This is a genomic window from Streptomyces sp. NPDC047042, assembly GCF_040644035.1.
Lineage (GTDB): Bacteria > Actinomycetota > Actinomycetes > Streptomycetales > Streptomycetaceae > Streptomyces.
Map to the genome: position 1 here is coordinate 56,658 of NZ_JBEYVP010000015.1, position 56,431 is coordinate 113,088.

At 69.6% G+C, this 56,431-nt stretch carries 55 protein-coding genes and 1 pseudogene (2 of these 56 only partly in view); 20 read left to right on the top strand and 36 right to left on the bottom strand.

What is annotated here, in order from left to right; genetic code table 11:
* Positions 1-258, top strand: partial view of a TerD family protein gene (locus tag ABZ855_RS18925; RefSeq protein WP_360808418.1) — the end only. The gene continues 963 nt to the left of window position 1, outside the view; only the last 258 of its 1,221 coding nucleotides appear in the window; the start codon falls outside the window, past its left edge; the stop codon is at positions 256-258.
* Positions 259-315: 57 nt separating this feature from the next.
* On the opposite strand, the gene ABZ855_RS18930 is transcribed toward ABZ855_RS18925, so the two are convergent.
* Positions 316-807: an FBP domain-containing protein gene (locus tag ABZ855_RS18930; protein WP_360808162.1), complete on the bottom strand. Its 492-nt coding sequence runs from the start codon at positions 805-807 to the stop codon at positions 316-318.
* Between the two features lie 70 nt (positions 808-877).
* On the opposite strand from ABZ855_RS18930, the gene ABZ855_RS18935 reads away from it, so the two are divergent.
* From ABZ855_RS18935 to ABZ855_RS18970, 8 genes are all read left to right on the top strand, one after another.
* Positions 878-1,456: a WHG domain-containing protein gene (locus tag ABZ855_RS18935; protein WP_360808164.1), complete on the top strand. Its 579-nt coding sequence runs from the start codon at positions 878-880 to the stop codon at positions 1,454-1,456.
* 20 nt (positions 1,457-1,476) lie between these two features.
* Positions 1,477-2,745 (top strand): SGNH/GDSL hydrolase family protein, encoded by a 1,269-nt coding sequence (locus tag ABZ855_RS18940; protein ID WP_360808166.1) that lies wholly within the window; start codon positions 1,477-1,479, stop codon positions 2,743-2,745.
* Positions 2,746-3,225: 480 nt separating this feature from the next.
* On the top strand, positions 3,226-3,759 hold the full coding sequence (locus ABZ855_RS18945; RefSeq protein WP_360808168.1) for a sigma-70 family RNA polymerase sigma factor: 534 nt from the start codon (positions 3,226-3,228) through the stop codon (positions 3,757-3,759).
* Positions 3,760-3,774: 15 nt separating this feature from the next.
* Positions 3,775-4,596: a hypothetical protein gene (locus ABZ855_RS18950; protein ID WP_360808170.1), complete on the top strand. Its 822-nt coding sequence runs from the start codon at positions 3,775-3,777 to the stop codon at positions 4,594-4,596.
* A 198-nt stretch (positions 4,597-4,794) separates the two neighbouring features.
* The gene (locus ABZ855_RS18955) at positions 4,795-5,607 is read left to right on the top strand and encodes a transposase domain-containing protein (protein ID WP_360808172.1); all 813 of its coding nucleotides are present in this window, start codon (positions 4,795-4,797) and stop codon (positions 5,605-5,607) included.
* Complete coding sequence (locus ABZ855_RS18960) at positions 5,589-5,891, top strand: PEGA domain-containing protein (protein ID WP_360808174.1); 303 nt, start codon at positions 5,589-5,591, stop codon at positions 5,889-5,891. Before ABZ855_RS18955 ends, ABZ855_RS18960 begins: the two co-directional genes overlap by 19 nt.
* A 2-nt stretch (positions 5,892-5,893) precedes the next feature.
* Positions 5,894-6,025: a hypothetical protein gene (locus tag ABZ855_RS18965; RefSeq protein WP_360808176.1), complete on the top strand. Its 132-nt coding sequence runs from the start codon at positions 5,894-5,896 to the stop codon at positions 6,023-6,025.
* The gene (locus tag ABZ855_RS18970) at positions 5,991-6,293 is read left to right on the top strand and encodes a hypothetical protein (RefSeq protein WP_360808178.1); all 303 of its coding nucleotides are present in this window, start codon (positions 5,991-5,993) and stop codon (positions 6,291-6,293) included. The genes ABZ855_RS18965 and ABZ855_RS18970 overlap by 35 nt, the downstream gene beginning before the upstream one ends.
* Before the next feature lie 36 nt (positions 6,294-6,329).
* On the opposite strand, the gene ABZ855_RS18975 is transcribed toward ABZ855_RS18970, so the two are convergent.
* From ABZ855_RS18975 to ABZ855_RS18995, 5 genes and pseudogenes are all read right to left on the bottom strand, one after another.
* Positions 6,330-7,346 carry a 1-aminocyclopropane-1-carboxylate deaminase gene (locus ABZ855_RS18975; RefSeq protein ID WP_360808180.1) on the bottom strand — a complete coding sequence of 339 codons (1,017 nt, stop codon included), beginning with the start codon at positions 7,344-7,346 and terminating at the stop codon, positions 6,330-6,332.
* A 16-nt stretch (positions 7,347-7,362) separates the two neighbouring features.
* Positions 7,363-8,010 carry a GntR family transcriptional regulator gene (locus tag ABZ855_RS18980; RefSeq protein WP_360808182.1) on the bottom strand — a complete coding sequence of 216 codons (648 nt, stop codon included), beginning with the start codon at positions 8,008-8,010 and terminating at the stop codon, positions 7,363-7,365.
* A gap of 57 nt (positions 8,011-8,067) precedes the next feature.
* Entirely contained in the window at positions 8,068-9,660 is a 1,593-nt protein-coding gene (locus ABZ855_RS18985) for a TROVE domain-containing protein (protein ID WP_360808184.1), read from the bottom strand.
* A 447-nt stretch (positions 9,661-10,107) separates the two neighbouring features.
* Positions 10,108-11,454 carry a hypothetical protein gene (locus ABZ855_RS18990; RefSeq protein WP_360808420.1) on the bottom strand — a complete coding sequence of 449 codons (1,347 nt, stop codon included), beginning with the start codon at positions 11,452-11,454 and terminating at the stop codon, positions 10,108-10,110.
* Positions 11,455-11,796: 342 nt separating this feature from the next.
* Positions 11,797-12,000, bottom strand: a pseudogene (locus ABZ855_RS18995) (hypothetical protein); the annotation flags it as partial.
* A 481-nt stretch (positions 12,001-12,481) separates the two neighbouring features.
* Here ABZ855_RS18995 and ABZ855_RS19000 point away from each other — a divergent pair.
* A complete protein-coding gene (locus ABZ855_RS19000) occupies positions 12,482-14,311 on the top strand; it encodes an endonuclease/exonuclease/phosphatase family protein (protein WP_360808186.1) in 1,830 nt (609 codons plus the stop codon).
* Between the two features lie 35 nt (positions 14,312-14,346).
* Here the strand turns inward: ABZ855_RS19000 and ABZ855_RS19005 are convergent, their stop codons facing one another.
* Both ABZ855_RS19005 and ABZ855_RS19010 read right to left on the bottom strand, forming a co-directional pair.
* On the bottom strand, positions 14,347-15,093 hold the full coding sequence (locus ABZ855_RS19005) for an SRPBCC domain-containing protein (protein WP_360808188.1): 747 nt from the start codon (positions 15,091-15,093) through the stop codon (positions 14,347-14,349).
* Between the two features lie 5 nt (positions 15,094-15,098).
* Entirely contained in the window at positions 15,099-15,752 is a 654-nt protein-coding gene (locus ABZ855_RS19010; protein WP_360808190.1) for a winged helix-turn-helix domain-containing protein, read from the bottom strand.
* 139 nt (positions 15,753-15,891) lie between these two features.
* Here ABZ855_RS19010 and dapA point away from each other — a divergent pair, with 139 nt between their 5' ends.
* Positions 15,892-16,800 (top strand): 4-hydroxy-tetrahydrodipicolinate synthase, encoded by a 909-nt coding sequence (gene dapA, locus ABZ855_RS19015; RefSeq protein ID WP_360808192.1) that lies wholly within the window; start codon positions 15,892-15,894, stop codon positions 16,798-16,800.
* An 86-nt stretch (positions 16,801-16,886) separates the two neighbouring features.
* Here dapA and ABZ855_RS19020 read toward each other — a convergent pair whose 3' ends face one another.
* From ABZ855_RS19020 to ABZ855_RS19035, 4 genes are all read right to left on the bottom strand, one after another.
* A complete protein-coding gene (locus ABZ855_RS19020) occupies positions 16,887-17,120 on the bottom strand; it encodes a hypothetical protein (RefSeq protein ID WP_319199692.1) in 234 nt (77 codons plus the stop codon).
* Positions 17,121-17,259: 139 nt separating this feature from the next.
* Positions 17,260-18,249 (bottom strand): 2,3,4,5-tetrahydropyridine-2,6-dicarboxylate N-succinyltransferase, encoded by a 990-nt coding sequence (dapD, locus tag ABZ855_RS19025; protein WP_360808194.1) that lies wholly within the window; start codon positions 18,247-18,249, stop codon positions 17,260-17,262.
* A gap of 153 nt (positions 18,250-18,402) precedes the next feature.
* Complete coding sequence (locus ABZ855_RS19030; protein ID WP_360808196.1) at positions 18,403-18,951, bottom strand: TetR family transcriptional regulator; 549 nt, start codon at positions 18,949-18,951, stop codon at positions 18,403-18,405.
* A complete protein-coding gene (locus ABZ855_RS19035) occupies positions 18,951-19,271 on the bottom strand; it encodes a multidrug efflux SMR transporter (protein ID WP_360808198.1) in 321 nt (106 codons plus the stop codon). Before ABZ855_RS19035 ends, ABZ855_RS19030 begins: the two co-directional genes overlap by 1 nt.
* A gap of 214 nt (positions 19,272-19,485) precedes the next feature.
* On the opposite strand from ABZ855_RS19035, the gene ABZ855_RS19040 reads away from it, so the two are divergent.
* A complete protein-coding gene (locus tag ABZ855_RS19040) occupies positions 19,486-20,406 on the top strand; it encodes an AbfB domain-containing protein (protein ID WP_360808200.1) in 921 nt (306 codons plus the stop codon).
* Positions 20,407-20,505: 99 nt separating this feature from the next.
* Here ABZ855_RS19040 and ABZ855_RS19045 read toward each other — a convergent pair whose 3' ends face one another.
* The 8 genes from ABZ855_RS19045 to ABZ855_RS19080 form a co-directional block, all read right to left on the bottom strand.
* Positions 20,506-20,838, bottom strand: a complete 333-nt coding sequence (locus ABZ855_RS19045) for a metal-sulfur cluster assembly factor (protein ID WP_053741509.1) — start codon at positions 20,836-20,838, stop codon at positions 20,506-20,508.
* On the bottom strand, positions 20,835-21,302 hold the full coding sequence (gene sufU / locus ABZ855_RS19050) for a Fe-S cluster assembly sulfur transfer protein SufU (RefSeq protein ID WP_360808202.1): 468 nt from the start codon (positions 21,300-21,302) through the stop codon (positions 20,835-20,837). The genes ABZ855_RS19045 and sufU overlap by 4 nt, the downstream gene beginning before the upstream one ends.
* A 20-nt stretch (positions 21,303-21,322) precedes the next feature.
* A complete protein-coding gene (locus ABZ855_RS19055; RefSeq protein WP_360808204.1) occupies positions 21,323-22,597 on the bottom strand; it encodes a cysteine desulfurase in 1,275 nt (424 codons plus the stop codon).
* Positions 22,594-23,361, bottom strand: coding sequence for a Fe-S cluster assembly ATPase SufC (gene sufC, locus ABZ855_RS19060; protein ID WP_360808206.1), 768 nt, complete (start codon positions 23,359-23,361; stop codon positions 22,594-22,596). Before sufC ends, ABZ855_RS19055 begins: the two co-directional genes overlap by 4 nt.
* Positions 23,362-23,368: 7 nt before the next feature.
* Positions 23,369-23,698 (bottom strand): non-heme iron oxygenase ferredoxin subunit, encoded by a 330-nt coding sequence (locus tag ABZ855_RS19065; RefSeq protein ID WP_360808207.1) that lies wholly within the window; start codon positions 23,696-23,698, stop codon positions 23,369-23,371.
* Complete coding sequence (gene sufD / locus ABZ855_RS19070) at positions 23,698-24,885, bottom strand: Fe-S cluster assembly protein SufD (protein ID WP_360808208.1); 1,188 nt, start codon at positions 24,883-24,885, stop codon at positions 23,698-23,700. Before sufD ends, ABZ855_RS19065 begins: the two co-directional genes overlap by 1 nt.
* A gap of 71 nt (positions 24,886-24,956) precedes the next feature.
* On the bottom strand, positions 24,957-26,381 hold the full coding sequence (sufB, locus tag ABZ855_RS19075) for a Fe-S cluster assembly protein SufB (protein WP_360808210.1): 1,425 nt from the start codon (positions 26,379-26,381) through the stop codon (positions 24,957-24,959).
* Positions 26,378-27,139 carry a metalloregulator ArsR/SmtB family transcription factor gene (locus tag ABZ855_RS19080; protein ID WP_360808212.1) on the bottom strand — a complete coding sequence of 254 codons (762 nt, stop codon included), beginning with the start codon at positions 27,137-27,139 and terminating at the stop codon, positions 26,378-26,380. Before ABZ855_RS19080 ends, sufB begins: the two co-directional genes overlap by 4 nt.
* Before the next feature lie 229 nt (positions 27,140-27,368).
* On the opposite strand from ABZ855_RS19080, the gene ABZ855_RS19085 reads away from it, so the two are divergent.
* The 3 genes from ABZ855_RS19085 (at position 27,369) to ABZ855_RS19095 (ending at position 30,163) form a co-directional block, all read left to right on the top strand.
* Positions 27,369-28,292 (top strand): ABC transporter ATP-binding protein, encoded by a 924-nt coding sequence (locus ABZ855_RS19085; protein WP_319199680.1) that lies wholly within the window; start codon positions 27,369-27,371, stop codon positions 28,290-28,292.
* Positions 28,289-29,083, top strand: coding sequence for an ABC transporter permease (locus ABZ855_RS19090; RefSeq protein WP_360808214.1), 795 nt, complete (start codon positions 28,289-28,291; stop codon positions 29,081-29,083). The genes ABZ855_RS19085 and ABZ855_RS19090 overlap by 4 nt, the downstream gene beginning before the upstream one ends.
* A gap of 63 nt (positions 29,084-29,146) precedes the next feature.
* Complete coding sequence (locus ABZ855_RS19095; RefSeq protein ID WP_360808216.1) at positions 29,147-30,163, top strand: COX15/CtaA family protein; 1,017 nt, start codon at positions 29,147-29,149, stop codon at positions 30,161-30,163.
* On the opposite strand, the gene ABZ855_RS19100 is transcribed toward ABZ855_RS19095, so the two are convergent.
* The 4 genes from ABZ855_RS19100 to ABZ855_RS19115 form a co-directional block, all read right to left on the bottom strand.
* On the bottom strand, positions 30,164-30,934 hold the full coding sequence (locus tag ABZ855_RS19100; protein WP_360808218.1) for a nucleotidyltransferase: 771 nt from the start codon (positions 30,932-30,934) through the stop codon (positions 30,164-30,166).
* Between the two features lie 18 nt (positions 30,935-30,952).
* Entirely contained in the window at positions 30,953-32,059 is a 1,107-nt protein-coding gene (locus ABZ855_RS19105; RefSeq protein WP_360808220.1) for an amidohydrolase family protein, read from the bottom strand.
* A 120-nt stretch (positions 32,060-32,179) separates the two neighbouring features.
* Entirely contained in the window at positions 32,180-32,494 is a 315-nt protein-coding gene (locus ABZ855_RS19110) for a hypothetical protein (protein WP_360808222.1), read from the bottom strand.
* A 130-nt stretch (positions 32,495-32,624) separates the two neighbouring features.
* Complete coding sequence (locus ABZ855_RS19115) at positions 32,625-33,578, bottom strand: heme o synthase (protein ID WP_360808422.1); 954 nt, start codon at positions 33,576-33,578, stop codon at positions 32,625-32,627.
* A 358-nt stretch (positions 33,579-33,936) separates the two neighbouring features.
* On the opposite strand from ABZ855_RS19115, the gene tkt reads away from it, so the two are divergent.
* The 5 genes from tkt to pgl are packed head-to-tail and all read left to right on the top strand — an operon-like array spanning position 33,937 to position 40,552.
* The gene (gene tkt / locus ABZ855_RS19120; protein ID WP_360808224.1) at positions 33,937-36,024 is read left to right on the top strand and encodes a transketolase; all 2,088 of its coding nucleotides are present in this window, start codon (positions 33,937-33,939) and stop codon (positions 36,022-36,024) included.
* A gap of 41 nt (positions 36,025-36,065) precedes the next feature.
* Positions 36,066-37,184 carry a transaldolase gene (tal, locus tag ABZ855_RS19125; protein WP_360808226.1) on the top strand — a complete coding sequence of 373 codons (1,119 nt, stop codon included), beginning with the start codon at positions 36,066-36,068 and terminating at the stop codon, positions 37,182-37,184.
* 4 nt (positions 37,185-37,188) lie between these two features.
* Complete coding sequence (gene zwf, locus ABZ855_RS19130) at positions 37,189-38,727, top strand: glucose-6-phosphate dehydrogenase (protein WP_360808228.1); 1,539 nt, start codon at positions 37,189-37,191, stop codon at positions 38,725-38,727.
* Positions 38,724-39,770 (top strand): glucose-6-phosphate dehydrogenase assembly protein OpcA, encoded by a 1,047-nt coding sequence (opcA, locus tag ABZ855_RS19135; RefSeq protein WP_360808230.1) that lies wholly within the window; start codon positions 38,724-38,726, stop codon positions 39,768-39,770. The genes zwf and opcA overlap by 4 nt, the downstream gene beginning before the upstream one ends.
* Positions 39,767-40,552 carry a 6-phosphogluconolactonase gene (gene pgl, locus ABZ855_RS19140; protein ID WP_360808232.1) on the top strand — a complete coding sequence of 262 codons (786 nt, stop codon included), beginning with the start codon at positions 39,767-39,769 and terminating at the stop codon, positions 40,550-40,552. Before opcA ends, pgl begins: the two co-directional genes overlap by 4 nt.
* 168 nt (positions 40,553-40,720) lie before the next feature.
* On the opposite strand, the gene pgi is transcribed toward pgl, so the two are convergent.
* The 12 genes from pgi to uvrC form a co-directional block, all read right to left on the bottom strand.
* Positions 40,721-42,373, bottom strand: coding sequence for a glucose-6-phosphate isomerase (pgi, locus tag ABZ855_RS19145; protein WP_360808233.1), 1,653 nt, complete (start codon positions 42,371-42,373; stop codon positions 40,721-40,723).
* Between the two features lie 57 nt (positions 42,374-42,430).
* Positions 42,431-43,687 carry an MFS transporter gene (locus ABZ855_RS19150; protein ID WP_360808235.1) on the bottom strand — a complete coding sequence of 419 codons (1,257 nt, stop codon included), beginning with the start codon at positions 43,685-43,687 and terminating at the stop codon, positions 42,431-42,433.
* Positions 43,688-43,820: 133 nt separating this feature from the next.
* Positions 43,821-44,156 carry an RNA polymerase-binding protein RbpA gene (locus ABZ855_RS19155; RefSeq protein WP_078615979.1) on the bottom strand — a complete coding sequence of 112 codons (336 nt, stop codon included), beginning with the start codon at positions 44,154-44,156 and terminating at the stop codon, positions 43,821-43,823.
* Between the two features lie 244 nt (positions 44,157-44,400).
* Positions 44,401-44,637, bottom strand: coding sequence for a preprotein translocase subunit SecG (gene secG, locus ABZ855_RS19160; RefSeq protein ID WP_094052663.1), 237 nt, complete (start codon positions 44,635-44,637; stop codon positions 44,401-44,403).
* Between the two features lie 123 nt (positions 44,638-44,760).
* Positions 44,761-45,537 (bottom strand): triose-phosphate isomerase, encoded by a 777-nt coding sequence (gene tpiA, locus ABZ855_RS19165; RefSeq protein ID WP_360808238.1) that lies wholly within the window; start codon positions 45,535-45,537, stop codon positions 44,761-44,763.
* 8 nt (positions 45,538-45,545) lie between these two features.
* Positions 45,546-46,757, bottom strand: a complete 1,212-nt coding sequence (locus ABZ855_RS19170) for a phosphoglycerate kinase (RefSeq protein ID WP_360808240.1) — start codon at positions 46,755-46,757, stop codon at positions 45,546-45,548.
* A 129-nt stretch (positions 46,758-46,886) separates the two neighbouring features.
* On the bottom strand, positions 46,887-47,891 hold the full coding sequence (gap, locus tag ABZ855_RS19175) for a type I glyceraldehyde-3-phosphate dehydrogenase (RefSeq protein WP_360808242.1): 1,005 nt from the start codon (positions 47,889-47,891) through the stop codon (positions 46,887-46,889).
* A gap of 237 nt (positions 47,892-48,128) precedes the next feature.
* Positions 48,129-51,080: a M14 family zinc carboxypeptidase gene (locus ABZ855_RS19180; protein WP_360808244.1), complete on the bottom strand. Its 2,952-nt coding sequence runs from the start codon at positions 51,078-51,080 to the stop codon at positions 48,129-48,131.
* Between the two features lie 167 nt (positions 51,081-51,247).
* A complete protein-coding gene (gene whiA / locus ABZ855_RS19185; protein WP_053744887.1) occupies positions 51,248-52,231 on the bottom strand; it encodes a DNA-binding protein WhiA in 984 nt (327 codons plus the stop codon).
* Positions 52,222-53,289 carry a uridine diphosphate-N-acetylglucosamine-binding protein YvcK gene (gene yvcK, locus ABZ855_RS19190; protein WP_360808246.1) on the bottom strand — a complete coding sequence of 356 codons (1,068 nt, stop codon included), beginning with the start codon at positions 53,287-53,289 and terminating at the stop codon, positions 52,222-52,224. Before yvcK ends, whiA begins: the two co-directional genes overlap by 10 nt.
* The gene (gene rapZ / locus ABZ855_RS19195; RefSeq protein WP_319199663.1) at positions 53,286-54,338 is read right to left on the bottom strand and encodes an RNase adapter RapZ; all 1,053 of its coding nucleotides are present in this window, start codon (positions 54,336-54,338) and stop codon (positions 53,286-53,288) included. Before rapZ ends, yvcK begins: the two co-directional genes overlap by 4 nt.
* Positions 54,335-56,431: the 3' portion of an excinuclease ABC subunit UvrC gene (gene uvrC, locus ABZ855_RS19200; RefSeq protein WP_360808248.1), read on the bottom strand. It continues 75 nt past the right edge of the window; only the last 2,097 of its 2,172 coding nucleotides appear in the window; its start codon lies beyond the right edge, outside the window — the gene reads right to left on this strand; it ends in the stop codon at positions 54,335-54,337. The genes rapZ and uvrC overlap by 4 nt, the downstream gene beginning before the upstream one ends.

A 56,431-nucleotide genomic window follows, 5' to 3' on the forward strand; every position in this document is an offset into this window, starting at 1 on the left:
GGTCTGGTCTTCACGGTGAACTCCTTCTCCGGCCAGAAGTTCACCGAGGTGGCGAAGGCGTACTGCCGTCTCCTGGACGCGGCGACGGGCGAGGAACTGGTCCGCTTCGACCTGACCAGCGCCGAGGCACAGACGGGCGTGATGATGGCCAAGATGATCAAGCAGTTCTCCGGCGAGTGGGAGATGACGGCGATCGGCGACTTCGTCAAGTCCCGCACGGTCAGGGGCATGGTGAAGCCGGCGGCCCAGGCGCTGTAACGACGTACGACCACGCACCGAACCGGACCGTGGGGGTCAAGCCGTCGACCGTGGGCGTCAAGCCGTCACCTTGGCGATGAACGCGGCGACGTTCCCCACGGTCCGCCGGATCTTCTCCTCCAGAGTGATCGTCTCGTGGAGCCGCGACCCCGCGCCCGCGTCCTTCCTGCCGCGCAGATACAGGGAGCAGCAGAGGTCGTCGCAGATGTACGCGCCCACGGAGTTGCCCTGTTTCCCGGCCTTCCCCGCCTTCGGGGCCACCATCAGGGAGACGCCTCCGGTGTGCGAGGTCAGGCACATCGAGCACAGGCTGCGCCGCGTCTGGCCGAAGGCGGGCGCGGAGGCGCGCAGTGCGAGGGCGGTCGGACGGCCGTCGAGTTCGGTGACGAGGTAGGCGCGGTCGGGGGCCTGCGGATCCCGCCAGCCCAGGAAGTCCAGGTCCTCCCAGGGCCGGTCGGCCAAGTCGTGCGGCACGGCCAGGCGGCGCGCCTCGCCCTTCGTGCAGTTCACGAACGCGGCACGGATCTCTTGCTCGGTCAACGGTTCCATAAGTGCAGGCTAATTTGCCTAAACAGTTTAGGCAAACCTATATTTTCCTTAGCCAAACACTAGGAGGGTCATGGCACGCGCAGGACTGACCCCGGATCGCCTGACCAGGGCCGGAGCCGACCTGGCCGACGAGATCGGCTTCGACCAGGTGACGGCCTCCGAGCTGGCCCGGCGGTTCGGCGTCAAGGTCGCGAGTCTGTACTCGCATGTGAGGAACACCCAGGACCTCAGGACCAGGATCGCGCTGTTCGCCCTGGAGGAACTCGCCGACCTGTCTTCCGACGCCGTGGCCGGACGGGCCGGCAAGGACGCCCTGACCGCCTTCGCGAACGTCTACCGCGACTACGGCCAGGAGCATCCGGGCCGCGCCGCCGCAGCCCGGATGAGGCTCGACCCCGAGACCGCGGCGGCCAGTGCGGGCGTCCGGCTCTCCCAGCTGACCCGGGCGATCCTGCGCGGCTACGACCTGACGGAGCCCGACCAGACCCACGCGGTCCGCCTGCTGGGCAGCTTTTTCCACGGTTACGTCAGCCTGGAGACGGCGGGCGGCTTCAGCCACAGCGCCCCCGACTCGGACGAGAGCTGGACCCGCACCCTGGACGCCCTCGACGCCCTGCTGCGCAACTGGCCCGCCCCTTCCGCCCCGTGACCGACAGTCCGAGGACAGACATGCACCCCGAGCCCGACCGGACCACCACCCCGAGCACGCCACCGAACACCACGCCGCACGCCTCGTCCAGCACCACCCCGATCACCACGCCCATCACCGAAGACCTCGTCCACGGCGCCCTCGACCTCGAGCACACGGCCCACGGCGTACTCCCCCACCGTCTGCCCGCCCTGGCCCGCGCCCAGAACACGGACCCGCAGCTCGCCATGGCGGAGGCCCAGACCTCCGGCGTACGGCTGGTCTTCCGCACCCGGGCGACCTCGGTCGAGCTGGACTCGCTGCCCACCAAGCGGGCCTATGTGGGCGCCCCACCCCGCCCCGACGGGATCTACGACCTGCTCGTAGACGGCCGCATGGCAGGTCAGGGCAGTGTGCGGGGCGGCAACACCATCACCGTCGACATGGCCGCCGGGACCGCCGAGAACCGGCCGGGACCGTTCGGCACGCTCCGCTTCACGGGCCTGCCGGACCATCCGAAGGTCGTCGAGATCTGGCTGCCCCACAACGAGACCACCGAGCTCGTCGCCCTGCGCACCGACGCCCCCGTGGAACCCGTACCGCTGCGCGCCAGGGGCCGCAGGATCTGGCTGCACCACGGCAGCTCGATCAGCCACGGCTCCGACGCGGCGAGCCCCACCGCCATCTGGCCCGCGCTGGCCGCCCTGCTCGGCGGTGTGGAGCTGATCAACCTGGGCCTGGCCGGCGGGGCGCTGCTCGACCCGTTCACCGCCCGCGCGATGCGTGACACCCCCGCCGACCTGATCAGCGTCAAGATCGGCATCAACCTGGTCAACACCGATCTGATGCGCCTGCGCGCCTTCGGCCCGGCGGTCCACGGCTTCCTCGACACCATCCGCGAGGGCCATCCGACCACACCGCTGCTGGTCGTCTCCCCCATCCACTGCCCCATGCACGAGGACACCCCCGGCCCCACCGCCCTGGACCTCGGCACCATGGACGCCGGCCGACTGCGCTTCCAGGCGATGGGCGACCCCGCCGAGCGCGCCGCCGGCAAACTGACGCTCAACGTCATCCGGGAGGAGCTGTCCCGTATCGTGCGGCAGCGGTCGGCGGACGATCCGAACATCCGCCTGCTCGACGGCCGCGAGCTGTACGGCGAGTCCGACCACTCCGAGCTGCCCCTGCCCGACCAGCTCCACCCGGACGCGGCCACTCACCGCCGCATGGGCGAACGTTTCGCCGAACTCGCCTTCACCGCACCGGAACCGCTCTTCGGGAACTCTGCGCCGACCCCCCGAAAGGACTAGTACCCCAGCAGTACTTCGTGGCTTGATCTGGGGAAACGTCGAGCCACGAAGTACCGCTGGAGTACCCTCGTGCGCGTACCTCAGCTCGCCAAAATTGGCATGGGTGGTTTGAGCGTTGGGGAGAGGCCGGTGGCAAGTGGCGGGCCGGCCCTGCCAGGGACGGCCCTCGAAGTGATCCGGGCCGAAAGGTACGTGAGTTCCCGGGTGGTCGTGCTCGATGCACCGGGCGGGCCTTCGCTGTGCCGCAAGACGTGCCGTCGTCGGATGATCCGCCGGTATCTGGCCATCCGCCTGAGACCCCCTCCGAGGTGGTGCGCCAGGTAGAACGAACGCAGGCCGTTGTTGGGCCTGTTGAGAACTGCGTGGCGTCGGTGCTGCGCAGGTGAGGCTTTGAGGGGCCTGGCTGAACTTCCCACCATGGTGGCTGTTGCACCGATGGCCGAAGCGGACACGTAAGGGCAGACGCAATGGAAGGAAGCCATGCCCATCGATACCGAGGCCCAGTTCACGGACGTGTACCGGGCTCACTACGAGGACGTGCTCAGGTTCGTGCGCCGGCGCGCCCACCCCATGAACGTCGACGACATCGTCGCAGAGACATTCCTCACCGCGTGGCGTCGTCGGCGGGAACTTCCCCGGGAGCCGCGGCCGTGGTTGTTCGGCACGGCCCGCAAGGTGATGCTGAACGCGAACCGGGGCATGCGCCGGTACTCCGCGCTGGCAGTGCGCATCCAGGAGGCCGGAGAGGGAGGTGCGCGCGTTCCCGCGGTCGATCCGACCGCCTCCGTGGACAGCAGGATGGACCTGGCCGCCGCCTGGCAGTCCCTTGCCGCCGCCGATCAGGAGGCCCTCGCCCTGCACATCTGGGAGGAGCTCTCCACGAAGGACGCGGCGGGCGTTCTCGGCTGCACCCGGGCCGCCTACGCGATGCGCCTGACCCGGGCCAGGCGTCGGCTGGCCACTCTGCTCGCCACCTCGACCGCCGCCTCGCCCGCCCTCGCCACGACCCACTGACAGGAGACCCCTCACATGAAGAGCAACGACCTGCTGGCCCGTCTCGCCGAACTCGATGCCGCTCCCCGCACCGAGCCGACTGCCGCCGGGATCGACCGCGAGGAGACGCTGCTCAGGCAGATTCTCGACGACACCCAACGGCCCGCGCGCAGTGCAGGCCCTACCTTCCGCCGCCCGCTCATGCGCCGGGTGGGCTTCACCCTGGCCGGTGCGCTCGCCGTCGTCGGGGCCTTCGGCGCCGTGACCGGCGGTCTGCCTGGCACGGATGGCGCCGGACCGTTGTCCTCGGAGGAACTGGCCAGTTGGACGGGCACGCCCCAGGGGCTGGACACCGCCCAAGGCAAGGGCTCCGGCGCCGCCGACTACTGCCTGGACGCGACGCAGCGCATGGGCACCGTCACCGGCACCGGCACCGGCACCGGCACCGCCCCGAAGGTCAGCAACGCCGACATCCGTGGCGACGTGGCCTCCATGGTCATCACACGGTCGGGCGACGCGGCTTACTGCCTGGCCGGTTCGGACGGCGCGGCGGTCGCCATGACCATCTCCCCGGTGGGCGCGCTGCCCGCCCGCGGGGTCGCCCTGGACACCCACGGGGCCCGGGGAAGCGGCGACGAGGAGTTCAACTATGTGGTCGGCACCGCCGGCTCCGACGTCAAGAAGGTCGTTGTAAACGATCACGGGAAGACAGCCCAGGCCACGCTCCAGGGCGGCCGCTGGACCGCGTGGTGGCCCGAGGGCCAGCCGGAGGGGCTGCTCACCGGCACGCTCACCGTCACCTTCACTGACGGGTCGAGCCATACGGTCTCCGCCAAGTCGTTGACCGACAGGGACTGAGACCGCGCGCTCGGGCGCCCTCACCTGCGTCGCACGGGCGATGCTTCGGGGGCTGCCGCCCGCCCCCAACCGCGGCTCGACAAATCACGCAGCATCCTCCAGGGAACGATCTTCCCTTGGAGCCTGCCGCGGTTCACCTGATGACCGGACCGCCTCACCGGCCGTACCCGACCACCGGGCTACAACACACCCGGCCTCGTGGCCCTCACACCGGCCGAGACCCGCCCTCTCCCGGCAACCGGCCCCCAGCCCCGGGACCGCCGCGAGCACGCCGTGAACTGGTCACGCCGGAGACGACGCCACCAGGCGCGAGCCCGCCACTGCCACTACGCGCGACGCGGCTACCTGCTCGCCGGCACAAGATGGCGAGAGCCCTCGCACGCCTGCGACGCCCCGGCCAAAAAACTCTCCGCCGTCAGCCTGCCGACCAGTGCAAATGAAGAAGTACTGCTGGAGTATCAGTACCAATGCCGTCTGGGCGAGCTGATCCGGCTCGTGTCGTTCGAGATGGTCGACGAGGCGTTGACGCAGACGGGCAGGGTGCAGGAACGGGTACGGGTTCTGCCGTCGCAGTTGATGGTGTATCTGCTGCTGGCGGTGTGTCCGTTTCCCGGGCTGGGCTGGCGGCAGGTGTGGCAGCGGCTGACGGCGGGCCTGGATGGGCTGATGGTCGCGGGCCCGACGGGTGGTGCGTTGGCGCAGGCCCGCAGGTGGCTGGGGGCCGAGCCGCCGCGCTGGCTGTTCGACCTGTTGCGTGGCCCGGCCACCGGCATCGGCACCGCCGGTGTGTGGTGGCGCGGGCTGCTGGTCTGTGCGATCGACGGCACGACCGTGGCGGTGCCGACAGCCCGGCAAATCTGGCCGGGTTCACCAAGCACCGCTGCAACAACGGTGGTTCGGGATATCCGGAGTCGCGGCTGCTGGGGGCTGGTGTCCTGCGGCACTCGCACGGTATCGCCGCGGCGTTCGGACCGACCACCGACGGTTGGACGATGTATACGCCGCGCCTGATCCGCAGCCTGCGCGAGGGCATGACCGTGCTGCTGGACCGGAACTTCGCCGCCCAGACGCCTGTGACCGCCATGGCCAAGACCGGTGCGCACGTGCTGGTCCGAGTGAAGAGCGGCCGCCGGCTGCCCGTCCTGGGCCACTGCAGCGACGGCTCCCACCTGTCGGCAATCGGTGCCGTCCCCGTGCCCGTCATCGACTGCGAGATCACCATCACCACGGCCGCAGGCCACCGCACCGGCCTCTACCGGCGACCGGCCACAAAACTCATCCCGCCGCCGAGCTGATCATGCTGTATCACCAGCGCCGGGAGACCGAGACCGCCTACCTGGAGATCAAGTCGACCATCCTGGGCGGCCGCGTCCTGGGCGCCCGCACCCCTGGCCATGGCGGATGCCGCCGGCACCCGGCCCGGACTTGATCCCGACCGGGCCAGCTGCAGTATCGCCCTGTACACCACCCGCGACCTGGTCATCCAGGCCGCGGGCGTCATCGCCGACACCGTCATCGACCTCGGCGGCGCCATCGGCCGCCGCGTCCTGGCCGACCTCACGCCCGACCGGCGCATCCGCACCCGGCCCCGCGTCGTCAAACGCGCGATCTCCAAGTACAGCGCCAAAGGCACCATCGACCGGACCAGCTACAAAGCCACCATCAGCATCGGCATCCTGACCGCACCAGGACCTTGACACCCAGCCCTGCCGCCCATCTAGACGGCATCGGGACTAGAACAGCGCACTGTACGCGTTCAGCGCCGGTTGCCCGCCCAGGTGCGCGTACAGGACGGTGGAGTCCCGCCCGATCTCGCCCCGCGCCACGAGATCGACCATCCCGGCCATCGACTTCCCCTCGTACACGGGGTCGGTGACCATACCCTCCGTACGGGCGGCGAGCCGCATCGCGTCCAGGGTGGTGTCGTCGGGGATCCCGTACGTGCCCGCGTGATAACGCTCGTCCAGCTCGACGTCCGCCTCGGTCAACTCCCGCTTGACACCGATGAGTTGGCCGGTGTTGTGGGCGATCCGCGCGACCTGTTCCTTGGTCCGGGCGGGCGCCGCCGACGCGTCGATGCCGAGCACGCGCCGGGGCCGGCCGCCCGCCTCCTCCAGCGCCGCGAAACCGGCGACCATGCCGGCCTGGGTCGACCCGGTCACCGAGCACACCACCACGGTGTCGAAGAAAACCCCCAACTCCCGTTCCTGCTCCGCGACTTCGTACGCCCAGCCGGCGAACCCGAGTCCGCCCAGCGGATGGTCGGAGGCGCCCGCCGGAATCGCGTACGGCTTGCCGCCCCCTTCCTCCACCTCGCGCAGCGCCAGCTCCCAGCTCTCCTTGAACCCGATGCCGAACCCGGCCCGCACCAGCCGCACATCGGCCCCGGCGAGCCTGCTGATCAGGATGTTGCCGACCTTGTCGTAGACGGAGTCGGGCCACTCCACCCAACTCTCCTGTACGAGAACGCACTTGAGCCCCGCGCGGGCGGCACAGGCGGCGACCTGGCGGGTGTGGTTGGACTGCACACCACCGATCGACACGAGCGTGTCGCAGCCCTGGGCGAGGGCGTCGGCGACGAGGTACTCCAGCTTGCGCGTCTTGTTGCCGCCGTACGCGACACCGGAGTTGCAGTCCTCCCGCTTGGCCCAGAGGGCGGCACCGCCGAGGTGCGCGGTGAGCCGCTCCAGCGGGTGCACGGGCGAGGGACCGAAGAGAAGGGGGTAACGCTCGTACGAGGCAAGGGACATGGGGATCCTCCCGGGATCAGTCGCTGTCCGCGAGCTCGGCGAGCCCACGCCAGATCTCCGCGGTGACACGGACCGCCTCTTCCACGTCCCCGGCCGCGCAGGCGTCGACGAGCCGGTCATGGAGGCCGGACGAGCGGCAGTTGCCGCCCTCGCTGAAGCGTCGTCGCTCAAGACGGCGGATGAGCGGGGTGTAGCGGGCGGCGGTGGCGGCCGCCGCACGGTTCCCACTGACCCGGACGAGGACGTCGTGCAGCTGGTCGTCGGCGCGCAGCGCGGACTCCACGTCGCCGGCCCGGACGGCGGCCGTGAACCGCTCGTTCGCCGTGCGCATCGCCTCGACGTCGGCGGCGAACAGCCGGGGCACGGCGACCCGCGTGACCAGCTCGTGCATGGCCCCGACCACGGCCGCCGCGTCCCGCACGTCGGCGGCCACGACCGGTGTCACCTTCGTGTAGCTCTGCGGCTTGCTCTCCAGCAGCCCCTCGTCGACCAGGCGCGCGAACGCCTCACGCACCGGCGCCCGGGACAGCCCGAGCCGCTCGGCGAACTCGGCGTCGCGCACCACCGTGCCGGGCTCGATCTCCCCGGCGACGATGGCGTCCCTGATCACTTCGTACGCGCGATCCCTGAGCAGGGTCCGGGCGACGGGTCGGATGGCTTCCACAACTGAAATGTTAGATGTCAGCTGCGGGGTCGCACAAGAGCTCGCACAAGAGCGTGCTCAGCCGACCCACGGCCAGTCCGCGTCACCCGCCCTCTCCAGCAGCGGAATCATCCGGAAGGCCGCGTCCGAGAGCCCACCGAACGTGTGCCGGTTGCCCGTCCCGGACGGGCCGTGGCCGGCCCGGTACCCGGCGAGGTTCCAGGTGTAGACCGGCACATCGGCCGGAAGCTGCTCGGTCGGGTCACCGTGCGCGCTGTACGTGTACTGCTCGTCCGTGACGATCACCACCCGGTCGTGCTTGCGGTAGTGACGCCGTACCGCCTCGGTCGTGTCGGTGCCGCCCAGATCGCGGAAGCGGTCCAGGATCCTCAGCACCGACTCGCCCTTGCCGAACGGCACCCGGTTGCTCGACGTACCGAACTCGACGAGATCCGCGTCCGCCGCCCGCAGCGCGAGCGCCGTGCCGAAGATCGCCGCGGCGTCGGCCCGGTTCAGCTCCGAACGGTCCGACAGCCGGGAGTAGAACATCGAGCCCGACCGGTCGACGAGGACGAGCGTCCGCCCGCCCAGCGCCGGCACGTTGGCCAGCGAGTGGCCGAGCGCCTGCTCCAGCGGGTACGACCAGCGCAGCGAGGGCGCGTGCCGGTACGCGGCGAGGTACCGGAAGGGGAACTGCCGCGAGCGCGCCACCTCCGCCGGGTCGCTGATGCGCGCCGCGACCCCCGCCGCCACCTCGTCCGAGACTCCCGCCTCGTCGAAGTTGCGCAGGTTGCGGGTCAGGGCCATCGCCCCCATGGAGGGAACGACCGCCTCCCAGGCCGCCGCGTCCATCGGCCCCTGCAGCCAGCCGGCCAGCGCTTCCCAGGTCATCCCGGCCGCCGCGATCCGCTCGGCACCGCCGGCCGAGGTCACCACCGCCCGCCGCTCCGCGACCGGCAGCGCCATCAGCTCGCGATGCGCCGAGAGCACCCGGTTCGAGGCGGGCGGCACCGCGGTGTCGGGGTTGTGCCGGCGGTCGAGGGCGTACTGGAACAGCTCGCCCTGCCACGGCTTGTCCGGGTCGGGCGCCGCGTGCACGAGGTTGAGGATGTCGCCGAAGCGGTAGCCCTTGGACGCGGTGTCGTACTTCAGCAGCGACTTGCCGCTGTAGAGGCGCCGTACGGCGTCGGCGACGCCGCGCTTGACGGGCTTGGGGATGTTGCGGCCGTACACCGAGGTCCAGTACGCGAGCAGTTCGCCGGGCTCGTCCGGGCGGCGCAGCACCGAGTCGACGACCTGCCGGTTGGACGGACCGTCGGTGGCGCCCGCGTCGAGGCGTGCCTTCACGTACTCGGCGGCGCCCACGACGGCGGCCGTACGGAGGTTGCCCTCGCCGCGCAGCCAGCCCAGCAGGCCGGCCGTCCAGGCGGGGTCGCTCACCGCGAGCTCGCGCACGAGCGCGGCGAACCGGTCGTCGCGGTCGGCGCCGGACTCGTAGAAGGTCTTCTGGGAGACGAAGTTGGCCACCGCGAGCAGAAAGAGCTCGGAGCGCGCGTCCCGCTCACGTCCCCGGCCGCCCTGGTAGGTACGGAGTACACGGCCGGTCGACGTCACCCGGGACGTGGGCTGTGTCCTGGCCGCGCGGGCCGCCTTGGAGTTGAATCGTGCCATGATGAATTCCCCCGAATTCCCTGGAGTTTCGGAGGAAGGCACAGCAAATGAAAAGGTGGGCGCCCGAGTTCTGAAGCGGCGACGGACTTACCCAGATGCTCTGCCGAATTGAGCTACACCGACCCGAAGTCGGTGACGGGACTTGAACCCGCAACCCTCTGATCCGAAATGAAGTAACCGTTGCCTGCGCACCGGGCACCCACCACATGCTGCGCCTCCCGAGATCAAGTCGGCGGCGGCCTGGATTCTTTGGAAGAGAAGTAGCCGCAACCTTCGCACCGGGAGGTGCGCGACGTTGTGATCTCACTGTAGGAGGCGCAACACAAACCCGGCGAACGAATTAACGAGCCCCGGCCCCAAAGGGGCGCGGGGAACCGCGCGACAAACCACGACGCACCCGCAGTCGGCGTCGCCCCCCGCCACCCCCCACAGATTCCGCCCCGCCGCTCACCCCCCTTGCTGCGACCGCGCCTTGAACGCCGCCTTCCGCGCCTCCTTGGCCACCCGCTTGTCCGGATGCAGCCGCCCCATCGCCTCCAGCACGTCCGGCGTGGCCGGATGGTCCACGCGCCAGGCCGCCTCGAAGAAACCGCCGTGCTGTTGCGCCAGCCCTTCCACCAGCCCGATCAACTCGGCCGAGTTGCCCTCGGCGGCGAGCTGCGCGGCCACTGTGTCGATGGTCAGCCAGAAGACCATCTCCTCGGACGGCGGCGGCACATCAGCCGCGCCGTGCTCGCTGAGCCAGACGCGGGCGAGGCCGCCCAGTTCGGCATCGCCGAGAACCTCGCGCAGTGCGGGCTCTGCCTCGGCGCCGACGAGGGAGAGGGCCTGCTGGCAGCGCAGCCGCCGCAGTGGCGCGCCGGCGTCGCCGCCCCGGGCCGCCGCGAGCAACTCCCGGGCCGCCGCGAGGGGTTCGCGGCGCGTGAGCCACTGTTCGGTCTCGGCCTGCGCGGCCGTCGCGGGGAAGGACGCCGTGCCGTCGAGCAGCGCGTCGGCGCCCTTGTCGGCCAGTTCTCCGACGGCGGGCGCCTCGAAGCCGGCCTCCAGCAGCCGGGCCCGTACGCCGTACAGGCCGAGCGGGGTCAGCCGCACCATGCCGTAGCGGGAGACGTCGGTGTCGTCGCCCGTCAGCGCACCCTCGGCGGGCTCGTCGGTGTCCGCCATGAGCGCCTCGTCGACGGGCCGGTAGGCGACGAGTCCGATGGGCTCGAGCAGCCGGAACTGGTCGTCGAGGCGCATCATCATGTCCGAGACCTGCTCGAGGACGTCGTTGGAGGGCTCGCGCATGTCCCCCGGTACGACCATGGACGCGGCCAGCGCCGGCAGCGGTACCGGACTGTCGGTGGAGCCGCCCTCGCTGACGCTCAGCAGGTACAGGTTGGCGAGCACACCGTCGAGGAAGGCGGCCTCCGCCTCCGGGTCCCAGTCGAGCTGGGAGAAGTCGACGTCGGCGCCCTCGTCCACGGCGTCGAGGAGATCGTCGAGGTCGGGCACGGTCGCGTCGGCGAGGACGGTCTCCAGCGCCCCGAGCCACACCGCGAGCACCTCGTGCGGCGACCCCGAGGTAAGCAGCGCCAGGTCCTCCCCGACGGTGACGGTGCCCTCGTCCTCGTCGAGCACCTCGACAAGCCCGGCATCCACGGCAACCCGCCAGGCCTCACTGGCATGGGCAAGCGCATCCTCAACACGCATCCCAACACCCACACCACCGAGGCCCGCGCCACCGAGACTCACGCCGCCGACGCCTACCTCTCCGGCCCCCTCACCCCGGGCGCCCACGCCACCCACGCCCATATCACCGGCACCCTCAGCACCAGCGCCCGCCCCACCAGCGCCTACGCCACCGGTGCCCGCGCCACCCGCACCCTCACCCCGGGCGCCCACGCCACCAACACCCCCGCCACCCACGCCCGTATCACCGGCATCCTCAGCACCGACACCCGCCCCACCGGCGCCAACGCCACCGAGGCCCACGCCACCGACGCTTACGTCACCGGCACCCGCGCCACCCGCACCCTCACCCCGGGCGCCCGCGCCACCGACGCCCCCGCCCGTATCACCGGCATCCTCAGCACCGGCGCCTACATCACCGAGGCTCACCCCACCGACGTCACCGGCGCCCGCGCCACCCGCACCCTCGCCCCCGAGCAACCCCAGCACCCGCGCCGCCGCAGGCAACTGCTCCTGGACGAGTTCGCCGCCGGCCCCGACCCGGGTGTCCGGCCCGGCCCAGCGGGCCAGCCGGGCGGCGCGGGAGACCAGCGGGGCGGCGAGCGCGTCCCGCGCCAGCTCCGCTTCGGAGTGCAGTCGCACCGGCGGCAGGGGGGAGCTGTCTGACATCGGCTGTTTTCTCCTCAGGCGCCCGAATGGCCGTACGTCGGGCATCCCGGGTGCGCCCAGGTCCGACGACGGCGTCTGACGACCGTACGACGTCGTGTTGAAGGCCGTACGACTCAGCCGCTCAGCCTAGACGGATTTGGCACCATGCCGCCCGGTTCATGAACCTGTCAGAGGAGGTACATGGCTGAAACCTTGACAACTGCCCTGACCAGGCAGGAGATTGACGCGCGTAGAAGTCGAGGGGTGCTGTTTCACCGCATCCCCCTGACTTCCGCCGTGCTCCATCGTGTTCACTGTCCCCCAAGGCCGGGCGTTCACTGCCGATCGCCCGGTGCCGAACCTTCGGCGCGGAGCCCTTCGCACCGAGTGTTCACCGGATGTCTACGCGCGTCGCCAGCCGCCCAGCAGGTCGCGTTCCCCCCACTGCACCACCCTTGTCACATTCGTCCCGGCACCCACGCTTGTCCCCGGAGGGATCCCGTTGCCGAGCAAGTCTTCCGCGCGTCTCGCCGCGCTCACTGTCGCCGCCGTCTGTTCAACGGTCGCCACCATGGTCGTGGTTCCGTCGGCCGCGCACGCCGACACCGTGCGCATTCATGACATCCAGGGCACCACGCGCCTCTCCCCGCTCGCGGGCCAGAAGGTCACGGACGTGGCGGGAATCGTCACCGGCGTCCGGACCTACGGTTCGTCGCGCGGCTTCTGGATCCAGGACACGGCCCCGGACGCCGACCCGGCCACCAGCGAGGGCGTCTTCGTCTTCACCAGCTCCAAGCCGACCGTCGCCGTCGGCGACTCGGTCACCGTCACCGGCACGGTCTCGGAGTTCGTGCCGGGCGGCACCACGTCCGGCAACCAGTCGGTGACCGAGATCGTCAAGCCGACGGTCACCGTCGTCTCCAGCGGCAACGCGCTCCCGGCCCCGGTCGTCGTGGACGCCCGCTCCGTACCGGCCGCGTACACCCCGGACGGCGACACCGCCGCGGGCGGCTCGGTGAACGCGCTGACGCTGCGGCCCAAGAAGTACGCCCTGGACTACTACGAGTCCCTCGAGGGCATGAACGTCCAGGTCAAGGACGCCCGCGTGGTCACCGCCACCGACCCGTTCACCGAGCTGTGGGTCACGGTGAAGCCGTGGGAGAACCCCAACCGGCGCGGCGGCACGGTGTACGGCTCGTACACCTCGCAGAACACCGGCCGGCTGCAGATCCAGTCCCTGGGCGCGGTCGCCGACTTCCCGACCGCGAACGTCGGCGACAGCCTCACGGGCACCACGACCGGCCCGCTGGACTTCAACCAGTTCGGTGGCTACACCCTCGTCGCGAACGAGCTCGGCACCCTCAAGCAGGGCGGCCTGAAGCGCGAGACGACCCGCAAGCAGTCGCGGAACGAGCTCGCGGTCGCGACGTACAACGTCGAGAACCTCGACCCGTCGGACAACACCTTCGCCGCGCACGCCGCCGCGATCGTGAACAACCTGCAGTCGCCCGACATCCTGTCCCTGGAGGAGATCCAGGACAACAACGGCGCGACCAAGGACGGCACGGTCGCCGCCGACCAGACGGTCAAGAAGCTGATCGACGCGATCGTGGCGGCGGGCGGCCCGGCGTACGACTGGCGTTCCATCGACCCGGTCGACCTCGCGGACGGCGGCGAGCCCGGCGGCAACATCCGTCAGGTGTTCCTCTTCAACCCGGCCCGGGTCTCCTTCACCGACCGGCCGGGCGGCGACGCCACGACGGCCGTCGGTGTCACCAAGGACCACGGCAAGGCGGCCCTGACGCTCTCGCCTGGCCGAATAGACCCGACGAACGCGGCCTGGACGAACAGCCGCAAGCCGCTCGCGGGCGAGTTCGTCTTCCGCGGCAAGACCGTCATCCTGATCGCCAACCACTTCTCCTCGAAGGGCGGCGACCAGGGTCTGACCTCGCAGTTCCAGCCGCCGGCGCGCAGCTCGGAGACCCAGCGTCATCTCCAGGCGACCGCGGTGAACTCGTTCGTCAAGGACATCCTGAAGGTCCAGAAGAACGCGGACGTCATCACGCTCGGCGACATCAACGACTTCGAGTTCTCCGACACCGCCAAGCTGCTGGAGGACGGCGGCGCGCTGTGGTCGGCGATCAAGTCGCTGCCGAAGAGCGAGCGTTACACCTACGACTACCAGGGCAACAGCCAGGTCCTGGACCAGATCCTGGTCAGCCCGTCGATCAGCCGTGGCTGCGACTTCGACTACGACTCCGTGCACATCAACTCGGAGTTCAACGACCAGATCAGCGACCACGACCCGCAGGTGCTGCGCTTCCAGCCGTAATTCCGGCCGGCGCTCCCGCCTGAACTCCCGTTGGATCAGGGCTGGTTGAACACCCCGTTCAGCCAGCCCCGCCATTCGCCCTCGCACTCCTTGATGTCGGAGTCGGGGGCGAAGTCGTGCAGGGAGACGCCGACCGGGTATCCCCAGTGGTTGCGCCCGAAGAAGCGGGTGAGGCCCCGGTCCGTGCGCAGCCCGATGAAGTACGGGTTGCGGAAGTCGACCACGGCCTCGAACTCGTCGGGCCCCCGCACCGTCACCCGCGTGCCGACGGCCACGTCCTCCCCGACCCCGAGCGCCCGCCCCACGACGGCGAGCGCGTCGGCGGCCTTGGACGCCTCGGGCCCGTCGAAGGTCGCGAAGGCGGCCGGCCGGGGCGCGAAGTGCGTGAGGTACTCGCGCAGGGTGTGCAGATAGAAGTCGGTGTGCCGGGCGGCCCCGTCGTACTGGTTGTCCCAGTCGTCGACGAAGATGCCGCTGTGCACATAACGCACCCAGGCCCGGCGGCCCTCGTCACGCGGCTCGATCGTGTAGTCGAGCTGGTTGAGGGTCTGCTCGGAGATCCCCTCGACGTCCTCGACGCGGTTGGTGTAGCGGTGCGGCGGGTCCCAGGCGACGACCGTGGACCCGAAGGGCCCCTTGCCGCCGACCTTCGGCTCCGGCGGCTCCATCGGCCACAGATACCCGCCGGTCCCGGTGGTGATCGCCTCCCACACCTCCTCCGGGCGCGCATCGACCTCGAACTCACGCGCGATCTCGAATTCCCTGGACGCTTCCTCGGACATGGTGCTCACTCCTGAGTCTCTGCGGCAGCCGCGATTTCCGCGCCGCCTGTCGTACTTGAAGATGGCTGGTCAGCCTGCGGCTTGACGGTCGGGTGCACGGCCACGACGATCCGATGACCGCGCCCGCCCTCCGCGTCTGGCGAGTCGTATTTGCGCACCAGCGCGCTGACACCCGCCGTCAGCTCCTCGATGAACGCGGCCCGGTCCCCGGCGGAGGCGAACCGCACCTCGCCGTCGAGCGCGTAGGTGGCGAGCCGCTTGCGGGCCCGGGTGGCGCCGGTGATCAGCGTGCCGACGTCCCGCACCAGCCGTGCCCCGACCGCCAGCAGCCAGCGCGCGGAGAGCTGGTCCCGGAAGCGGTCGGGATCGGGCTGTACGGCGGCGAGGGCGAGCGGCGAGATGACGTACGAGGCGGCGGTCGCCCGCATCAGCCGCTCGGTGACATTGCCCTTGCGCCGCTCCCCGGCCAGCTCGACCAAGCCGTGCCGCTCCAGCGCCTTGAGGTGGTAGTTCACCTTCTGCCGGGGCAGCCCGACCTTCCCGGCCAGCATGGCGGCCGAGGCGGGCCCGGCGGCCAGCTCGGCGAGCAGTCGGCCCCGTATGGGGTCGAGCGAGACGGCGGCTGCCGCCGGGTCCTCGATCACGGTGACGTCCAGCATGACTCCACCGTCCCACCGAAAAATTTTTTTGTCCAGGGGAGAAAAGTATTCGGTGAGCGGAGATGGCGAAGCGTTGCTTACGCATACCCTGCACAAGAATTAAGTGGAGCTTCACCAAGGTCTTGCCGAGACTGCTCGCATGACAACACCACGCACGCCTCCCCCTCCCCCCTTCGGCCGCGCCCTGTGTGCGATGGTCACGCCCTTCACCGCCGAGGGCACCCTGGACCTCGACGGCGCGCAACGCCTCGCCGACCGACTGGTGACCGAGGGCTGCGAAGGCCTCGTCCTCTCCGGTACGACGGGCGAGTCCCCGACCACGACGGACGCGGAGAAGTCCGCGCTGGTACAGGCGGTGCGGGAGGCGGTCGAAGGGCGGGCGTCGATCGTGGCGGGCGTCGGCACCGCGGACACCCTGCACTCCGTGGAACTGGCCCGGGCGGCGGAAAAGGCGGGCGCCGACGGCCTGTTGGCGGTCACGCCCTACTACAGCAGGCCCCCGCAGGACGCGATCGAGGCCCACTTCCGGGAGCTGGCGGACGCCTCCGACCTGCCCCTCATGCTGTACGACATCCCGGGCCGCACCGGCGTCCGCATCGAGCCGGAGACCATGATCCGCCTAGCCGCCCACCCGGGGATCGTCGCCGTGAAGGACTGCGCATACGACCTGATGGGCACTCAGAAGGTGCTGTCCCACACAGACTTGGCGATCTACACGGGCTGCGACGAATACGTACTGCCGCTGTACGCACTGGGCGGTGCCGGATACGTCAGCACGGTCGCCAATGTGATCCCCCGTCACTTCCGGTCCATCATCGACACGTTCGACGCGGGCCGGACCGCCGAGGCCGCCCGCCTCCAGCAACAGGCGTTCCCCCTCACCGAGTTGATGATGGCCTCGGGCCTGCCGGGCGCGGTCACGGCCAAGGCCCTGCTGGGCGGACTGCGCCTGCCCTCGGGTCCCGTACGGGCGCCACTGCGATCGGCGGGCCGCGAGGCGACGAACGGCCTGCTGGCGGCGTACGAGGGGTTGCGGGACCTGCCGTAGCCCACCGCGAGCGCACGGTACGGGAAAGGGGCCCGTACCGCGCGCCCTGCGGCGGCGGTCGGGCCCCGGCCCATGAAGGGCGACAGTCACTCCCAGCGGTATCCGTCGCCGAACAGCAGGAAGTGCTCCAGCACGTCCTCCATCGGGTCGTCGACCTGGCCGATGTTGACCAGGCCGACCCGGGGACCGTTGTGCGAACCGGTGTTGGTCTCGTCCGCGTGCGCGGTCCCCGCGGGAGCCCCGCAGACCACGGCCGCGGTGACCGCCGCTCCCGTGAGCCAGCGCGCCCGCGTCACGGTCCTCGACCGTCCGTTCGTCATGTGCTCCACCCCTCGTCGGTACTTCTACCGCTTCTGCTCCGGCAGTTGATCGGACCCTGTGTCCACCAGTTCATCTGCCGGAAGCCCGACGAGGTCACGGGGAGTAACCCGTACGTGATCTTGCGCGATCTCGGGGGAGTCAGTTGTGGCTGTGCAGGACCTCGTTCAGCCCGCCCCAGACCGCGTTGTTCGGGCGGGCCTCGACCTTGCCCGTGACGGAGTTGCGGCGGAAGAGGATGTTGGAGGCACCGGAGAGTTCACGGGCCTTGACGATCTGTCCGTCGGGCATGGTGATGAGGGTGCCGGCGGTGACGTACAGCCCCGCCTCGACCACGCACTCGTCGCCGAGCGCGATCCCGACACCGGCCTCGGCGCCGATCAGACAGCGCTCGCCGATGGTGATACGGACCTGGCCGCCGCCGGACAGGGTGCCCATGGTGGAGGCGCCGCCGCCGATGTCGGAACCGTCGCCGACCACGACTCCCGCGGAGATACGGCCCTCGACCATCGACGTACCGAGCGTGCCCGCGTTGAAGTTGACGAAGCCCTCGTGCATGACGGTCGTGCCCTCGGCGAGGTGCGCGCCGAGGCGCACCCGGTCGGCGTCGGCGATGCGGACGCCCTTGGGGGCGACGTAGTCGGTCATGCGGGGGAACTTGTCGATGGACGTGACCTGGAGGTACAGGCCCTCGGCGCGGGCGTTGAGCCGTACCTTCTCGACGTCGTCCACGGCGACCGGGCCGAGCGAGGTCCAGGCGACGTTGGCGAGGTGGGCGAAGATGCCGTCCAGGCTCTGGCCGTGCGGCTGGACGAGCCGGTGCGAGAGCAGGTGGAGGCGCAGATAGACGTCGTGCGTGTCGAGCGGCTTGTCGTCGAGGGAGGCGATGACCGTACGGACCGCGACGACCTCGACGCCACGGCGCGCGTCCGGACCGACCGCTTTCGCCGCGCCCTCGCCGAGCGCCTCGACTGCCCGCTCGACGGACAGCCGCTCGGTGCCGGCGGGGCCGGGCTCGACGGTCAGTTCGGGGGCGGGGAACCAGGTGTCGAGAACGGTGCCGTCGGCGGCGACGGTGGCAAGCCCGGCGGCCACGGCGCCGGTGGTACGGGGAGCAGTCGTGTCGGTCATGGAGAGAACCTAACTTGAGAAACCCCACCCGGGCGAACCGATACGAACCACATCTCAAGGACCGAGCAGGGCCTCTTCAACGGTCACTACCAAACATGCCGAGACGGGTGGGCGGGCGGGAAACTTGACCTGTGCAACAACACCGCTCACCCCTCAATACACCGCATCCCCCAACACCCTCCCGAACACCTCCCGAGCAAACCCCTCCTCATACTCACCCCCGGTGAGCAGCACCTGCAGACAGATCCCGTCCATCACCGCCACCAACGCCCGCGCAGTCACCGCATCCGTCCGCCCACCCAGCAACTCCGCGACCCCCTCCGCCCACTCGGCGGCAACAGGCCGCAACGCCGGCCGCCGAAGCGCCGCCAGATACAACTCGCACTCCAGCTCGACCCCCGCCCGGTCCCCCGACAGCCACTCCCCCAGCAACCCGGCAAGCTCCCCCGCCAGATCACCCCGCCCGTCCCGCAGCCCACCCCGCGCGGCCACCACCTTCGCGAACCCCTCGTTCGCCTGTCTCAGCGCGGCGACAAGGAGTTCGTCGAGCGTGCGGAAGTGATACGTCGTGGACCCCAGCGGCACATCCGCCTCCGCCGCCACCGACCGATGGCTGAGCCCGGCGATCCCCTTCTCCCCCACCACCCGGATCGCCGCGTCGATGATCCGCTGGCGCCGCTCGGGGTCGTACCGCCGAACCATCAGTGCGCACCGCCCATGTTGAGGACGACGACCCCGCCGATGATGAGCACGATCCCTGCGATTTTGGCCACACCCATGCCCTCTCCGAGGAACACCGCGCCGATCGTCGCGACGGCCGCGGTCCCGATCCCCGACCAGATGGCGTACGCCGTACCGACGGACACCGTCTTCAGCGTCTGCGCGAGCAGCACGAACGCGATGGCGTACCCCAGAGCGGTCAGCAAAGAGGGCCACAACCTGCTGAAACCGTCGCTGTACTTCATGGCGGTCGTGGCGCCCACTTCGGCGGCGATGGCTCCGACCAGCAACACATATCCCATGTGTACGAGTGTACGCATCGATGCGTACACTCGTACACACTCCCCACCCCAAATCCGCCCTCATTGCGCACCCCACCACCAACTCCCCCACCCCCCGGTCTCATTGAGGAAACAACCCTTCCAACAGCCCTGGACGTCACCTAGCCTCGCGTCCATTACTGTTTCAACAAACCCGTTCACACGTTCGCCACAGGCGACGCCGGAGGAACAGCGCATGACAGAAGAAAAGCCCCGGCTCATCCCAACTCAACCGTGGGAGAACGGCTGGGCCCCGGACACCTCGCATGTGCCCGGGACGCGGCGGCTCTGGATGGCGGGCACCCTGGCCCTGTCGGTCGTGGCCGCCTGTGTGACCGCGATCGTCGTCACCGACCGGCAGGCCGTGGACGCGACGCCGGCGGCGAAGGCCCCCGCGGCGACCCCCGGCGCGACGTACCCCGGTCTCCTCACCTTCGCCTCCCCGAGCGCGTCCGGCACCGAGGCCCCGAGCGGAAAGAGCGGACTGTGGTCCGCTCAGCCGGCCACGCCGACCGCACCGGCGGCGTCCTCAGCCGCGACCCCCGGAGCCCCCGGAGCCCCTGCGGCCCCGGGCGCCCCCGCCCCGGACGCCAAGGGCTCCGCCCCCGCTCCCGTCAAGAACCCCCCTGCGAAGCCCGCCCCTGCCCCAGCCCCGGTCCCCGGCAAGTCCACGGCCGCGCCCACCCAGCCGGACCGCTCCTCCTGGAGGTCGGTCGAGGCGGCCAACTACCCCGGCCGCTACTGGCACGTGTCAGGCGGTCTGGTGAAGCTCGACCCGGTCGCCGGCTCGGAATCCCGAGAGGACTCCACGTTCAGCGTGGTCCCGGGGCTGTCCAACGGTTCCTGTTACTCGTTCAAGACGCACGACAACAGGTACGTGCGCCACCGCAACTTCATCCTGCGCGCCGAACGCAACGACGGCTCCTCGCTGTTCCAGCAGGACGCCACCTTCTGCGCCGGATACTCGGGGGGCGGGGGCGCGGTGCTGCTCTCGTCGGTGAACTACCCCAACTACGCGCTGCGTACGAAGGACTTCCAGATGCGCCTGGACCCGTGGGGCTACACCACGACCAACAGGCAGGACTTCTCCTTCCGCATCGTGAGCCCGCTGGCCTGAGCGGACCTGAGCGGACCTGAGCGAACACAAAAGCGGCGGCACCCTGACAGGGTGCCGCCGCTTTCACATACCGCGTGCGGGAAAGCCGGAAGAGGGACCTCAGACGTTGAATCCGAGCGCCCGAAGCTGGTCCCGCCCGTCGTCCGTGATCTTGTCCGGGCCCCACGGCGGCATCCACACCCAGTTGATGCGCAGTTCGTTGACGATGCCGTCCGTGGCGGACTTGGCCTGGTCCTCGATGACATCCGTGAGCGGGCAGGCCGCCGACGTCAGGGTCATGTCGATCGTCGCGATGTTCGCGTCGTCGATGTGGATGCCGTAGATCAGGCCGAGGTTGACGACGTCGATGCCCAGTTCGGGGTCGACGACGTCGTACAGCGCCTCGCGGACCTCGTCCTCCGAGGCCGGCTTCATCTCAATGGTCTCGCTCATGCCGTCTTCCTTTCGGCGGCGTCCGAGCCCAGGGCCTGGGCCGTCGCGTCCTTCCACGCCATCCAGCTCAGCAGCGCGCACTTCACCCGGGCCGGGTACTTGGAGACACCGGCGAACGCGACGGCGTCCTCCAGCACCTCCTCCATCGCGTCGTCCGGCTCGATCTTGCCCTTGGACTGCATCAGCTCCAGGAAGGTCTCCTGGATCTGCTGCGCCTCGGACAGTTCCTTGCCGACCAAAAGCTCGTTCAGCACGGAGGCCGAGGCCTGGCTGATCGAGCAGCCCTGGCCCTCGTACGACACATCGGAGATCGTCCTGCCGTCGTACTTCACACGCAGGGTGATCTCGTCGCCGCATGTCGGGTTGACGTGGTGCACCTCGGCGTCGCCATCCCGAAGACCACGCCCGTGCGGGTGCTTGTAGTGATCCAGGATGACTTCCTGGTACATCGAATCAAGCTTCATGCGATCGCTCGCCAATCTCCTCAGCCGAAGAAGTTCCGTACGTGCTCCAGGCCGTCGACCAGAGCATCGATCTCGGCCGGCGTGGAGTACAGATAGAACGACGCTCGCGTGGTCGCAGGAATTCCGTAGCGCAGGCAGACCGGGCGGGCGCAGTGGTGGCCGACCCTGACCGCGATGCCCTGCTCGTCGAGGACCTGGCCCACGTCGTGCGGGTGGATGTCGCCGAGCGTGAAGGAGATCGCCGCACCCCGGTCCTCGGCCGTCGTCGGGCCGATGATCCGCAGGTCGGGGACCTCGCCGAGCCGCTTCACCGCGTACTCGGTGAGCGCGTGCTCATGGGCGAGGATCTTGTCCATGCCGATGGCGGAGAGGTAATCGATCGCCGCACCGAGACCGACCGCCTGCGCGATCGGCGGAGTGCCCGCCTCGAACTTGTGCGGGGCGGGGGCATACGTCGACGAGTGCATCGACACGGTCTCGATCATCTCGCCGCCGCCCAGGAACGGCGGGAGGTCCTCGAGGAGCTCCTGGCGGCCCCAGAGCACGCCGATGCCCGTCGGACCGCACATCTTGTGGCCGGTGAAGGCCACGAAGTCGGCCTGCAGGGCCTGCACGTCCAGCGGCATGTGCGGGGCGGCCTGCGAGGCGTCGATCAGGACCAGGGCCCCGACCTCCTGCGCGCGGCGCACGATCTTGTCGACCGGGTTGACCGTGCCCAGGATGTTGGAGACCAGCACAAAGGAGACGATCTTCGTCTTCTCGGTGATGACCTCGTCTATGTTCGACAGGTCGAGCCGGCCGTCGTCGGTCAGGCCGAACCACTTCAGCTTCGCGCCCGTGCGCTGCGCGAGCAGCTGCCACGGCACGATGTTGGAGTGGTGCTCCATCTCCGTGATGACGATCTCGGTCTCGTGGTCGACCCGGTAGGGCTCGTCGGCCCAGCCCAGCATGTTGGCCACGAGGTTGAGCGACTCGGAGGCGTTCTTGGTGAAGATCACCTCGTCGCGACTGGGCGCGTTGATGAACGCGGCGACCTTGTCGCGCGCGCCCTCGTACAGCGCCGTGGCCTCCTCGGCGAGCACATGGATGCCACGGTGCACGTTGGCGTTGTGCTGCTCGTAGTACTCGGAGAGGGTGTCGATCACCTGGCGGGGCGTCTGGGAGGTCGCCGCGTTGTCCAGGTACACGAGCTTCTTGTCGTCGTGGAGCACCCGGTCGAGGATCGGGAAGTCCTTACGGATCGCCTCGTCGAGTAGTTGAGATGTCCCCGTGAGGAGGCCCGGCAGCTGTGTCACTCGGATGCGCCACCCTTCGTGGTGTAAGCCTCGTAACCCTCGTTCTCCAGCTTGTCCGCGAGCTCGGGACCGCCGGACTCGGCGATCCGGCCGTCCGCGAAGACGTGCACGTGGTCGGGCTTGATGTAGCGCAGGATGCGCGTGTAGTGCGTGATCAGCAGGGTGCCGACCTCGCCGGTCTCGCGGACGCGGTTGACGCCCTCGGAGACGATGCGCAGGGCGTCGACGTCCAGACCGGAGTCGGTCTCGTCGAGGATCGCGACCTTCGGCTTGAGCAGCTCCAGCTGGAGGATCTCGTGGCGCTTCTTCTCACCGCCGGAGAAGCCCTCGTTGACGTTGCGCTCGGCGAAGGAGGGGTCCATGTTGAGGCGCTGCATGGCCTCCTTGACCTCCTTGACCCACAGGCGCAGCTTGGGCGCCTCACCGCGGATGGCGGTGGCGGACGTACGGAGGAAGTTGGAGACCGAGACGCCGGGGACCTCGACCGGGTACTGCATCGCCAGGAACAGGCCCGCGCGGGCACGCTCGTCGACGGACATCTCCAGGACGTCCTCGCCGTCGAGCAGCACGGTGCCGCCGGTGATCGTGTACTTCGGGTGACCCGCGAGCGAGTAGGCGAGGGTCGACTTGCCGGAGCCGTTGGGGCCCATGATGGCGTGCGTCTCGCCCTGCTTCACGGTCAGGTCGACACCCTTGAGGATCTCCTTCGTGGCGTTGTCGGCCTCGACGGTGACGTGCAGGTCTCGGATTTCAAGCGTTGCCATGGATGCCTCAGGACTCCTGGGTGAGGGAGACGAACACAACGTCCCCTTCGATCTTTACGGGGTATACGGGGACGGGGCGCGTCGCGGGAAGGCCGGACGGCTTGCCGGTGCGGAGGTCGAAGCTGGAGCCGTGCAGCCAGCACTCGATCTGACAGTCCTCCACCTCGCCCTCGGAGAGCGAGACGTTCGCGTGCGAGCAGATGTCGTGGATCGCGAACACCTCGCCCTCGGTACGGACGACCGAGACCGGCGTGCCGTCGAGTTCCACCCGCTTGGGGGTGTCCTCGTCCAGCTCGCTCAGCCCGCAGGCGCGTACGAACGTCGGAGAGGCAGCCATCAGACGGACGCCTCCAGCTCCTCGTCGATCTTCGTGAGGAGGCGCTGCTGGATGTCCTCGACGCCGATCTGCTGGACCAGTTCGGCGAAGAAGCCGCGGACGACCAGTCGGCGGGCCTCGTCGGCCGGGATGCCGCGGGCCATCAGATAGAAGAGCTGCTCGTCGTCGAACCGTCCGGTGGCACTGGCGTGCCCGGCACCGACGATCTCACCGGTCTCGATCTCGAGGTTCGGTACGGAGTCCACGCGGGCGCCGTCCGTGAGAACCAGGTTGCGGTTCATCTCGTACGTGTCGGTGCCCTCGGCCTTGGCCTCGATGAGCACGTCACCGATCCACACGGCGTGGGCGCCCTCGCCCTGGAGCGCGCCCTTGTAGACGACGTTCGACTTGCAGTGCGGGGTGTTGTGGTCGACGAGGAGGCGGTGCTCCTGGTGCTGGCCGGCGTCGGTGAAGTACAGCCCGAACAGCTCGGCCTCGCCACCGGTGCCGGCGTAGGCGACGCGCGGGTGCAGGCGTACGACGTCGCCGCCGAAGGTGACCACGAAGGACTTGAAGGTGGCGTCGCGGCCGACCAGCGCGTTGTGCTGGGCGACGTGCACGGCCTGGTCGTCCCAGTCCTGGACGGAGACGACGGTGAGCTTGGCACCGTCCCCGAGGACGTACTCGACGTTGGCGGCGAGCACGGCGTCACCGGTGTGGTCGATGACGACGACGGCTTCGGCGAAGGCGCCCAGCTCGATGACCTGGTGGCCGTAGGCGACCCCGCCCTCGCCGTGCACGGCGACGCGGATCGGCTCGGCGAGGACCGTCTCCTTGGGGACGGTGATCACACCGGCCACCTCGAAGGCGCTGTACGCCTGGGCGGCGACGCGGTCCACGGGGGTACCGGCCCGCCCCAGACGCGCGTCGTCACGGCCGACGGCCTCGACGGTGACGCCCTCGGGTGCCTGGACGTCCACCTTCACACCGGTGCCGGTGGCGACGGCGGTGCCGTCGTGCAGCCCGCGCAGGCGCTCCAGCGGGGTGAACCGCCACTCCTCCTCGCGGCCGTGGGGGACGGGGAAGTCCGCCACGTCGAAGGACGGCGGCGCGCTCATGCGCGTCGCGACGGTCGACTCGGCGGCAGCGGCCACCGCGATCGAGCCGGCGGTGGTGGACCCCACCGGAATGTTCTGAGCCTCAGCCATGGCTGTCGGTCTGCTCTCTTCCCTGCGAATGTTCCTGCGTAAGTGGCTTGACGGGGACGTCGGTCGGCGGGTCAGCCGACAGCGCCCTCCATCTGGAGCTCGATCAGCCGGTTGAGTTCCAGCGCGTACTCCATGGGCAGTTCCTTGGCGATCGGCTCGACGAAGCCGCGCACGATCATCGCCATCGCCTCGAACTCGGACAGACCGCGGCTCATCAGGTAGAAGAGCTGGTCGTCGGAGACCTTGGAGACGGTCGCCTCGTGGCCCATGGACACGTCGTCCTCGCGGACGTCGACGTACGGGTACGTGTCGGAGCGGGAGATGGTGTCCACCAGCAGCGCGTCGCACAGCACGTTGGACTTGGAGCCGTGGGCGCCCTCGCCGATCTCGACGAGACCGCGGTAGGACGTACGGCCGCCACCGCGCGCCACCGACTTCGACACGATGTTCGAGGAGGTGTTGGGCGCCATGTGGACCATCTTGGAACCGGCGTCCTGGTGCTGCCCCTCGCCCGCGAAGGCGATCGACAGGGTCTCGCCCTTGGCGTGCTCGCCCATCAGGTAGACGGCCGGGTACTTCATCGTCACCTTGGAGCCGATGTTGCCGTCGATCCACTCCATGGTCGCGCCCTCGTACGCCACGGCGCGCTTGGTGACCAGGTTGTAGACGTTGTTCGACCAGTTCTGGATGGTCGTGTAGCGGCAGCGCGCGTTCTTCTTGACGATGATCTCGACGACCGCGCTGTGCAGCGAGTCCGACTTGTAGATCGGCGCCGTACAGCCCTCGACGTAGTGCACGTAGGCGCCCTCGTCGACGATGATCAGGGTCCGCTCGAACTGGCCCATGTTCTCCGTGTTGATGCGGAAGTAGGCCTGGAGCGGGATCTCGACCTGCACGCCCTTGGGCACGTAGATGAAGGAGCCGCCGGACCACACCGCGGTGTTCAGCGACGCGAACTTGTTGTCGCCGACCGGGATGACCGTGCCGAAGTACTCCTTGAAGAGCTCCGGGTGCTCCTTGAGGGCGGTGTCGGTGTCGAGGAAGATGACGCCCTGCTCCTCCAGGTCCTCACGGATCTGGTGGTAGACGACCTCGGACTCGTACTGCGCGGCGACACCGGCGACCAGGCGCTGCTTCTCAGCCTCCGGGATGCCGAGCTTGTCGTACGTGTTCTTGATGTCCTCGGGCAGGTCCTCCCAGGACTCCGCCTGCTTCTCCGTGGAGCGCACGAAGTACTTGATGTTGTCGAAGTCGATGCCCGACAGGTCCGAGCCCCAGTTCGGCATGGGCTTCTTGTCGAAGAGGCGCAGGCCCTTGAGACGCAGCTTGGTCATCCACTCCGGCTCGGACTTCTTCGCCGAGATGTCCCGGACGACGTCCTCGTTGATGCCGCGCTTGGCGGAGGCACCGGCCACGTCGGAGTCGGCCCAGCCGTATTCGTACTTGCCCAGGCCCTCGAGCTCGGGGTGGGCGGTCTCCTCGATGGGGAGCGTCATGCTGGGTTCCTCCCGGCGGTACTTGCGGTACTTGCAGATGCGTGGTGACCAGAGTGATCGAACGTGGAGATCTCTGGGATGAACGTGGTGCACACACCGTCGCCGTGGGCGATGGTCGCGAGCCGCTGGACATGCGTTCCCAGCAGCTGGGAGAAGATCTCGGTCTCCGCCTCGCAGAGCTGCGGGAACTTCTCCGCGACATGGACCACCGGGCAGTGGTGCTGGCAGAGCTGCTCTCCGACCGGTGCGCTGCGCGCCGTAGCAGCGTACCCGTCCGCGCTCAGGGCCTTGGCCAGGGCTTCGGCGCGTTCCTCGGGGTCCGCGGCCTCGACGGCCTCGCGGTAGTTCGCGGCCTGTTCGGCGAGCCGGGCGCGCGCGAAGGCGAGGACCGCCTCGTCGCCGCCCCCGCGCTCGGCGATCCAGCGCAGTGCGTCCATGGCGAGCTTGTCGTACGACTGGTCGAACGCGTCGCGGCCGCAGTCGGTGAGCGCGAAGGCCTTGGCGGGGCGGCCACGGGTACGTGCCCCGTAGACCCGCTGTTCGCGCGGCTGTACGACGTCGTCGGCGACCAGCGCGTCAAGGTGACGGCGTACGGCCGCATGGGTCAGTCCGAGACGCCCGGCGAGCTCGGCGACGGTCGAGGGACCGTGGTCCAGGATGGACCGCGCGACCCGGTTGCGCGTCGAGCGCTCCCCGGTCGCGAGCTCCTCGTGGGGGACTCCCATGGGGGCCTCCCGATCCTCGCCGACGTTTTTCACAACACCATTGTTGCGTAATTCCTCAGAGCGCGGCAAGCCGCGCCCGGCCTCCTCGACGGTGCCCTGCATCACTTAGGTTCACCTAACCTGACCTGCGGAAACGATCTTTGATCGATCAGGCGGACCGCCCTGAGCAGCAAGGGAGCAGGGCCGGCGTCCCTCGTGCACCGAGGCCGGATCCGGCCCCCGCGCGCCTCGGCGACTCCTCCCGTACCTAGACTCTGGACCCATGCGAAGCGAGCCCGTGGTCCAGGTCCAGGCCCTGGTGAAGCGGTACGGCACGAAGACCGCCGTGAACGGCCTCGACCTGGTGGCCCAGGCGGGCATCACCGCCGTCCTCGGCCCGAACGGCGCGGGCAAGACGACCACCGTCGAGACCTGCGAGGGATACCGCAGACCGGACTCCGGGACGGTCCGCGTCCTGGGCCTCGACCCGGTCCGCGAAGCCGCCGCCCTGCGTCCACGGGTCGGCGTGATGCTCCAGTCCGGCGGCGTCTACTCGGGCGCCCGCGCCGACGAGATGCTCCGCCACGTGGCCAAACTGCACGCGCACCCGCTCGATGTGGACGCGCTTGTCGAACGCCTCGGCCTCGGCAGCTGCGGCCGGACCACCTACCGCCGCCTCTCCGGCGGCCAGCAGCAGCGGCTGGCGCTCGCGATGGCCGTCGTCGGCCGCCCGGAACTGGTCTTCCTCGACGAACCGACCGCCGGCCTCGACCCCCAGGCCCGCCGCGCCACCTGGGATCTCGTCCGGGATCTGCGCGCCGACGGCGTCTCCGTCATCCTCACCACCCACCACATGGACGAGGCCGAGCAGCTCGCCGACGACGTCGCGATCATCGACGCGGGCAAGGTCATCGCCCAGGGCACCCCCGAACAGCTGTGCAGGGGCGGCGCCGAGAACACCCTGCGTTTCCTGGGCCGGCCGGGCCTGGACGTCAGCTCCCTGCTGAAGGCCCTTCCGGCCGACTGCACGGCCGTCGAGCTGACCCCGGGCGCCTACCGCGTCGGCGGCAAGGTCAACCCGCAGCTCCTCGCCACGGTGACGTCCTGGTGCGCCCAGCACGGGGTGATGCCGGACCGGATCTCGGTGGAACGGCACACCCTGGAAGACGTCTTCCTGGAACTGACGGGCAAGGAGCTGCGCTCATGACCACCACTCCGCCCACCACTGCGACCGCCCCGGGGACCTACACCCCGCGGCCCGGCGCGGCCCCGCTTCCCCGGATGATCGGAGCCCAGGCGGCCCTGGAGACGAGGATGCTGCTGCGCAACGGCGAGCAACTGCTCCTGACGGTGATCATCCCCACCCTCCTCCTGCTGCTCTTCGGCTCGGTCGACATCGTCGACACGGGCGCGGGCAAGGCCGTCGACTTCCTCGCCCCGGGCATCCTCGCGCTCGCGGTCATGTCCACGGCCTTCACCGGCCAAGCCATCGCCACGGGGTTCGAGCGCCGCTACGGCGTCCTGAAGAGGCTCGCCTCCTCGCCGCTCCCCCGCTGGGGCCTGATGACGGCGAAGACGGCGTCCGTGCTGGTCACCGAGGTCCTCCAGGTCGCCCTGCTGACGGTGATCGCCCTCGCGCTCGGCTGGTCCCCGCACGGCAACCCCTTCGCCGTACTCCTCCTGCTCCTCCTCGGCACGGCCGCCTTCTCGGGCCTCGGCCTGCTGATGGCGGGCACCCTGAAGGCGGAGGCCACCCTGGCCGCCGCGAACCTCGTCTTCCTGCTGCTCCTGGTGGGCGGCGGGGTGATCGTCCCCCTCGACAAGTTCCCGCCCGGCGTCCAGGACGTGCTGGCCCTGCTGCCGATCTCGGCCCTGTCGGACGGACTGCGGGACGTGTTGCAGCACGGCTCCGGAATGCCGTGGGGCGACGTCGGGATCCTCGCCGGGTGGGCGGTCGTGGGGCTGGCCGCGGCCGGCCGGTTCTTCCGCTGGGAGTGAGCCGAAAGCATCCGAGGGCCGCCGGGGGACCCTCGTGAAAGCGTGCACAAGCAGCCGCCTACGATGGGACGCGTGCCAAAGATGACCCCCGCCGAGGCCCTGTCCGCCCTGCGGAACCCGCTCGCCTTCATCGCCGCCCGCTGGACTCCGACCCCCAGGACCGTGCGGCGTGCGGCGCTCGCCGCGCTCGTCATGTCGGTGGTCATCGTGGTCACCGGCGGTGCCGTACGGCTGACCGGCTCGGGCCTCGGCTGCCCGACCTGGCCGAAGTGCACCGACGACTCGCTGACGACGACGAGCGCGATGGGCGTGCACGGCGTCATCGAGTTCACCAACCGCATGCTGACCTATGTGCTGTGCGCGGCGGTCGGCTGGGCGATCATCGCCGCCCGCTCGGAGAAGCCGTACCGCCGCAGTCTGACCCGGCTCGGCTGGGCGCAGTTCTGGGTCGTCATGAGCAACGCGGTCCTGGGCGGTGTCGTCGTCCTGGTCGGCCTCAACCCGTACACGGTCGCGGCCCACTTCCTGCTCTCCTCGGCCCTGATCGCGGTCGCCGCGGTGATGTGGCAGCGGACGCAGGAGGGCGACGAGGCGCCGCGCCCGCTGGTCGGGAAGGCCGTGCAGCAGCTGGTGTGGTTCCTGGTGGTCGCCTCGGTGCTGCTGATCGCGGTCGGCACGGTGGTGACCGGCTCGGGCCCGCACGCGGGTGACTCCAGCGAGATCGAGCGCATGCCGCTGAACTGGGAGACCGTCAGCAAACTGCACGCGGTGCTCGCCTGGATCGTGGTGACACTGACGTTCGCTCTGTGGTTCGTCCTGAAGGCGGTCGACGCCCCGAAGGGCCCGCTGGACCGCACGCGGGACCTGTTCCTGATCCTGCTCTCGCAGGGTGTCATCGGGTACGTCCAGTACTTCACGAACCTCCCCGAGGTCCTGGTCGGCCTGCACATGCTCGGCTCGGCGCTGGTGTGGATCGCCGTGCTGCGCGTCCTGCTCGCCCTGCGCGAGCGCCTCGAAACCGCAGCCCCTGCCGAGGTACCCGGCCCGGCGACAGAGGCGACGGTCGGCACACGCGCGTAGTCACGCGTACGAGGTCACCAGACGGTCGATCGCGGCGCCCAGGTAGTCCCGCGTCAGCTCTCCGCGCCGCTCACGCCACCCGGCGGCAATCGGCCTCCCGTCCTCCTGCCCGTACCGCCTGCGCGTGACGTCCTCGACGACCTCCACGGGCGCCCCCAGCCCCGGCAGCAGCTCCAGCGCCTCCCGTTTCGAGATCAGGGTGCCCTCCCTCAGGGTCACGGTCGCCCGGGCCAGGGTGACCAGCGCCAGGTCGACCCAGACGTCCTGCGTCCAGAGCCGGGGCTTGTCCACGGCGGGCCGCCAGAAGTCCCGCTGGTCGCGTACGACGAAGTCGGCGAGCTGGCGGTCCGGCACCGGCGGAAGCAGCTCCCCGGGCGTCTTCCCGTACAGCACCCGGCCGAAGGTGTGCAGCTCGCGACGGGTCACCGGGGTGACCGTCCGCCGGAACAGACGGCCCTGCGCCCAGGTGAGGTGCCGTCGCTCCGGGTCGGCCGTCGTCCCCTCTGTCAGGTAGGTGCAGTGCAGCACCGGAGCGAGCGGATCGGTGCGCAGACGGGCGTGCAGCTCGGCCACCTTCCAGACGGTGCCCGGCCCGATCGGCCCGTCCAGGACGGCGATCAGGTCGAGGTCGCTGCGGCCCTCCTGGTAGTCGCCGCCGCCCAGCGAGCCGTGGGCCCAGACGGCGACCGGGGCGAGCGCCCGCAGCTCACCCAGGAAGCGGTCGAGCAAGGCGTCGGTCAGGGCATCCGCTCGCGTCCCGTGTGTGGTCATGCCCCCAGTCTTCACACCTCACCCCAGTCCGTACACGCGCCGCGCGTTGCCCGCCGCGATCAGTCCCGCCACCCGTTGCGCGTCGCCCAGCGACCACGCCCCCTCCGCGACCCAGCCGCCGAGCACCCGTCCGAGGGCCTCGCGGAAGAGACGGGCGCCCACCACATGCAGTTCGGGCAGCCCGTGGGCCCCGCTGGAGAAGAGGATCTTGCCGAAGGGGGCGAGTTCGAGGATCTCGGCGAGTACGGCGGCGGCCCGGGCGCCGGTCCGCACGAGGGCCGCGCCCAGGTCGGCGTACACATGCGGGAAGACACCGGCGAGATGCGCCGCGTGGCGGTGGTACGGGTAGCCGTGCAGCAGCACCAGGTCGGTGCCGAGCCCGGCGGTGGCACGGACGAAGTCCGTGAGCAGGACCGGGTCGGTACGGTCGATGCGTAAGCCCGGTTCGCCGAGCCCGGCGTGCAGTTGGAGCGGCAGGCCCGAGGCGACCGCGTTCCACAGCAGATGGCGCAGCAGCACGGGGTCGGTCAGCGCGCCGCCGACCCGGCGGCCGGCCAGCCAGCGGGCCGCCGCGCCCCGCACCTCCCCCGGCCCCGGCGGATCGGGCGCGAGCGCCAGTCCGTGCCGCAGACCCGCCACGGAGGTGAAGGCGACGGCGGTCGTCGCGGCGCCGTGCACCGACTCGGCGAGATTGGCGAGAAAGGACTCGACGCTGCCGGAGGTGTCGGCGACCTGTTCGGCGAGCAGTTCGAGCCGGACGATCTCATGCGCCTCCGCGGCTGAGGCGGAGGCCATCTCGGCGGGCCCGGTGAGGTCGCCGGGCAGCCCCGCGTCGACCAGATATGTCGTGATTCCGCTGCCCCGCAGCAGTCTCCTGCCCGATTCCAGTACGCCGAGTTCACGACGTCTGGCGAGATAACGGGCGGGGGGCGCGTGCGGTTCCAGGCCGAGCAACGGGGGGCACCAACGGCGTACGGCGAACCCTGTCTGGGTGTCGAAGAGGGTGGTCCCGGTGGCGGGCGGACCCTCGGTACGCGCGAGCTGGGCCTCGAAGGTGCCCAGGCCCAGCTCGGTGCGCAGTACGCCGTGGCAGTACTGGTCCACGAGGGACGGCGTTTCGATCATCCGGGCTCCCCGTGTCTGGACCGTGTGTTCCCAAGGTCCTAACGGGTGAACCGACCATCGGGTGCTGCTCGCGCACACCCCGTGGGAATGACCGGCGCCGTCCGGCCACCTCCCCGCGCCTCAGCGGTTGCTCGGCCCGCCCACCTGAATCCCCGCCATGCGGGTCCACTCGTACGGGCCGGTGGTCACCTTGGCGGCGAACTCGCCGTCGAAGTCCTCGTGGACGGTGATGCCGGCCTTCTCGACGGCCTGCCGGGCGATGTCGTACGTGGGGGCGACGAGGTCGCCCCAGCCACCGTCCTCACCGACGAGCACGATCCGGGCACCGCGCTCCCCGATGTACGCCACCTGCCCCTCGGCACCACCGTGCTGCTTGGCGAACCCGTCGATCTGCTTGACGAGCTTGACCACCCTGCGCTCCTGCGTATCTCCCATACGCAGGATGCTACCGACGGGTAGATCACCTGGCGACGCCAGGGCAAGTGGCCTTGGCCACGAACCGCTTTTAGGGGCGCGGGGAACTGCGCGACCAGCCCCCACCGGCCCGCAGCCGACTACGAACGCATCACCGCAAAAACGGATCCACAGCCACAGCCACAAACAGCAGCGAAACATAGGTGATCGACCAGTGGAACAGCCGCATCTCCTTCAGCTTCCCACCCGTCACCTCCGCCTTCGCCCGGTTCTGCAACCCGTGCGCCTCCCACAGCCACCAACCGCCCGCCGCGAGCGCGACCAGGGTGTAGAACCAGCCGGTGTAACCCAACGGAGTGAGCAGCAGCGAGACGAACACCATCGCCCAGCTGTACGCCACGATCTGCCGCGCGACCGTCTTGTTGGAGGCGATGACCGGCAGCATCGGCACGCCCACGCGCGCGTAGTCCTCCTTCACCTTCATCGACAGCGGCCAGTAGTGCGGCGGCGTCCAGAAGAAGATGACCAGGAAGAGGATGAGCGGCGCCCAGGAGAGCGAGTTCGTGACGGCGGACCAGCCGATGAGGACCGGCATGCAGCCCGCGATGCCGCCCCACACGATGTTCTGCGACGTACGCCGCTTGAGGATCATCGTGTAAATGACCACGTAGAAGAGGAGCGCGCCCAGCGACAGCCAGGCCGACAGCCAGTTGACCGTGAGGCCGAAGAGGAGGGTGGCGGCGACGGCGAGGGTGATGCCGAAGGCCAGGCACTCCCGCGGGCTGACCATGCCGGTGACCAGGGGGCGCTGCGACGTGCGGTCCATGAGCGCGTCGATGTCACGGTCGATGTACATGTTGAGCGCGTTGGCGCCGCCCGCGGAGAGGTAGCCGCCGAGGCAGGTGAGGAGGACCAGTCCCAGGTCCGGTACACCCTGCTCCGCCAGGAACATCACCGGAACGGTGGTGATGAGCAGCAGCTCGATGATCCGCGGCTTCGTGAGAGCTACGAACGCCATGACCCGGGCCCCGAACGGCCGTCGGCTCGGGTTCTGGCTCGTCCCGATAATCCCCGCTGGACGGGATTCAACGGCCGTCACGCACACCCCTGACAGAGACATTCCAACAAGCCCCCGGCTGTGAAGTCCCGGTAGAGGCTCGCGCTTACCACGCCACTCTAGACGTTGCCCAGACCCCGCCCTTCGCGGGGGTGGGGTCGTGTTGGGGCGTGCTTTGTGACGGGCGTGACGGGGCTCGATTGAGCGCTGGGACGACCTGGTTCGTATTGCAGTCCGGCAGTGGTCGGGAGGCGGACGAGATGCGGTCCCGGCAGTCTGGAATGACTGAAATACGGCACGTTCTTCCGAGGGTAGGCTCGACAAAGGCCGAGGGTGTCAGCCTTCGGCAGCCGGTGGACACCGCGGAAGCCGGCATTAGACATGTGGAGAGGAGCCCTGACCCAGGGTGAGCACCAAGCCGACCACCACAGACCTCGAGTGGACCGAGTTGGACCAGCGGGCCGTCGACACCGCCCGCGTCCTGGCCGCCGATGCCGTACAGAAGGTCGGCAACGGCCATCCCGGTACGGCGATGAGCCTGGCCCCCGCCGCGTACACCCTCTTCCAGAAGGTGATGCGGCACGACCCGGCGGACGCCGACTGGGTCGGGCGCGACCGTTTCGTGCTGTCCGCCGGCCACTCGTCCCTGACCCTCTACACCCAGCTCTACCTGGCCGGTTTCGGCCTGGAGCTGGACGATCTGAAGGCGTTTCGGACGTGGGGCTCCAAGACCCCCGGCCACCCGGAGTACGGGCACACGACGGGCGTCGAGACGACGACCGGCCCGCTCGGCCAGGGTGTCGCCAACGCCGTGGGCATGGCGATGGCCGCCCGCTACGAGCGTGGTCTGTTCGACCCGGAGGCCCCCGAAGGGGAGTCCCCGTTCGACCACTTCATCTTCGCGATCGCCGGTGACGGCTGCCTCCAGGAGGGCATCTCCGCGGAGGCGTCCTCGCTGGCCGGCCACCAGAAGCTCGGCAACCTGGTCCTGCTGTGGGACGACAACCACATCTCGATCGAGGGCGACACCGAGACCGCCGTCTCCGAGGACGTCGTCAAGCGCTACGAGGCGTACGGCTGGCACGTTCAGCGGATCGCCCCGAAGCCGGACGGCGACCTCGACCCGCACGCCATCTACAACGCGGTGCAGGCCGCGAAGAAGGTGACGGACAAGCCGTCGTTCATCGCGATGCGCTCGATCATCGCCTGGCCGGCTCCGAACGCGCAGAACACCGAGGCGGCCCACGGCTCGGCGCTCGGTGACGACGAGGTCGCGGCCACCAAGCGGGTCCTCGGCTTCGACCCCGAGCAGTCCTTCGAGGTCTCGGACGCCGTCCTGAGCCACACCCGCGAGGCGCTGGAGCGCGGCCGTCAGGCCAAGGCGGAGTGGGAGAAGTCGTTCCAGGAGTGGCGCGACAACAACGCCGAGCGCGCCGCCGAGTTCGACCGCATCGCCGCGGGTGAGCTGCCCAAGGGCTGGGAGGAGAAGCTCCCGGTCTTCGAGGCGGGCAAGGGTGTCGCCACGCGTGCCGCGTCCGGCAAGGTCCTGCAGGCGCTCGGCGCGGTCATCCCGGAGCTGTGGGGCGGCTCGGCCGACCTGGCCGGCTCGAACAACACGACCATCGACAAGACGTCCTCCTTCCTCCCGGCGGACAACCCGCTGCCGGAGGCGGACCCTTACGGCCGCACGATCCACTTCGGGATCCGCGAGCACTCGATGGCCGCCGAGATGAACGGCATCGCCCTGCACGGCAACACCCGTGTCTACGGCGGTACTTTCCTCGTCTTCTCCGACTACATGCGCAACGCGGTACGGCTGTCCGCGCTGATGCACGTGCCGGTGACGTACGTGTGGACGCACGACTCCATCGGCCTCGGCGAGGACGGCCCGACGCACCAGCCGGTCGAGCACCTGGCCTCCCTGCGCGCGATCCCGGGCCTGAACATCGTGCGCCCGGCCGACGCCAACGAGACGGCCATCGCCTGGCGCGAGATTCTCCGCCGCTGGACGAAGGTCTTCGGCAAGGGCGCCCCGCACGGTCTGGCGCTGACCCGCCAGGGCGTGCCGACGTACGAGGTCAACGAGGATGCGGCGAAGGGCGGTTACGTGCTCTTCGAGGCCGAGGGCGGCTCGCCCGAGGTCATCCTCATCGCCACCGGTTCCGAGGTCCATGTGGCCGTCGGCGCCCGTGAGCGGCTGCAGGCGGAGGGTGTGCCGACGCGGGTCGTGTCGATGCCGTCCGTGGAGTGGTTCGAGGAGCAGGACCAGGGGTACCGGGAGAGCGTTCTGCTCCCGTCCGTCAAGGCGCGGGTCGCGGTCGAGGCCGGTATCGGTCTCACGTGGCACAAGTACGTCGGGGACGCGGGTCGCATCGTTTCCCTGGAGCACTTCGGCGCGTCGGCCGACGGCAAGGTCCTCTTCGAGGAGTTCGGCTTCACTGCCGAGAACGTGGCCGCGGTTGCGCGGGAATCGATCGCCGCAGCCCAGCGCTGACGCTGACGCTGACACAACGACACGTAGGAGATGCATTTTCCATGACAGACGCACTCAAGCGCCTCTCCGAGGAAGGCGTGGCGATCTGGCTGGACGACCTGTCGCGCCAGCGGATCACCTCCGGCAACCTCGCCGAGCTGATCGACCAGCAGCACGTGGTGGGCGTCACGACCAACCCGTCGATCTTCCAGAAGGCGATCAGCAGCGGTGACGGCTACGAGCCGCAGCTCACCGAGCTCGCCGCCCGCAAGGTCACCGTCGAAGAGGCGATCCGCATGATCACGACGGCGGACGTCCGTGACGCCGCCGACATCCTGCGTCCGGTCTTCGACGCGACGCAGGGCCAGGACGGCCGGGTGTCGATCGAGGTCGACCCCCGTCTCGCCCACAACACCCTCTCGACGGTCGCCGAGGCCAAGCAGCTGGCCTGGCTGGTGGACCGGCCGAACACACTCATCAAGATCCCGGCCACCGAGGCGGGTCTCCCGGCGATCACCGAGGTCATCGGCCTCGGGATCAGCGTCAACGTCACGCTGATCTTCTCGCTGGAGCGCTACCGCAAGGTGATGGACGCCTACCTGGCGGGCCTGGAGAAGGCCAAGGAGCGCGGCCTGGACCTGTCGAAGATCCACTCCGTGGCGTCCTTCTTCGTGTCCCGCGTGGACACCGAGATCGACAAGCGGATCGACGCGCTGGGCACCGACGAGGCCAAGGCCGCCCGCGGCAAGGCCGGTCTGGCCAACGCGCGCCTCGCCTACCAGGCGTACGAGGAGGTCTTCGGCTCGGAGCGCTGGGCGGCCCTCGACAAGGCGCAGGCCAACAAGCAGCGTCCGCTGTGGGCCTCGACCGGCGTCAAGGACAAGGCGTACAAGGACACCCTGTACGTCGACGACCTGGTCGCGCCGAACACGGTGAACACCATGCCGGAGGCGACCCTGTTCGCCACCGAGGACCACGGACAGATCACCGGCAACACCATCGCCGGTACGTACGAGCAGGCCCGCGCGGAGCTCGACGCGGTCGAGAAGCTCGGCATCTCGTACGACGAAGTGGTCCAGCTGCTCGAGGACGAGGGCGTCGAGAAGTTCGAGGCGTCCTGGAACGACCTGCTCAAGTCGACAGAGGCGGAACTGGCACGCCTCGCCCCCTCGGAGGGCTGAAACCTTGCCTCCTCTTTCCGGTTCCGGAGCGAACCCGCTTCGTGATCCCGCAGACCGACGGCTCCCGCGTATCGCGGGGCCGTCGGGCCTGGTCATCTTCGGGGTCACCGGCGACCTGTCACGCAAGAAGCTGATGCCCGCGGTGTACGACCTCGCCAACCGCGGGTTGCTGCCACCGGGCTTCTCCCTCGTCGGCTTCGCCCGGCGCGAGTGGGCGGACGAGGACTTCGCGGCCGAGGTCCACGACGCCGTCAAGGAGCACGCCCGTACGCCGTTCCGGGAGGAGGTCTGGCAGCAGCTCATCCAGGGGATGCGTTTCGTCCAGGGCACCTTCGACGACGACGAGTCGTTCGAGCGGCTGCGTTCGACGATCCAGGAGCTGGACAAGGCGCAGGGGACGGGCGGCAACTTCGCCTTCTACCTCTCCGTGCCGCCGTCCGCGTTCCCGGTGGTCATCAAGCAGCTGAAGAAGCACGGTCTGGCGGACCAGGACAACGGTTCCTGGCGGCGCGCGGTCATCGAGAAGCCCTTCGGTCACGACCTCGCGTCGGCCGAGGAGCTCAACACGACCGTCGAGGAGGTCTTCGCCCCGGACCAGGTCTTCCGGATCGACCACTACCTCGGCAAGGAGACCGTCCAGAACATCCTGGCGCTCCGCTTCGCCAACCAGATGTTCGAGCCGATCTGGAACCGGTCCTTCGTGGACCATGTACAGATCACGATGGCCGAGGACATCGGCATCGGCGGCCGGGCCGGCTACTACGACGGCATCGGCGCGGCCCGTGACGTCATCCAGAACCACCTTCTCCAGCTGATGGCCCTCACGGCCATGGAGGAGCCGTCCTCGTTCGACGCGGACGCGCTGGCCGCCGAGAAGACCAAGGTCCTCGGGGCGGTCAAGCTGCCGCAGGACCTGGGCAAGGACACGGTCCGCGGGCAGTACGCGGCGGGCTGGCAGGGTGGCGAGAAGGCCATCGGCTACCTCCAGGAAGACGGTATCGACCCCAAGTCGAAGACCGACACCTACGCGGCGATCAAGGTCGAGGTGGACAACCGCCGCTGGGCGGGCGTCCCCTTCTACCTGCGCACCGGCAAGCGCCTCGGCCGCCGTGTCACGGAGATCGCGGTGGTCTTCCAGCGGGCGCCCCACTCTCCCTTCGACCACACGGCGACGGAGGAGCTGGGCCAGAACGCGATCGTCATCCGCGTCCAGCCCGACGAGGGCATCACGGTCCGCTTCGGCTCCAAGGTGCCCGGCACCTCGATGGAGATCCGGGACGTGTCCATGGACTTCGCGTACGGCGAGTCGTTCACGGAGTCGAGCCCGGAGGCGTACGAGCGCCTGATCCTGGACGTCCTCCTCGGGGACTCCAACCTCTTCCCGCGCACCGAGGAGGTCGAGCTGTCCTGGCGGATCCTCGACCCGATCGAGGAGTACTGGGACAAGCACGGCAAGCCCGCGCAGTACCCCTCGGGCACGTGGGGCCCCGTCGAGGCGGACGAAATGCTCGAACGAGACGGACGGAGCTGGCGGCGCCCATGAAGATAGACCTCACGGACACCACGGCCAGCAAGGTCAACAAGGCGCTGGTGCAGGGTCGCAGGGCCATCGGCACCCCTGCCGTCGGCATGGTCCTCACCCTCGTCATCGTCACCGACGAGGAGAACGCGTACGACGCCCTGAAGGCGGCGAACGACGCCTCGCTCGAGCACCCCTCGCGCACCCTGGTCGTCGTCAAGCGCGTCTCCCGCTCCCCTCGCGACCGTACGACGTCCCGTCTGGACGCCGAGGTCAGGGTGGGCGCGGACGCGGGCTCCGGCGAGACGGTCGTCCTGCGGCTGTACGGCGAGGTCGTCGACCACGCCGACTCGGTGGTCCTGCCGCTGCTGCTGCCGGACGCCCCGGTGGTCGTGTGGTGGCCGGTGAACGCCCCGCTGGACCCGGCGAAGGACCCGCTGGGCGCGCTGGCACAGCGCAGGGTGACGGACACGTACGCGGCCGAGCAGCCCGTACGGGAGCTCGCGGTGCGTGCGGACGCCTACACCCCGGGGGACACGGACCTGTCCTGGACCCGGATCACCCCGTGGCGGTCGATGCTGGCCGCCGCCCTGGACCAGGTCACCTGCAAGGTGGACGCGGTCGAGGTGGAGGGCGAGGAGTTCAACCCGAGCTGCGAGCTGCTGGCGATGTGGCTGGCGGACCGGCTGGACGTGCCGGTGAAGCGCTCCCTGTCCTCGGGCCCGGGTCTGACGGCGGTCCGGATGCGGACGAGCACGGGCCCCATCACCCTCGACCGCGCCGACGGCTCCCTGGCGACGCTTTCCATCCAGGGCCAGCCGGACCGCGCGGTGGCGCTCAAGCGCCGTGAGACGGCGGAGCTGATGGCGGAGGAGCTGCGCCGCCTGGACCCGGACGACACCTACGCCTCGGCCCTGCGGTACGGGGTGGAGCGACTGGCCGGCCCGTCGACACCCGAGCCGCCGGCCCCGGCCCCGGCTCCAGCTCCTTCCTCTGCGTCGGCACTGGAACCGGCGGACAGGGCGACCCCGGCTCTGATGCCGGTGAAGAAGGTGACCGCGAAGTGAGCACGGCACCGCAGCTCGTCGTCCACCGGGACAAGGAGCTGATGGCGGAGGCCGCCGCGGCCCGCCTGATCACGAAGATCGTGGACGCGCAGGCCTCGCGGGGCTCGGCGTCGGTGGTCCTCACGGGCGGCCGCAACGGCAACGGCCTGCTGGCCGCCCTGGCCGGCGCGCCCGCCCGGGACGCCATCGACTGGGCCCGGCTCGACCTGTGGTGGGGCGACGAACGCTTCCTGCCCGAGGGCGACCCGGACCGCAACGTCACCCAGGCGAAGGCGGCACTGCTGGACGCGGTGCCGCTGGACCCGGCCCGCGTCCACGCCATGCCCGCGTCGGACGGCCCGTACGGCTCCGACGTGGACGCGGCGGCGGAGGGGTACGCGGCGGAACTGGCCAAGGCGGCGGCCCCCGAGTCGCACGGCCAGGTCCCCACGTTCGACGTCCTGATGCTGGGCGTGGGCCCGGACACCCATGTGGCGTCGCTCTTCCCGGAGCTGCCCGCGGTCCGGGAGACGGACCGCACGGTGGTAGGCGTCCACGGCGCCCCGAAGCCCCCACCGACCCGGGTCACCCTCACCCTCCCGGCGATCCGCGCGGCCCGCGAGGTATGGCTGCTGGCAGCGGGCGAGGACAAGGCGGGCGCGGCGGCGATAGCCCTGTCGGGCGCAGGCGAGATCCAGGCCCCGGCGGCAGGCGCATACGGCAGACAACGCACCCTGTGGCTACTGGACACCCCGGCAGCCTCCCAACTCCCGAGAAGCCTGTATCCCCCGGCATCACCCTGATCACCACAAACGCCGGACGCGGCCGGCATTCCAGCCCGTCTGGGGGTCCCCCCTCTGGGGGAGTTTGAGGACAAGGCCCGTTCAGGGCCGTAGCGGTGGTCTGGGGGCGGCAGCCCCCAGGGAGGGGACGGGTAGGGGCGGCGGGGGCGAAACAAGCCCCCAAACCCCCTACCTCCCCCGCAACGCCCGGTACTTGGCAACCAGCGCCACAGTGGACGCATCCAGCCCCACCACCCCCACCCCCTCCGTCAACGCCGGCTCAACCCGCTTGGCCAGCACCTTCCCCAACTCAACCCCCCACTGGTCGAACGAGTCGATGTTCCACACAGCCCCCTGCACGAACACCTTGTGCTCATAGAGCGCGATCAACTGCCCCAACACAGACGGCGTCAACCCCCGCGCCAACACCGTGGTCGTCGGATGGTTCCCCCGAAACGTCTTGTGCGCGACCAACTCCTCCGGCACCCCCTCCGCCCGCACCTCCTCCGGCGTCTTCCCGAAGGCCAACGCCTGCGTCTGCGCGAAGAAGTTGGCCATCAAAAGATCGTGCTGCCCCTTGAGCCCCTCGCTCAACTCCCCCACCGGCTCCGCGAACCCGATGAAGTCCGCCGGAATGACCTTCGTCCCCTGGTGGATCAACTGGTAATACGCGTGCTGCCCGTTCGTCCCCGGCGTACCCCACACCACGGGCCCGGTCTCCCACTCCACCGGCAGCCCGTCCCGCCCGACCGACTTGCCGTTGGACTCCATGTCCAGCTGCTGCAAGTAGGCGGTGAACTTGGACAGATAGTGCGAGTAGGGCAGCACGGCATGCGACTGCGCACCGAAGAAGTTCCCGTACCAGATCCCCAACAGCCCCAGCAGCAGTGGCGCGTTGTCCTCCGCCGGAGCCGTCCGGAAGTGCTCGTCGACCAGCGCGAACCCGTCCAGCATCTCCCGGAACCGCTCAGGGCCGATCGCGATCATCAGCGACAGCCCGATCGCCGAGTCGTACGAGTACCGCCCGCCGACCCAGTCCCAGAACTCGAACATGTTCGCCGTGTCGATCCCGAAATCGGCGACCTTCCCGGAGTTCGTCGACAGCGCCACGAAGTGCTTGGCGACCGCCTTGTCGTCGCCGCCCAGCCCCGCCAGCAGCCACGACCGGGCCGAGGTCGCGTTGGTGATCGTCTCGATGGTGGTGAACGTCTTCGACGCGACGATGAACAGCGTCTCCGCCGGATCCAGGTCCCGCACGGCCTCGTGCAGGTCCGCACCGTCGACGTTCGACACGAACCGGAACGTCAACTCCCGTGCCGTGAACGCCCGCAGAGCCTCGTAGGCCATCGCGGGACCGAGGTCCGAGCCTCCGATGCCGATGTTGACGACGTTCTTGATGCGCCGCCCGGTGTGCCCGGTCCACTCGCCCGAGCGCACCTTGTCCGCGAAGGCGGCCATCCTGTCGAGGACCGCGTGCACGGCCGGTACAACGTTCTCGCCGTCGACCTCGATCACCGCACCCCGCGGGGCCCGCAGCGCGGTGTGCAGGACCGCGCGGTCCTCGGTCGTGTTGATCTTCTCGCCGCTGAACATGGCGTCCCGCAGCCCGAACACGTCCGTCGCCGCGGCCAGCTCGCGCAGCAGCCGCAGCGTCTCGTCGGTGACGAGGTGCTTGGAGTAGTCGATGTGCAGATCACCGACCTGGAGTGTGTACCCGGTACCGCGACCGGTGTCGGCCGCGAACAGCTCCCGCAGATGGGTGTCCGCCAGTTCCTCACGGTGCTTGGCCAGAGCCGTCCACTCGGGCGTCTGGTTGAGCCTGCCACGGCTGTCTGCGTTCATCTCGGACTTCCGCCTCTTTCGTGCCTGGGCCCCCGCTGCCGGTCCCAACCTAATTGATCAGCGCGTGGGTGATACGCCTGCAGATACGTCTACAGATACGTCGGACTTCAGCGCCGGTATCAGTGCGATGACCGCCAGGACGAAGAAGGCGGCGGCGAGCAGCGACGGCGTGTTGAGTCCCCACGCCGTCGCGACGGCTCCGCCCAGCAACGCGCCCAGCGGGGCCCCGGCAACCGCCAGTGTGCGAAAGGCCGAGCTGACCCGGCCCAGCATCGCGGCGGGGCTGCGGCGCTGCATCAGGGTCGTCGTGTTGACGTTCCACACCATCCCCATGAGCCCGAACACCGCCAGGGCGCCGACCAGTACGGTCAGGCTGCGCACCGAGCCCATGACGACCAGCGCGCAGATCTGCACCGTACCGGCGAGCAGCACGGCGCGTATCCGCCCGAGTCGGTCCACGAGCCGCCCGTTCAGCACGCCGCCGGCGAGGCTGCCGACGGTGTACGCGGTCATCGCCGCCGCGTATCCCCCGTTGCCCGCGTCCAGCCACCGCGTCACCAGCAGCACCATCGTGGCGATGAGGGCGCCCATGCCCACATTGCACAGGGCCGTGGCCGCGCACAGGCCGCGCAGCGGACCGTCGTGCCACAGGGTGCGCAGGCCGGCCGCGATCTCGCCCCGCAAGGTACTCCCGGCCGGTCTCGGCGCTCGCACGGGCACGTCGGACCGCAGCGAGGCGACCAGGACCGCCCCGACCAGGAAGGTGACGGCGTCTGCCGCGAAGGGGCCGGCCGCGCCCAGCACGAGCAGCACAGGCACCAGCGGCCCGGCCAACAGACCACCGGCGACGCGCTGACCGGTCATCAGGCGGGCGTTGGCGCCACCGAGCGCCTCCTTGTCGACCAGGGCCGGCAGCAGGGCGGTCGAGGCGTTGTCGAAGAGGGTCTGGAGTGTGGTCAACGCGAAGGTGAGGGCGATGAGCAGGCCGATCGAGGCATGCCCGAGGCCGACGGCCACGGCGAAGCAGGCGACCAGCAGCCCTCGTACCGCATCCACCGTCCACATGGCGCGCCGCTGGTCGACGCGGTCGGCGACGGCCCCGCCGAGCAGTCCGAAGACGAGCCAGGGCAGATAGCCGCAGGCCGTCACGGAGGCGATGAGCAGGGGCTTGTCGGTGAGTGTCGTGGCGAGCAGGGGCAGCGCGGCCGTGCGCAACGCGTCGCCGAAGCTGGAGAGTACGGCGGCGCTCCACAGCCGTCCGAATCCCCCGCGCCATGCTGGCGCACGCGTTCCCGCCGTCTCGACCGTCGTCACCACTCCCCCTCTCGGTTCGCCGATTCACAAACCGTAGAGGGCACCACTGACAATCGGCCGGGGAGCCGCTGGGCGACATCCCGTCAGACGGCTCCGGCCAGGCACCTGTCGGTGCCTGGCCGGCCGTCAACTCCTAGATCTCGCCCCGCAGTTTGGCGAGCGCCTCGGCGAGGATCGCCTCGCCGTCCGCGTCGCTGCGCCGCTCACGTACGTACGCGAGGTGCGTCTTGTACGGCTCGGTGCGCGGCGGGTCCGGCGGGTTGTCCCGGTCCTGTCCGGCGGGAAAGCCGCAGCGCGGGCAGTCCCAGGTCTCGGGAACCTGCGCGTCGCTGGCGAAGCTGGGCACCGTTTCGTGTCCGTTGGAGCACCAGAAGGAGATGCGCAGACGCGGCGCGGACTCGCCACGCTCGGCCTCGCCCATCGGCCCCGCCCCGACCCGGCTTCCTCGGATCGCGTTGCCACTTGCCACGGTCGTAACTCCCTGCGTAATGGTGCCGCGAAGCGAGTCGACGTTTTCGCTTCGTTGCGAGCGCCTCAGTCTACGTAAGGCCCAACGCGCGTCCAGTGCTTGGAGTTACAGGCCCTGCACCAAGACGCAAGCCCCATGATAGGCCGCCCCTGGCGGGGCGTACCGAACATGGGGCCTTACGTGCGGAATGTGCGTGCGTAATGTGCTGTCGTACCGGTATTTGACGACCGGTGTCAGCCGCTGATCAGTTGTTCACCTTCATCAGGATGCCGAGTACGACGATGCACGCGAACCACAGGAGACCGATCACCACGGTGATGCGGTCGAGGTTGCGCTCGGCGACCGAGGAGCCGCCGACGGACGACTGCATGCCGCCACCGAACATGTCGGAGAGGCCGCCGCCCTTCCCCTTGTGCATCAGCACCAGCAGCATCAGCAGCAGGCTGAAGACGATCAGGGCGATCGAGAACCCCAAAACCACGGCTGGACCAACTTCCTCGGATTCTGATGGACGACGGGGCCGAAACTCCCGTTCGGAACGCTGGGCGCACCAAATACTAGTTTCGGCCCCGCCAGGGTACGACGGATCTCCGCTAGCGCATACTCACTGGTCGCGGAACCGAACGATCTTGACGAACTCGTCGGCGTCGAGGGAGGCACCGCCGACCAGTGCGCCGTCGATGTCGGGCTTCGCCATGATCTCGGCGACGTTCCCGGATTTCACCGAGCCGCCGTACTGAATGCGCACGGCGTCGGCGACGTCCTGGGAGTAGAGCTCGGCGAGCTTCGCGCGGATCGCCCCGCAGACCTCCTGGGCGTCGTCGGCGCCGCAGACCTTGCCGGTGCCGATGGCCCAGACGGGCTCGTACGCGATGACGACGGTCTCGGCCTGCTCGGCCGGGATGTCCTTGAGGCCGCCCTCGACCTGGGCGAGCGTGTGGGAGACGTGGTTGCCCGCCTCGCGGACCTCCAGCTCCTCGCCGACGCACAGGATGGGGGTGAGGCCGTGCTTGTAGGCGGCCTTCACCTTGGTGTTCACGAGTTCGTCGGTCTCGTTGTGGTACTGGCGGCGCTCGGAGTGGCCGATCGCCACATAGGTGCACTTGAGCTTGGCCAGCATCGGGCCGGAGATCTCGCCCGTGTAGGCGCCGGTGTCGTGCGCGGAGATGTCCTGGGCGCCGTACTTGATCTTCAGCTTGTCGCCGTCGACCAGGGTCTGTACCGAGCGGAGGTCGGTGAAGGGCGGCAGGACCGCGACCTCACAGGCCTCGTAGTCCTTGTCCGCGAGGGCGAACGCGAGCTTCTGGACGTGGGCGATGGCCTCGAGGTGGTTGAGGTTCATCTTCCAGTTGCCCGCCATCAGCGGCGTGCGAGTGGTCATGTGCGGGGTCAGCCTTCCAGTGCGGCGAGGCCGGGGAGCGTCTTGCCCTCGAGGTATTCGAGGGAGGCGCCGCCGCCGGTCGAGATGTGGCCGAATGCGTTCTCGTCGAATCCCAGGATGCGCACGGCGGCGGCGGAGTCTCCACCGCCGACGACCGTGAAGGCCGGGGAGTCGAGGAGTGCCTGGGCGACCGCCTTGGTGCCCTCGGCGTAGTCGGGGTGCTCGAAGACGCCCATGGGACCGTTCCAGAAGACGGTGCCGGCGTCGGCGAGCTTCGAGGCGTACAGCTGGCTGGACCGCGGACCGATGTCCAGGCCCATCTGGTCGGCGGGCATCGCGTCGGCGGCGACGGTGGTCGGGTTCGCGGGAGCCTTGGTCTTCAGGTCCGGGAACGAGGAGCCGACCAGCACGTCGACGGGGAGGATCAGCTCCACGCCGTTCTTCTCCGCGCGCTCGATGTACTCGTTGACGGCGGGAAGCTGGTCCTCCTGGACGAGGGAGGCACCGATCTCGTGGCCCTTGGCCTTGAGGAAGGTGAACAGCATGCCGCCGCCGATGAGGATGCGGTCGGCCTTGCCGAGCAGCTGGTCGATGACGGCGAGCTTGTCGGAGACCTTGGCGCCGCCCAGCACGACGGCGTACGGCCGCTTGACGTCCTCGGTGAGCTGCTTGAGGACTCCGACCTCGGTGGCGATGAGGTAGCCGGCGTAGTGCGGCAGCCGGGCCGGCAGGTCGAGGACCGAGGCGTGCCCCCGGTGCACCGCGCCGAAGCCGTCGCCCACGTAGACGTCGGCGAGGGCGGCGAGCTGGTCGGCGAAGGCGCCGCGCTCGGTGTCGTCCTTCGATGTCTCGCCCGCGTTGAAGCGCAGGTTCTCGAGCACGGCGACCTGGCCGGCCTCGAGGCCGTTCACGGCGTCCTGGGCGGCGGGGCCGACGGTGTCCTGGGCGAAGGCCACGGGGGCGTCCAGGAGCTCACCGAGGCGCTCGGCGGCGGGCCGCAGGGAGAAGACAGGGTCCGGGGCGCCCTTGGGGCGGCCGAGGTGGGAGGCCACGACGACCTTGGCGCCGGCGTCCGCGAGGGCCTTGACGGTGGGCAGGACGGCGCGGATGCGGCCGTCGTCGGTGATGGCGCCGTCGGCCAGCGGCACGTTCAGGTCGGCGCGGACGAAGACCCGCTTGCCGTCGACTCCTTCGGCGAGGAGTTCGTCGATCGTCTTCATGAGGGGGACTCCTTGGGAGGGCTCTGTGGTCCGGGAGGGGCTGGATCGTTCAACACGCCACAGGGCTCGGGCTACGCGGCGTCGCGTTGCCCGAGCCCTGTGCTCACATCGAAGTGCCTGCTCCGGTACTCAGAGCTGGTTGCCGACGAAGACCGTGAGGTCGACGAGGCGGTTGGAGTAGCCCCACTCGTTGTCGTACCAGCCGATGATCTTCACGCTGTTGCCCTGGACCATGGTCAGGGAGGCGTCGAAGGTGCAGGAGGCCGGCCAGCCGACGATGTCCGAGGAGACGATCGCGTCCTCGGTGTACTCCAGGTAGCCCTTCAGCTGGCCCTGGGCGGCCTTCTGGAACGCGGCGTTGACCTCTTCCTTGGTCACCACGCGCTCGGTCTCGACGACCAGGTCGGTGACGGATCCCGTCGGGACCGGCACACGCATCGCCATGCCGTTGAGCTTGCCCGACAGCTCCGGGATGACCACGCCGAGGGCCTTGGCCGCACCGGTGCTCGCCGGGATGATGTTCTCGGCGGCGGCGCGGGCGCGACGCAGGTCCTTGTGCGGGAAGTCCTGCAGACGCTGGTCGCTGGTGTAGGCGTGGACCGTGGTCATCAGACCCGAGACGATGCCGAAGTTCTCCAGCAGGACCTTGGCCATCGGCGCCACACAGTTGGTGGTGCAGGAGGCGTTGGAGATGATGTGGTGGTTGGCCGCGTCGTACTTCTCCTCGTTGACGCCGAGGACGATCGTGATGTCCTCGTCCGAGGCCGGAGCCGAGATGAGCACCTTCTTGGCGCCACCGGCGATGTGCTTCGCGGCGTCGGCCTTCTTGGTGAAGATGCCGGTCGACTCGATGACGATGTCGACACCCAGCTCACCCCACGGGATGTCGGCCGGGTCGCGCTCGGAGAGCACCTTGATGGTGTGACCGTCGACGGTGATCGTGTCGTCGGTGTGCGACACCTCGGCCTTGAGGCGGCCCAGGATGGTGTCGTACTTGAGCAGGTGAGCGGTGGTCGCGGTGTCACCCAGGTCGTTGACAGCCACGATCTCGATGTCAGCACCCTGCTCCAGCAGCGCGCGGAAGTAGTTACGACCGATGCGGCCAAAGCCGTTGATGCCTACGCGGATCGTCACGAACCGATCTCCTCGTTGGTACGCCGGCTCACGTGCCGGCGAGTTGTATGGGATGTCCCCGACCGCCTACGACCCTACCTCCCTGCGGCCCCGGTGGTGACATCGAGATGCCCCATACACGGCAGGGCGGTCCGTACCCGACAGTAGGGGTACGGACCGCCCAGGTTTTGCGTCGCGATTACCCGACCGGAATCGGCGCGATTACCTGATGAACAGGGTTGATATGCACAGGGTCGATCACTTCTTCAGCGCGGCCAGCGCCTTGCCGAGGAGTGCCTTGCGGTCGGCCGCCGAGGGAACGTGCTCCAGACCGAAGCCCAGCAGCACGGTGTCATCGGTGGTGACCGCTCCGTACGTCTTGAACAGCTCGCCCGACAGGCCCCAGTCCTTGATGACCGCGGGGCTGCCCGCAGGCGGCCCGGGGGTGCTCCAGGCGCCCAGGGACGTCTCGAAGCCCTCGACCGCGCCCGGCGTACCGCCGATCACGACGGTGGCGTTGTCGGCGAGGACGCCGCGTCCGCCGGAGCCGGGGTCGGTGATGTAGCTGAGCGAGATCTCCACCTTTTTGCCCGCGTAGGCGGAGAGGTCGAAGTTGACTTCCTGCCAGCCCGCGGAGGCCCCGGTGAAGCTGTTCCAGGAGCCGCTGGTCCCGGTGGGCGTGCAGGCGCCCGAGCCGAGGGTCAGATAGCGGGTGAGCGCCGGGTGGCCCTTGATGAAGAACCCGGCCTCGCACTCGACGGGCACGGCGGTGCTGGTGGCGCCGCCCTTGTCCGGGAGCGTGGTCCAGTCGTCGGCCCCGGCCGTGTGGGCTTCCAGCACGGCGTGGTCGTAACCCTCCTCCGTGTCCCACAGGAGCTGGGTACGGAAGGTGGGCGAGGCGGACGCGCTCACCCCGGTGAGGTCGATGGTGCGGGTGAGGCGGTTCCAGGCGTAGTCGCTGTGCGTGACGGCCGCCATGGAGGCTCCCGCGTACGGTCCGTACGGGTTGGCGCTGCCGGGGTATGCGCCCGCGCCCGCGCTGGTGAACTGCGGATACGTCTGCGCGGACAGGTTGTCCGAGGTGATGCTGAAGGCTCCGGCGGCGTTCAGCGGGTTGCCCGGCGCGTCGCCGAGGGGGCCGTTGAAGCCGGTGAGCTTCCCGGAGCCGTTGAAGGCTTTGACAGCCGGTGTGGTGGTACGGGAGTAGGCGCCCAGGTAGTACTGGCTGAAGTCGTTCGACAGGGTGCCCCCGCCTAGGTCGACGGAGCCGCCCGCGGTCTCGCCGGCCTCGACGAGCTTGCCGCCCTCGTTGAGGTAGGCGCGCAGCTGGAGCTGGGTGGCGTTGCCAGGCCGTACGGCACCGGTGTAGTGGACGACCGTCTTGAAGTGGTCGAGGACACCGAGCGCGTCGGGCGCGCCGAGGGCGGCGACGTCCCAGACGAGCGCCTTCCTGCCGTTGGCCTTCAGCGCGTCGACGTAGGTCTGCGCCTGTGTGGCGGTCGCGCCCTCCTCGGCGACGACGAGCGCGTCCGCGCGCGGGCGTTCGGCGACCGTGTACGTGAACGGGGTGCTCTTGGTGGGCTTTTTGGCCTTCGTCTCGCCGGTGAACCAGACCTCGACCTTGTCGCCCGGATCGCCGTCGGTGACCTTGGCGCGGTACTCGTCGAAGTACAGGTTGTCGTCCCCTCCGAAGGTCTCACCGCCCTTCCACGCCTTGAGCGCCACGTGGTGCGTACGGCCGCCGTTGACGCGGTACTTGAGTTCCTTGTGGCGCACGGACTTGCGTGCGACGACGGAGACCTCCTGGTCGGCGCCGCGCGAGTACGAGGTGGTGAAGGGTGCCGGGGTGAAGTCGGGGGCGGCGATGCCGACCGAGGACTTCGGCTGGTCGGGCTTGGCCGCGGACTCGGCGACCGACAGCGCGAACGGGATGTTCTTGGCGAACTCCTGCTGGATCAGCTTCTCGTCGTCCGGGAAGGTGAAGACCGAGGCGCAGTCCGCCGCGTTCCAGGCGTCGTCCGGGTAGAGGTTCGACACGGTCTGGCAGGTCGACATCTCCGGGGTGAACATCGCCGTGCCGTTGACGTTGGCCGCGTGGCCGTCCGCCTCGCCGTTGGTGGTGTACAGCTCGGAGGAGAGCTGGGGGTGGTAGCCGGGGATCGCGGAGTTCTCGGGCGTGCCGGCGAGCGACTTGTAGAGGACGTCGTCGGGGCTCGGGGAGGCGACCTGCCAGCCGACCCCGTAGAGGAGGAGTTCGGCGGCGGAGTGGTAGTTGATGCCGTATTTGAAGCCGATGCGCTTCTCGAAGCGGTCCAGGGCCTTGGTCTCGGGCTCCGAACCGGGGGCGGCGCCCCGATAGGTCTCGCTGGTGGGGAACGGGGACGAACCCTCGTTGTCGTAACCCCACTTGTAGGCGAAGTTGCGGTTGAGGTCGACGCCGTCGCCGATGGTGATGGCACCGTCGCCGTTGACGTCCCGCATGTTCTTGCGCCACTGGCGGTCGCCGTCGGTGCGGTGCGTGAAGTCGTAGCCGTCGGGGTTCGCGGACAGGACGAACCACAGCTCGGTCGAGTCGACGATCTTCTTGATGCGCCGGTCCTTGGAGTAGTTGTCCAGGTAGTGGTGCATCAGCCGCCGGGTCATCTCCGGCGTGATCCATTCACGCGCGTGCTGGTTGGACATGTACAGGACGGACGGCTTGGCGCCGTCCTTGGTCTTCTTCGCGCCCTTGGTCAGTTTGAGCGCGAGGATGTCCTGCCCCTGCAGGGTCTTGCCGATGGAGACGACCTTGGTCAGGGCCGGGTTCTCCTGTGCGGTCCGGAGGATCTCCTCCTTGAGGTTTCCGGCTCCGCTGTACGGCCGGAAGACACCGTCCCCGGCGGCGGCCACGCGTGCGCGTGCCTTCGCCGTGAGCGTGTGCTCCTCGAGGTCGACGCCCTTGTCCTCCAGTTGGTCGGCCTGCTTGTCGGTGAGGTAGACCTCGACCGTGGCCGTGCCCTTGTCCGGTGCCTGCTCCCCGAGTTCGTGACCGTCCTGGCCGGCCGCGAGCAGCAGGGGTATCTGCGCCTTCGTGACCTCGGCGCGGAAGACCTTGACCTCGTCGGCGCCGGGCGTACCGGCGTCCTCCGCGGCAACGGCGATGGGCGCGAGTCCCGCACCGCCCAGCACGAGTGCGCCGGCGGCGAGGATCGTTCTCGCTCTGCGTCTCATGTACCCCCCTAGCGTCGATCCGCCGCAGTGGTGGATCAGATGCCAGGCTCATGACAGTTCATGATCCAGTCAAGAGGGCACCATCAACTGACAAACGCCGATACCGGCACCCAAGTGGGCACCGGTACCGGCGTGTTGAGGTTTCGTCAGCCCGTGCTGAGGCTTCGTCAGCCCGCGTCGGCCATCTCCTCGGTGAGGTTGGACTCCGTACCCGGGATGCCGAGGTCCTGGGCCCGCTTGTCGGCCATGGCGAGCAGTCGGCGGATTCGGCCCGCGACGGCGTCCTTGGTCAGCGGCGGGTCGGCGAGGGCGCCCAGCTCCTCCAGGGAGGCCTGCTTGTGGTCCATGCGCAGCCGGCCGGCCGCGGCGAGGTGCTCGGGGACCTCGTCGGCGAGGATCTCCAGCGCGCGCTGGACGCGGGCGCCGGCGGCGACGGCCGCGCGCGCGGAGCGGCGCAGGTTGGCGTCGTCGAAGTTGGCGAGCCGGTTCGCGGTGGCGCGGACCTCGCGGCGCATCCGCCGCTCCTCCCAGGCCAGCACGGACTCGTGCGCGCCGAGCCGGGTGAGGAGGGCGCCGATCGCGTCCCCGTCCCGGACCACGACCCGGTCGACGCCCCGCACCTCACGGGCCTTGGCCGCGATCGAGAGGCGGCGGGCGGCGCCGACGAGCGCCAGCGCGGCCTCGGGGCCCGGGCAGGTCACCTCGAGGGACGAGGAGCGTCCCGGCTCGGTGAGCGAGCCGTGGGCCAGGAAGGCCCCGCGCCAGGCCGCCTCCGCGTCACAGGTGGCCCCGGAGACCACCTGCGGGGGGAGACCTCTGATCGGGCGTCCACGGCCGTCCACGAGCCCTGTCTGGCGGGCCAGCTGGTCACCGCCCGCGACCACCCGGACCACGTAACGGGAACCGCGCCGCAGTCCGCCGGGCGCCATCACGATCAGTTCGGAACTGTGGCCGAAGATCTCCAGGATGTCCCGCTTGAGCCGGCGGGCCGCCATCGCGGTGTCCAGCTCCGCCTCGATCACGATGCGCCCGCTCACCAGATGGAGGCCGCCGGCGAACCGCAGAATGGCGGAGACCTCCGCCTTTCTGCAGCAGGTACGGGTGACGGGGAGCCGGGAGATCTCGTCCTTCACCGCTGCCGTCATCGCCATGGGCCGATCCTTCCATGCATCCGAAAAATACGGTCGTACGCGGCGGCCAACAGCTCCGTATCGTGCCGAGGAGATCCGTCGGTCCGGGCCACCGGCGCCAGCTCGACCGCGGCACCGAACCGCTTGGCGGCATCGGTCAGCAAGTCACGGTCGGGCACGGCGGCCTCGTCGGCAAGCACCACGTCCAGGGCGAGTTTAGGGGCGTGTCGTCCCAAAACCTCCAAATGACGCTGCGGAGAGAACCCCTCGGTTTCTCCGGGCTGCGGTGCGAGGTTCAGCGAGAGTACCCGGCGGGCCTTCGTCTCGGTGAGCGCGTCGAGCAGCTCGGGCACCAGCAGGTGCGGGATCACGGAGGAGAACCAGGAGCCGGGCCCGAGGACCACCCAGTCGGCGTCCAGGACGGCGGCGACGGCCTCCGGGACGGCGGGCGGGTCGTGCGGCACGAGGTGCACGGTCTGCACCTCGCCCGGTGTCAACGCGACGTTCGCCTGTCCCCGTACGGTGTCGACGTCGTCGGGCCGCAGCGGGTCGTGCCCCTTGACCAGGGCCTGCAGTTCCAGGGGTACGGCGGACATCGGCAGGACGCGGCCGTGCGCGCCCAGGAGCCTGCCGACCAGGTCGAGGGCCTGCACATGGTCGCCGAGCTGCTCCCACAGGGCGACGATCAGCAGGTTGCCGACCGCGTGCTCGTGCAGGTCGCCCTTGGACTGGAAGCGGTGCTGGATGACGCGGGCCCAGGTCTGACCCCAGTCGTCGTCGCCGCACAGTGCGGCCAGGGCCTTGCGCAGGTCGCCGGGCGGCAGCACGCCCAGCTCGTCGCGCAGGCGCCCGCTGGAGCCGCCGTCGTCGGCCACGGTGACGACGGCGGTCAGGTCACCGGTGATCCGGCGCAGTGCGGCGAGCGACGCCGACAGCCCCATGCCGCCGCCCAGGGCGACGACCTTGGGCTGGGCGCCCCGGCGGCGCGGTCTGGCGCCGCGCGCCTCGACGGGCCGGCCCGCGCGCCCCTCCGGGGTCATGCGGCGCAGCCTGCTCAGCCGCGGTGTACGTCCCGTCATTCCCGTCCCATGTCCCGGTGCACGATCACGGTCTCCACGCCCTGCGAGGCGAGGCGGGCGGCGAGCTTCTCGGAGGTGGCGACCGAACGGTGCTTGCCGCCGGTGCAGCCGACCGCGATCGTCACATAGCGCTTGCCCTCGCGCCGGTAGCCGGCGGCGATCAGCTGGAGCAGTTCGGAGTACCGGTCGAGGAACTCCTTGGCACCGGGCTGGTTGAAGACGTACGCCGACACCTCTTCGTTGAGGCCGGTGTACGGGCGCAGCTCCGGGACCCAGTGCGGGTTGGGCAGGAACCGCATGTCCACGACCAGGTCGGCGTCCACGGGGAGGCCGTACTTGAAGCCGAAGGACATCACCGTGGCCCGCAGCTCGGGTTCCTCCTCGCCGGCGAACTGGGCGTCCATCTTGGCGCGCAGTTCGTGCACGTTGAGGCTGGAGGTGTCGATCACCAGGTCGGCGTCGCCGCGCAGCTCGCGCAGCAGCTCGCGCTCGGCGGCGATGCCGTCGACGATGCGGCCGTCCCCCTGGAGGGGGTGCGGGCGGCGCACCGACTCGAAACGGCGCACCAGGGCGTCGTCGGACGACTCCAGGAAGACGATCCGCCGGGTGACGCCCTTGACCGCCAGATCGGCCAGCGACTCACGGAGGTTGTCGAAGAAACGCCTGCCGCGTACGTCGACGACGACCGCGATCCTCGCGACGTTGCCCTGGGACCGGGCGCCGAGCTCCACCATGGTGGGGATCAGCGCGGGCGGCAGGTTGTCGACGACGAACCAGCCGAGGTCCTCCAGACACTTGGCGGCCGTCGAGCGGCCGGCTCCGGACATGCCGGAGATGATCACCAGCTCGGGGATGGCCGCTTCCGGAACCCCGGCTGTCTCGATGCCCGTACCCACTTGCTCTCCGTCTTCCTGGCCCGGTGGTTCCTGGCCCGCCGAGGCGCCCGGTGCGGGGCCCTCGGCGTGCCGCGAGCGATCGTCACCCGCCTGCTTGTGACCCGCCTGGCCCTGCGCTGTGTGCTCGGGCCTCGGTGTCTCGTGCTCGGTCATGTCTCCTGCCCCCGTCGCTCGTCCGGGGCGCCCGCGGTCACGGGCTCCCCCGAGGAACCCTCCCTCGTTTCGGGTTCCCCGTCCTGCGTGTGTGCCGTGTCGGCAGTGTCCGCCGCCTCTTCGGTCTCCTGCGTCTCGTCCGTGTAACCAATGATCTCTCCGGTCGCCATGTTGACGGCGGGGGCGGCCGGGGCGGCCTGCGCGAGAGCCACGGCGATCGTCTCGGCCGTCTTGAGGCCTATGCCGGGTACCTCGCGGATCTGGTCGATTGTGGCGGACCGCAGCTTCTTCACCGAGCCGAAATGCTTGATGAGCGCCTGTTTCCGGGATTCGCCGAGGCCGGGTACATCGTCCAGGACGCTCGTCCGGAAGCGTTTGGCCCGTTTGACGCGCTGATATGTGATCGCGAAGCGGTGGGCCTCGTCACGCACGCGCTGGAGCAGATACAGGCCCTCACTGGTGCGGGGCAGGATCACCGGGTCGTCCTCGCCGGGAACCCAGACCTCCTCCAGGCGCTTGGCGAGGCCGCAGACGGCGATGTCGTCGATGCCCAGCTCGTCCAGCGCCCGCTGGGCGGCGGCGACCTGCGGCTGCCCGCCGTCGACGACGACGAGCTGCGGCGGATAGGCGAACCGCTTGGGCCGCCCGTCGTCGTCCTTCAGCTCACCGCCCAGCTCGCCGCCCAGTTCCTGACCGGGATCCTGCCCGGGTTCCTGGCCGTCCGCCCATTCGCCGGTCTTCTCCTTCTCGGCGATGTAGCGCCTGAAGCGGCGGCTGATCACCTCGTGCATGGACCGGACGTCGTCCTGTCCTTCGCCGTGCCAGACCTGCGTGTCTCCGACACGACCCTTGATCTGGAAGCGGCGGTACTCGCTCTTGCGCTGCAGACCGTCCTCGAAGACGACCATGGACGCCACCACGTCGTCTCCCTGGAGGTGGGAGATGTCGTAGCACTCGATCCGCAGCGGGGCGCTGTCCAGGCCGAGCGCCTCGGCGATCTCCTCAAGGGCGCGCGAGCGGGTCGTCAGGTCGGAGGCGCGCTTGGTCTTGTGCAGCACGAGCGACTGCTGCGCGTTGCGCTGCACGGTCTCCATGAGGGCCTTCTTGTCGCCGCGCTGCGGGATGCGCAGCGAGACCCCGGATCCGCGCCGCTCCGCCAGCCACTCCTGGACGGGCTCCAGCGGGTCGGGCAGCGCGGGGACGAGGACCTCCTTGGGCACGGAGTCGCCCTTCTCCTCGCCGTAGAGCTGCTGGAGGGCGTGCTCGACGAGGGCCCCGGTGGTGATCTCCTCGACCTTGTCGGTCACCCAGCCGCGCTGGCCGCGCACCCGCCCGCCGCGTACGTGGAAGATCTGCACGGCCGCTTCCAGCTCGTCCTCGGCGACCGCGATCAGGTCGGCGTCGGTCGCGTCGGCGAGCACGACCGCGCTCTTCTCCATGGCCTTGCGCAGGGCCTCGATGTCGTCGCGCAGACGGGCCGCCCGCTCGTACTCCATCTCCTCGGCCGCTTCCGTCATCCGCTGTTCGAGGCGGCGGATGTACGTCCCCGTGCGGCCGGCCATGAAGTCGCTGAACTCGTCGGCCAGATCGCGGTGTTCCTCGGCCGAGACGCGGCCCACACAGGGCGCCGAGCACTTGCCGATGTAGCCGAGGAGACAGGGCCGGCCGGTGCGGGCCGCGTTCTTGAAGACCCCGGCCGAGCAGGTGCGCACCGGGAAGACGCGCAGGAGCAGGTCCACGGTGTCGCGGATCGCCCACGCGTGCCCGTACGGCCCGAAATAGCGGACGCCCTTGCGCTTCTGACCGCGCATCACCTGCACGCGCGGGTACTCCTCGTTCATCGTGACCGCGAGATACGGGTAGCTCTTGTCGTCGCGGTACTTGACGTTGAAACGGGGGTCGAACTCCTTGATCCAGGAGTACTCCAGCTGCAGCGCCTCGACCTCCGTGGACACCACCGTCCACTCCACGGAGGCCGCCGTGGTGACCATCGAGCGGGTGCGCGGGTGGAGGCCGGCCAGGTCCTGGAAGTAGTTGGCGAGGCGCTGGCGCAGGCTTTTCGCCTTCCCGACGTAGATCACCCGGCGGTGCTC

Coding starts and splice junctions, on each gene's coding strand:
- ABZ855_RS18930 (WP_360808162.1), bottom strand. CDS start 807: ATGGAACCGTTGACCGAGCAAGAGATCCGTGCCGCGTTCGTGAACTGC.
- ABZ855_RS18935 (WP_360808164.1), top strand. CDS start 878: ATGGCACGCGCAGGACTGACCCCGGATCGCCTGACCAGGGCCGGAGCC.
- ABZ855_RS18940 (WP_360808166.1), top strand. CDS start 1,477: ATGCACCCCGAGCCCGACCGGACCACCACCCCGAGCACGCCACCGAAC.
- ABZ855_RS18945 (WP_360808168.1), top strand. CDS start 3,226: ATGCCCATCGATACCGAGGCCCAGTTCACGGACGTGTACCGGGCTCAC.
- ABZ855_RS18950 (WP_360808170.1), top strand. CDS start 3,775: ATGAAGAGCAACGACCTGCTGGCCCGTCTCGCCGAACTCGATGCCGCT.
- ABZ855_RS18960 (WP_360808174.1), top strand. CDS start 5,589: ATGTATACGCCGCGCCTGATCCGCAGCCTGCGCGAGGGCATGACCGTG.
- ABZ855_RS18965 (WP_360808176.1), top strand. CDS start 5,894: ATGCTGTATCACCAGCGCCGGGAGACCGAGACCGCCTACCTGGAGATC.
- ABZ855_RS18970 (WP_360808178.1), top strand. CDS start 5,991: ATGGCGGATGCCGCCGGCACCCGGCCCGGACTTGATCCCGACCGGGCC.
- ABZ855_RS18975 (WP_360808180.1), bottom strand. CDS start 7,346: ATGTCCCTTGCCTCGTACGAGCGTTACCCCCTTCTCTTCGGTCCCTCG.
- ABZ855_RS18985 (WP_360808184.1), bottom strand. CDS start 9,660: ATGGCACGATTCAACTCCAAGGCGGCCCGCGCGGCCAGGACACAGCCC.
- ABZ855_RS18990 (WP_360808420.1), bottom strand. CDS start 11,454: ATGGGCGTGGGTGGCGTGGGCGCCCGGGGTGAGGGGGCCGGAGAGGTA.
- ABZ855_RS19005 (WP_360808188.1), bottom strand. CDS start 15,093: ATGTCCGAGGAAGCGTCCAGGGAATTCGAGATCGCGCGTGAGTTCGAG.
- ABZ855_RS19010 (WP_360808190.1), bottom strand. CDS start 15,752: ATGCTGGACGTCACCGTGATCGAGGACCCGGCGGCAGCCGCCGTCTCG.
- dapA (WP_360808192.1), top strand. CDS start 15,892: ATGACAACACCACGCACGCCTCCCCCTCCCCCCTTCGGCCGCGCCCTG.
- ABZ855_RS19020 (WP_319199692.1), bottom strand. CDS start 17,120: ATGACGAACGGACGGTCGAGGACCGTGACGCGGGCGCGCTGGCTCACG.
- dapD (WP_360808194.1), bottom strand. CDS start 18,249: ATGACCGACACGACTGCTCCCCGTACCACCGGCGCCGTGGCCGCCGGG.
- ABZ855_RS19030 (WP_360808196.1), bottom strand. CDS start 18,951: ATGGTTCGGCGGTACGACCCCGAGCGGCGCCAGCGGATCATCGACGCG.
- ABZ855_RS19035 (WP_360808198.1), bottom strand. CDS start 19,271: ATGGGATATGTGTTGCTGGTCGGAGCCATCGCCGCCGAAGTGGGCGCC.
- ABZ855_RS19040 (WP_360808200.1), top strand. CDS start 19,486: ATGACAGAAGAAAAGCCCCGGCTCATCCCAACTCAACCGTGGGAGAAC.
- ABZ855_RS19045 (WP_053741509.1), bottom strand. CDS start 20,838: ATGAGCGAGACCATTGAGATGAAGCCGGCCTCGGAGGACGAGGTCCGC.
- sufU (WP_360808202.1), bottom strand. CDS start 21,302: ATGAAGCTTGATTCGATGTACCAGGAAGTCATCCTGGATCACTACAAG.
- sufC (WP_360808206.1), bottom strand. CDS start 23,361: ATGGCAACGCTTGAAATCCGAGACCTGCACGTCACCGTCGAGGCCGAC.
- ABZ855_RS19065 (WP_360808207.1), bottom strand. CDS start 23,698: ATGGCTGCCTCTCCGACGTTCGTACGCGCCTGCGGGCTGAGCGAGCTG.
- sufD (WP_360808208.1), bottom strand. CDS start 24,885: ATGGCTGAGGCTCAGAACATTCCGGTGGGGTCCACCACCGCCGGCTCG.
- sufB (WP_360808210.1), bottom strand. CDS start 26,381: ATGACGCTCCCCATCGAGGAGACCGCCCACCCCGAGCTCGAGGGCCTG.
- ABZ855_RS19085 (WP_319199680.1), top strand. CDS start 27,369: ATGCGAAGCGAGCCCGTGGTCCAGGTCCAGGCCCTGGTGAAGCGGTAC.
- ABZ855_RS19090 (WP_360808214.1), top strand. CDS start 28,289: ATGACCACCACTCCGCCCACCACTGCGACCGCCCCGGGGACCTACACC.
- ABZ855_RS19095 (WP_360808216.1), top strand. CDS start 29,147: ATGGGACGCGTGCCAAAGATGACCCCCGCCGAGGCCCTGTCCGCCCTG.
- ABZ855_RS19100 (WP_360808218.1), bottom strand. CDS start 30,934: ATGACCACACACGGGACGCGAGCGGATGCCCTGACCGACGCCTTGCTC.
- ABZ855_RS19105 (WP_360808220.1), bottom strand. CDS start 32,059: ATGATCGAAACGCCGTCCCTCGTGGACCAGTACTGCCACGGCGTACTG.
- ABZ855_RS19110 (WP_360808222.1), bottom strand. CDS start 32,494: ATGGGAGATACGCAGGAGCGCAGGGTGGTCAAGCTCGTCAAGCAGATC.
- tal (WP_360808226.1), top strand. CDS start 36,066: ATGACAGACGCACTCAAGCGCCTCTCCGAGGAAGGCGTGGCGATCTGG.
- opcA (WP_360808230.1), top strand. CDS start 38,724: ATGAAGATAGACCTCACGGACACCACGGCCAGCAAGGTCAACAAGGCG.
- pgi (WP_360808233.1), bottom strand. CDS start 42,373: ATGAACGCAGACAGCCGTGGCAGGCTCAACCAGACGCCCGAGTGGACG.
- tpiA (WP_360808238.1), bottom strand. CDS start 45,537: ATGACCACTCGCACGCCGCTGATGGCGGGCAACTGGAAGATGAACCTC.
- ABZ855_RS19170 (WP_360808240.1), bottom strand. CDS start 46,757: ATGAAGACGATCGACGAACTCCTCGCCGAAGGAGTCGACGGCAAGCGG.
- ABZ855_RS19180 (WP_360808244.1), bottom strand. CDS start 51,080: ATGAGACGCAGAGCGAGAACGATCCTCGCCGCCGGCGCACTCGTGCTG.
- whiA (WP_053744887.1), bottom strand. CDS start 52,231: ATGGCGATGACGGCAGCGGTGAAGGACGAGATCTCCCGGCTCCCCGTC.
- yvcK (WP_360808246.1), bottom strand. CDS start 53,289: ATGACGGGACGTACACCGCGGCTGAGCAGGCTGCGCCGCATGACCCCG.
- rapZ (WP_319199663.1), bottom strand. CDS start 54,338: ATGACCGAGCACGAGACACCGAGGCCCGAGCACACAGCGCAGGGCCAG.